Below are 55,613 nucleotides of genomic sequence, written 5' to 3' on the forward strand. Positions count from 1 at the left end.
GCGGCCAAGGATGATCTCAGCCACGACGCCCTCGGCCCGTTCAACAAGCGCGTCGCACCGTCAGGTGCGGGCCGCGCCGCCGAGAACATCGCCTATGGCTACGACAATTTCGAGAAGACGCTGGGACAGTGGATCGACTCGTCCGGGCACCGCAAGAACCTGCTGCTCCACAACGCCTCCCGCGTCGGAATCGCGAGCGCGAAGAATGCCAGCGGCAAGCGCACCTATTGGGCCATGGTGATTGCCGGCGATTACGAGCCGAAGCCGGGAAAAGGCAAGAAGGATACCGAACCGCTGGTCGCCCTGAGACGCGAGACCGTGCCCGCAAGCAAGCCCAAATCCAGCAACTGCCACATCAAGCTGCTCGGCCTCTGCATCTGAGGCGAAGCCAAGCCAAGCCCGTTCCTCGCGCCCCCGTCTTGCTCGCCCTCCCCAGCGCGTCTAATCCATTCAGCAGGATTGCGAGAGGGAAGCCCACTTGATCGACATCCACCGACTTCGTGCCGACACCCCGGCGGTCTCCCGGCTTGCCTATCTGCACAACGCAGGCGCGGCGCTCATGCCGGCGGCCGTCGTCTCGGCGATGAAGCAGCATATCGATCTGGAGAGCGAGATCGGAGGTTATGCGGCCGCCGACCGCGAATCTGATCGGCTCGATGCGATCTACGGCTCGGTCGCGCGTTTGCTGAACGCCGCGCCGGACGAGATTGCGCTCATGGAGAACGCAACGGTAGCCTGGCAGATGGCATTCTATGCGCTGCAGTTCTGCGCCGGCGATCGGATCCTGACCGCCGAGGCCGAGTACGCCGCCAACTATGTGGCGTTGCTCCAGGTCGCCAAGCGAACCGGCGCCGTCATCGAGATCGTGCCGAGCGACGCAAGCGGCGAGCTCGATGTCGATGTGCTCGAACGCATGATCGATCATCGCGTGAAGCTGATTGCGATCACCTGGGTTCCGACCAATGGCGGGCTCGTCAATCCAGCCGCAGCCATCGGCAAAATCGCGCGGGCGCACGGCGTTCCCTATCTGCTCGATGCCTGCCAGGCAGTCGGTCAGATGCAGGTCGATGTCGAAGCCATCGGCTGTGACATGCTGTCCGCCACGGGTCGCAAATTCCTGCGCGGACCGCGCGGCACCGGCTTTCTCTATGTCCGCCGTGAGCTGCTGCAGCGACTTGAGCCACCGATGATCGACCATTTTGCGGCGCCATGGGTCTCGCGCGACCAATATCAGCTCCGCGACGACGCCCGCCGGTTCGAGACCTGGGAGAACAACTACGCGGCCCGCCTTGGGCTCGGCGTTGCCGTCGACTATGCTCTTGCGATCGGCCTCGACCCGATCGAGCGGCGCTGCCGCTTGCTTGCGAACCGTCTCCGCCGCGGTCTCGCCGCGATCAGGGGCATCACCATTCGCGACCTCGGTCATGCGCCGGGCGCGATCGTCAGCTTCACGATGGAGGGCCGTGAGGCCGACACTATCGTCAGCAGCGCCGCTGCGGCCGACATCACCATCGGCGCCACGCATCCGTCGAGCACCCGCATCGACGCGGAAGTCCGGGCGCTGCCGGTGGTCGTTCGCGCCTCCCCGCATTACTACAACACTGAAGCCGAGATCGATCGCTTAATCGACCACCTCGCGGAGCTCGCAGCGCGATAGCGCTGTTCAGGTGCACCGCGCGCTCAGTCCAGAGGCACTCAGCTTGGCCATGACGTCATCGAGATGGGCACTGTCGCGCGTCTCGATGACGAGCTGCAACAGCGTCGCCTTGGCCGGCAGGTCGGAGAAGGTCCGCTGGTGCGAGACCTCGATGATGTTGGCGCCAGCCTCGGCCAGCAGCGAAGCCACTGCCGCGAGCTGGCCGGGCCTGTCGGGAATATCGAGCGAGAGCTGCGTCAGCCGTCCCTCGCGCGCGAGTTCTCGCGTCAGCACCGAGGCGATCAGCCGGGTGTCGATATTGCCGCCGCTCAGCACAAGACCGACCTTCTCGCCGGCAAAGCGCAAGGGATCGGACATGATCGCCGCAAGGCCCGCAGCACCGGCGCCCTCGACGACCGTCTTCTCGATCGAGATCAGGGTCGCAACCGCGCGCTCGAGCTCGGCTTCGTTCACCAGCGCGATGTCGTCGACGAGACTGCGGACGATTTCACTGGTGATCTTGCCCGGCGATTTGACAGCGATGCCTTCGGCAAGCGTATCGCCGCGCGCCGGCAGATTGCCGCCATGGATGGCGTTGTACATGGAAGGATAGAGCCAGGCCTCGACGCCGAGAATGCGCAGCGACGGCTTGATCGATTTGGCGGCGATGGCGATGCCGCTGATCAGGCCGCCTCCGCCAATCGGAACGACCAGCGTATCGAGCTCCGGCACGGCCTTGAGCATCTCCAGACCGACCGTACCCTGGCCCGCGATGACAAGCGGATCGTCGTAAGGATGGACGAAGATCATGCCGCGTGCTTCGCCGTGGCTCCGCGCGAACGCAGCCGCCTCTTCCAGGGTCGCCCCCGTGACGACCACTTCGGCGCCGTGGTGCCTGGTGTTCTCGACCTTCACCATCGGCGTGCCCACCGGCATCACGATCGTGGCGGGAATGCCGAGCCGCTTGGCGTGATAGGCGACGCCCTGCGCGTGGTTGCCTGCCGACATTGCGACGACGCCGTGCGCACGTTCTTCCGCGGTCAGCGCAGTGAGGCGATTGAGAGCGCCGCGCTCCTTGAACGAGGAGGTGAATTGAAGGTTTTCGAATTTGAGCCAGAGCTCGCAGCCGCAGATGCTGCTCAACGTGCGGCTGTAGCTACAGGGCGTATCGACGACGGCGCCGTGAATGGTCGCAGCGGCGGCGTGAACGTCGGCCGGTGTAACCGGAAAGCCGCCCAGATCGGGGATTGCGGTTTGGGACATCTCAGCCATGGGACAGCATAGAGCATTTGGCCGGTCCCGGCGATACGCCAAATGCTATTTGGTAAATTCCGGCGATCGTGACGCCCGCCACAGCGTCCATAGCGCGCGTAGCCGCGATACCGGCTGCGGCGCGAAAGGATTGCGCCCGGGCCGCGACAGGCGATCGAGATCAGACCGCGCCTGACTCAACGGGAGGAACGCCGGCCGCACCGAGGGCGGCAGTTGCGCCAGCAGCGACGAGGCCATCGCCAGATGCTGCCGGGCTTCGCCGATGAGCTGGTCCAGCACGGCATGGAGGTTGGGCGTCTGCTTGCCGGCGAACACGTCTTCCATGGCGCAGCCATGGCTGGCCAGGAATTGCTGCGGCAGAAACAATTGACGATGGGACGAGTCCCGCGGCAGGTTTGCGATCACCTGCGCGATGCCCTGCGCCAGCCCCGCGTGGCGCGCGAGGTGCTCGGCCGCTTCCGAAACCTCGCCCATGATCCGGGCGGCCAGCACAAACAACGCCGAAGAGGTCGCGGCCAGATAGCCCTCGAGCGCCGTCATGGTCGGCATCGGGTCGTTGTAGAGATCGAACTGATGCTCGTCGACGAGCAGCGACAACGGCTCGACCGGCAGGTCAAAATCGCGGATCGCGCGCAACAGCTCCGCTGCCACCGGATTGCCCTCGGCGCTGCCATGGACAAGGCCCGAGAGCAGATCGGTCCACCATTGAAAGCGGATCTCGCCTGGCAAGGGTTGGCTCACCTGGTCTCGGACGCGGACGATCTCGACATTGAAGGCGTAGAGCGCCAGCAGCGCGCGACGCTCGGCAGCGGGTGCAAACAGCGTCGCCGCATAGCGTGGAAAATCGTGGCTGCGCACGAGATCGGCGCAGAAGGTCACGCTGTCGGCCGGCGTCGCAGCGCTGCTCATGGCACGGCAATCAGCGCAGCCGCGACGCGGCGCCGTTCGCCGATCATGATGTTGTAGGTGCGAACGGCGGGGCCGGTCTGCATCGTATCCAGCACCACCCTCACCGCCTTCAGCGCCTGGCGCAGCTGCGGTGGCGGCAGCCAGACGCCGGTTCCGGTCCCGACCAGCAGCGTATCGATGCTGTTGGCGGCGGCGAAAACCCGATCCAGCGAATAGCGGTCGATCTTGGTGGGATCGGTCACGTCCCAGGCCCAGATCGCGTCGGGCAGGCAGAGCAGCGATCCGCGATGCGACATGCCGGCGAAGGCAAAGCCGCCCTTGCCATAGGCCTCGATCGGCGCGGAGCGCGGGAAATGAGGAGCGTTGGGATCGCCGGCCATGAGCCTCGTCCGAATGAGCTGACTACCCTCGCAAACTCATGCGAAGGCAAGCGGTTCGGATCATGCCTTGATTTTCTTCGCCGGCGGAGCCGCTTCCTTCGCATCCTCGCGATGCTCGCCAACGCCGAGATAGATCAGAATCGGCGCCGCGATGAAGATCGAGGTGTAGGTACCGACCAGCACCACGCCGAACATCATGACGGCCGTGAAGCTGTGGATGGCATGGCCGCCGAACAGCAGCAGTGCCAGCAGCGCCAGCGTCACCGTGAAGTGGGTGATGATCGAGCGCGACAGCGTCGAGTTGATGGATTCGTTCAGCAGCTGCGGCATCGGCATCTTCTTGTAGCGCCGCAGCATTTCACGGATGCGGTCATAGATGACGACGGTGTCGTTGAGCGAATAGCCCAGAATGGTCAGGAGCGCCGCGATGCTGGTCAGGTCGAAATCGACCTGGCTGATCGACATGAAGCCGATGGTCAGCACGATGTCGTGCACGTTGGCGATCATGGCGCCGAGCGCGAACTGCCATTCGAAGCGGAACCAGAGATAGACCAGGATCGCGCCGATTGCGAGCATCAGGCCGGCCATGCCCCACCCCAGCAGCTCGCCGGAGACACGCGGGCCCACCACCTCGACGCGGCGATATTCGACCGACTCGCCGAGGGCGCCGCGAACCTTGTCCACCGCTTCCTGCTGGGCCTTGTCGCCGCCCGGCTGCTCGGCCACGCGAAGCAGCACGTCGGCGGCGCTGCCGAATTGCTGCAGCTGAACTTCGCCGAGGCCGAGGCTGCCAAGGGTCGCGCGCATCTGCGCGAGATCGGCGGACCCCGACTTGGCCCTCACCTCCATCAAGGTGCCCCCCTTGAAGTCGATGCCGAAGTTCAGGCCATGCGTGAAGAACAGCGTGATGGCAACGATCGACAGCGCGGCCGAGATCGGAAAGCTGATGCGGCGAAAGCGCGTGAAGTCGAAATGCGTGTTGTCCGGGACGATGCGCAGCGACGGCAGCAGGCCGAGCACGCTGACCACGGTCAGCACGGCAATCAGGACGCCGAGAGAAATGAGAACGATTTGAGTGGTGGTCACAGTCGGCCTCGAATCATCAGATCGGCACAGTCTTCGGCCGCTTCCACTGCACCCACCAGGCCACGATCAGACGGGTCATGGTGAATGCGGTGAACACAGTGGTGATGATGCCGATGCCGAGCGTCACTGCGAAGCCGCGGACCGGACCGGTGCCGATCATGAACAGCACTGCAGCGGCGATGAAGGTGGTAATGTTGGAGTCGAGAATGGTGGCAAGCGCCCGCTTGAAGCCTGCGTCGATTGCCGAGATCGGGCTTCGCCCGCCGCGCAGCTCCTCGCGGATGCGCTCGTAGATGAGCACGTTGGAGTCGACCGCGATGCCGACGGTGAGCACGATGCCGGCGATGCCGGGGAGCGTCAGCGTGGCGCTGAGCAGCGACAGCAGGCCGAAGATCATGGCAACGTTGATCGTCACCGCGATGTTGGCGAACACGCCGAACAGCCGGTACGTCAACAGCATGAAGACGACGACCATGATCGAGCCGACATAGGCCGCGAGCTCACCCTTGTCGATCGAGTCCTGGCCGAGGCCCGGACCGACCGTGCGTTCCTCCACGACCGTAAGCGGCGCAGGCAGCGCGCCGGCGCGCAGCAGGATCGCGAGGTCGTTGGCCGACTGCACGGTGAAATTGCCGGAGATCTGGCCCTGGCCGCCGGTGATCGGCTCGCGGATGACCGGCGCCGAGATCACCTTGTTGTCGAGGATGATCGCGAAGGGCACCCCGACGTTCTCCTGCGTGGCCTGCGCGAACTTGCGCGCGCCGGAGGTATTGAACTTGAAGCTGACGACCGGCTCATTGGTCCGCTGGTCGAAGGTCGCCTGGGCGTCGGTCAGATCGCCGCCCGCAACCAGCACCTGCTTCTTGACCACGTAGCCGGACGGCGGCGGGGTGGCTGCCGGCAGGAACTCGGTGTCCGGCGGCAACCCACCCTGCTGCGCCTGGTCCGGCGGCACGGAGGGATCGACCATGCGGAATTCCATCTTGGCGGTCTTGCCCAGCAGTTCCTTCAAATGGGTGGGATCCTGCAATCCCGGCACCTGCACCAGGATGCGGTCGTTACCCTGACGCTGGATGATCGGCTCGACGGTGCCGAGCTCGTTGACACGCTTCTCGACGATCTGGATCGACTGTTCGATGGTCTTGCGCAAACGCTCGATCATCGCCGACTCCGGAATACTGAGGCGGATCAATCCGCCACCGGCATCCGAGACGTCGATGTCGCGCTGGCCGCCGGACCCCATAAGGCCACCGATCGGCTGCGCAAGCTCACGCAACTTGGCCAGCACCGTCTGGGTGTCCGCGTCCTTGACGCGCACCTCGACGGCATCGCTCTTCGTGACGAGACCGGTGTAGACGATCTTGGCTTCGCGCAGCACGCGACGGACGTCGTCGCGGATCTGGTCGAGCTTTTCCTTTTTCACATAGTTGGAGTCGACCTCGAGCTGCAGAGAGGAGCCGCCCTGCAAGTCGAGACCCAAAACCAGGCGCCGCTGCGCCCAGGTGGGCCAGGTCTTGACCTGCGCCTCGGGGAAGAAGTTCGGGACCGCGCAGAGGCACACGATCAGCGCTGTCAGGATGATCCCGAGCGCCTTCCACCGCGTGAAATACAACATCGACTGGACCTGTCAGATCAGGAGATTTGAGGTGCTCGCGGCAAAGCGCTCACTTCGCCGCGGCGTCGTCCTTGGCGCTTTCCTTCGCGCTGTCCTTGGCCGGCTCGCCCTTGGCGCGCACGCCCGAGATCATCGAGCGCATCTGGCGCACGCGGACGCCGTCGGAAATTTCGAACTCGATCTGGTCGTCATCGACCACCTTGGTGACTTTGCCGACCAGGCCGCCTGACGTCACGACGGTGTCGCCGCGGCGGATGTTCTTCACGAGTTCGGCGTGGTCCTTCACCTTCTTCTGCTGCGGACGCAGAATCAGGAAGTACATGATCACGAAGATCAGGGCGAACGGCAGCAGCGACATCAACATGCTGTTGGTGTCACCGGCGCCCGCGGCCTGGGCATACGCAGGGGAAATCAGCATTCGGACGATCCTCGTGGAAACGGGGGAAGCCGGTCAGGCCTTGCGGCGACCGGTTCGGTCAAATTCGCGCGGACTATAGCGACCACCGCCCCAATTGCAACGCTGCCAGACCGCCCTTTTCGCCACCTTGCGGCGCGCCCCCAGGCTCGATAAGGCTGCATTCTCAGGAACTTCGGACATGCCCAAAAAACCAAGCAAAAGCCCGGCCGGCAAAGGCCCCCGTACCCCTGCCACGAAGGCCGCCCAGGTCGCGGCAAAACGCCCCAAGGTGGTCCAAAAAACCTCCCTCCAGGCAACCCCGGACCTCACCCAGGAGCGCATCGTCCGCGCGCTGGAGACGATTGCGACCCACCTCGCCGCCCAGGGTAAGCCGGCCGCCGAACGCGAGTCGTTCAAGCAGGCGGACGCCTATGTCTGGCATCCGGACGGCCGCCTCGCGGCGGTGCCCCGGGTCAGCCGCGTCGAGCTGTTTCTGCTCAAGGGGGTCGACCGGATGCGCGATATCCTGATGGAGAACACCGAGCGCTTTGCAGGCGGTCTGCCCGCCAACAACGCCCTGCTCTGGGGCGCGCGCGGCATGGGCAAGTCCTCGCTGGTGAAGGCGGCGCATGCCAGCATCAACGCCGACCGGAAGCCCGCCGACAGGCTGAAGCTCATCGAGATCCACCGCGAGGATATCGAAACGCTGCCGATGCTGATGGAGAAACTCCGCGACGCCGACTTCCGCTTCATCGTGTTCATCGACGACCTCTCCTTCGATGGCAATGACGCCTCCTACAAATCGCTCAAGGCTGTACTCGAAGGTGGCATCGAGGGGCGGCCCGAGAACGTCATCCTCTACGCCACCTCCAACCGCCGCCATCTGCTGGCGCGCGACATGATCGAGAACGAGCGCTCGACCGCGATCAATCCGGGCGAGGCGGTCGAGGAAAAGGTCTCGCTGTCGGATCGGTTCGGTCTCTGGCTCGGCTTCCACCGCTGCAGCCAGGACGAATATCTCGCCATGGTGGGGGGCTATTGCAGCCATTTCGGCATCAAGGTCGACGGCGAGGCGCTAGAGCGCGAAGCGCTGGAATGGTCGACCACGCGCGGCTCGCGCTCGGGCCGGGTCGCCTGGCAGTTCGTGCAGGAGCTGGCCGGACGACTCGGCGTGAAGCTCACGGCGAAGTAGGCCACGCCGGCCCTCGCGCTCCCAGAAATGAAATCGCCCGCACAAGGCGGGCGACAACAGCGTTCTTGCGGAGAGAGCGACGGAGTGAGGTAAGCCTCACGCCCCATTCAAGAACTGAAGCGGGTCGACCGGGCTCGATCCCTTACGGATCTCGAAGTGGAGCTGCGGTGATGCCACCTCTCCGGATTGACCCGACTTGGCAATGACCTGACCGCGCTTGATGGTATCGCCGCGCTTCACCAACAGCTCACTCGCATGGGCATATGCGGTGACGTAGCCGTTGGCGTGCCGAACCAGGACCAGATTGCCGTAACCTTTCAGCTCGTTGCCGGAATAGGCAACGACGCCGTCTTCAGCCGCCTTGACCGGCGTACCCTCGGGCACCGCAACGTTGATGCCGTCATTGGACTTGCCGTTGGTCTTGGCGCCGTAACTCGTGATCACCTTGCCACGCACCGGCCAGCGGAAGGTCGGCAGGGAGCTCGTGGTCTCCGCCGCTTTCGCCGGCGCCTCGGCAGCGGGCTTCTCGTCGATATTGGCGGTGGCCTGGGCGAGGCGCGCGCTCTGCGCCGGTTGGGCAACAGCGGCCATCTTGGTAGCAGGCACGGGAGCGGCAGCGACCGGCTGCAAAGCAGCCGCAACCGGTGCCGCGGCGACCGGCGCGGGAGCCAGCGGCGCAGCGACAGCCGCGGTCCTGGCGCCCGGCACGGTCAGCTTGGTGCCGAGCTTGAGCTTGGTCGAGGGATCGAGACCGTTGGCGCGAGCGAGTTCGGCGGCGGAGATGTGGTTCTTGCGTGCGATGCTCGCGAGCGTGTCGCCGTGATTGACGAAGTGGAAGCTCGACGGCGCGGCCACGGCTGCGACCGGCCTCGGCGCCATCGCGGGAGCCGCGGCAACCGGGGTCATCGCGGGCGCCGGTGCGGCTGCAACAGCACCGGGATGCGGGATGACGAGCTGCTGACCAGGCGAGAGCGCGCGCGGACCCTTGTAGCCGTTGGCGGCGAGGATCGCCTGCGGAGTTACGTGATAGCGCTTGGCGAGCACGTCGAGCGTGTCGCTGGTGCCGACGATGATCCTGGTCCCTCCGGGTGGCTGCGCAGCCACCACAGAGCGCTGCGGCACCGTGCCCGTGGCTTCGAGACGCGGCTGCGCGGGCGGCGTGTAGGAGCCCAGCCCGCGGCCGCCTCCGGAGACGCCGCCACCCGCTGCAACCGGATAGGACTGCGGTGCGGCAACCGCCGGCGCCAAAGGCTGTGACTGATAGTAGCCCTGCTGGGTCTGCGGCCGGGCATATTGCGGCAGCTCGCGCTGCGGCGGCGCGGCCTGCTGCACCGAACCGGTCGATTCAAAGGGGTTGGAGAAGTTCGACTGGGACAGGCGCGACGACATGTCGGCGCTGCACCCTGCGAAACCAAAGGAGATCAGCGCCAGCACCGCGACCTGCGGTACGCGGCGCGAGTAAAGCAACTCGGCGACAACTGACATGGTTACTCACTCGTACGCAACAGAACTGGTGTTTTAAGTAAACACGCGCCGAGTAAATAACGGCTTAACCCTCCCAATAAGATGTTGGATGCGTTGCCGATCCGGAATTCTACAGCTCCCGCGCCACGCCAGGCAGTGCCGGCACGAAACGGACCTCGACGAGTTGCCTGCGCTCGATCCCGGCCTCGCTGCGCTTGAGACGTGTCAGCGTCTGCACGCCCTGATGCGGCCCCACCGGTGCGATCAGGATGCCGCCGACTTCGAGCCGCTCGATGAGGTTCTCTGGAATTTGCTCCACCGCGGCGGTGACGATGATGCGGTCGAAGGGGCCGATATTTGCAGGCAGATTGAGGCCGTCGCCGAGCATCACCTCGACATTGTGACAGTCCAGCTTTTCAAGCCGGGCGCGCGCGGCATCCGCGAGCTTGCGGTAGCGCTCGACCGTCAGCACCTCGCGCGCAAGCTTCGAGAGCACGGCAGCCTGATAGCCGGAGCCCGCGCCGATCTCGAGCACGCGGTGGTTCTTCTGGAGCTGAAGCTGCTCGGTCATGTAGGCGACGACGAAGGGCTGGCTGATGGTTTGCCCGCAGGCGATCGGCAGCGCGCTATCGCGATAGGCGCCGTCCCGATCAGAGGCCTCGACGAACATCTCGCGCGGCACCTCCTCCATCGTCCGCAGCACGGTTTGATCGCTGATGCCGCGACGCCTCAGCGTGAGCTGAAACATCATCTTTTCCGGCGGGCGCTGATTGGAGGTCATCGCGGGCTGTACCATCTTCGTCAGGGACCCGGATGACGGCTCGGCGCCAGTATCCGGGCTGGAATCTTGTTCCGGCTCAGGAACCCATATAGTGTTCTATCCCGGCATTTGACCACAAATCGGCTTGCAGCGGACAAGCCGCGCGGCCATTTTCAAGTATGGTTTGGCCGAAACGCGCATTGCGTCGATAAGCGTTATCTGCGAACGTTTTCGGGAATGGGCAAGGACGCAACGACAATGACCGCGACAGGGCTTTCCGGCCGCTCTGTATTCCTCGTCGAGGACGAGGTGATGATCCGAATGATGGTGGCGGATATGCTCGAAGAGCTCGGCTACAAGGTCGCGGCCGAAGCCGGAGATATCACGGAGGCAATGCGGCTGGCGCAGGCGACCGAGTTCGACATCGCCATCCTCGACGTCAACGTCAACGGCAAGGTCATCTCGCCGGTCGCCGACGTCATCCAGGCCAAGGGCTGCCCCTTCATCTTCGCGACCGGCTACGGCTCGTCGGGCCTGCCCGAGCAATATCGGGACCGTCCGGCGCTTCAGAAACCGTTTCAGCTTGACGCGCTCGGCAAGACCATCGAAGCCGCGCTTCGCGGCGGCTAGCCGCTAGTAGCAAGCGCCTTTACTTCAGTGTCGCGCTCAGCTCTTCGGAAAACGCTTCGTTGGTACGATCGAGCCGGAGCGGCGTGACCGAGACATAATGCTCGCGCAGCGCTGCCAGGTCAGTGCCTTCGGCCGCCGTGTCCATCATCACCGTGCGCTCAAAGCCGATCCAGAAATAGGGGTTGTTGCGGCCGTCCCTGCGCTCGTCGATCCTGAGGAAACCGAGATTACGCTTGCCCTGTCGCGTGACACGAATGCCGAGCACATCCTCCGGCGCACAGGACGGGAAGTTGACGTTGATGACGGTGTCCTTCGGGATGCCGGCCTTGATCACCTTGCGCAAGATATCGGGACCGAATTTGCGCGCGGTGTCCCATTGCGGCCTATCGCGCGTCTCGACGCTGAATTCCTGCGACAGCGCAAATGACGGGATGCCCAGAATGGTGCCTTCGAGCGCGCCGGCGATGGTGCCCGAATAGACCACATCCTCGGCAACGTTGCGGCCCTTGTTGACCCCGGAGAGCACGACGTCGGGGAGCTGCGCACCGAGAATATGGCGCGCGCCCATGATGACGCAGTCGGTCGGGGTGCCGCGCACAGCGAAGTGCCGCGGCCCAACTTCACGCAGGCGCAACGGGTCGTTCAGCGACAGCGAATGCGACACCCCGGACTGATCGAGCTCGGGCGCCACCACCCAAACGTCGTCCGACAGCGCGCGTGCGATCTCCTCCACGACCTTGAGGCCGGGAGCGTGGATACCGTCGTCATTGGTGCAGAGAATGCGCATGCCGGAGGTCGATTCCTGATCTGGAGTGAGGCCGTCTTATCCGGCTGGGACCGATCAGGCAAACCGGCTTCGGCGCAGACCTCACCCGCGCCGACGTTCATTGCCGCAGCGCAGCAATCGAGCCATTCCCTTCAGCGGCGGACTCGCCATTGCGGCAGGAAGCGAGCGAGCCTGCCCTCAACGCGCAGCTGCATCGCAGGCGCGACCGGGCGCACGACCGGGGTCTCAATCACGCCGGGCGTCTTCAGCTGCGCAAGGAGCGGCGCAGATACTGGCGTTTCGGGGAAACGCTCGCGCGCCATCGTCAGCGCCTTGTCGAAGTCCTCGGCATTGACCCCGGGCTTCGCCCGCCGGCTCTGCACCAGGCCCTCGTCCCAAAGACGCGCAATGTCGATATCAAGCACGCCACGCAAACGCTGGTCGACGGCCTGGACGCCGGCACCTGTTACCGCCCATTGTCGGCCGATCCAGAAGATATCGTGGTGCAAGGCCATGGACGGTTGGTGTCGCGTTCGCGGGCAGCCGTCAGGATAGCCGGCCGCCCGATCTTCGCAACCAAACGTTTCTGCGTTTCAGATGGGCAACACGAATTTTTACTCGCGCGCGACCGCCTTCACGCCGCCCATATAGGGCTGGAGCACGCTGGGGACCGCGATCGAGCCGTCCTCCTGCTGATAGGTCTCCATCACAGCGATCAGCGCGCGGCCGACCGCCGTGCCCGAGCCGTTCAGCGTGTGCACGAAGCGCGGCTTGCCGTCCGGCCCGCGCGAGCGCGCATCCATGCGCCGCGCCTGGAAGTCGCCGCACACCGAGCAGCTCGAGATCTCCCGGAACATGCCGCCCTCGCCCTGCCCGGGCATCCACACCTCGATGTCGTAGGTTTTTTGCGACGAAAATCCCATATCTCCTGCACAGAGCGTCATCACGCGATAATGCAGGTCGAGTTTCTGCAACACCTGCTCGGCACAGGACAGCATCCGCTCCAGCTCGTCCTTGCTGGTCTCGGGCGTCGTGATCGAGACCAGCTCGACCTTGGTGAACTGATGCTGGCGGATCATGCCACGGGTATCGCGCCCGGCAGCGCCTGCTTCGGCGCGGAAGCACGGCGTCAGCGCAGTGAGCCGCATCGGCAGCTGCTTCTCGTCGAGGATGGACTCACGCGCGAGGTTGGTGAGCGGGACTTCGGCAGTCGGGATCAGGCCGAGGCGCTCGGTCTTCAGCCGCTCATGATCGGGCGAATCCAGCAAGTCGCCCTTGATCGCCCAGAATTGGTCGTCCTCGAATTTCGGCATCTGCCCGGTGCCGAACATGACTTCATTGCGCACCAGCAGCGGCGGGTTGATCTCGGTGTAACCGTGCTCGGTCGTGTGCAGGTCGAGCATGAACTGGCCGATCGCGCGCTCAAGGCGCGCCAGCCCCTTCTTGAGCACAACAAAGCGCGCGCCGGAGAGCTTTGCCGCAGCCTCGAAATCCATGCAGCCAAGCGCAATGCCGAGGTCGTCATGCAGCTTCGGAGCGAAACCGTAGTTGCGCCTGGCGCCGAACACGTGATGCTGGACGTTGTCATGCTCGTCGACACCATCGGGCACTTCATCGAATGGAATGTTCGGGATCGCGGACAGCTCTTTGGCCAGCTCCTCATCAGCCGCTTTCGCGGCAGCCTCGAGCTCCGGCATGGTGATCTTGAGCTCGGCGACCTCAGTCATCAGCTTCGCCGCGCGCGCCTCGTCCTTGGCCTTCTTGGCGTCGCCGATTTCCTTCGAGGCCGCGTTGCGGCGCGCCTGCGCCTGCTCCGCCGCCAGGATCGCCGCACGCCGACGCTCATCGATCGCGAGCAGCGACGCCGACAACGGCTTGAGGCCGCGCCGGGCGAGACCGGCGTCGAACGCTTGCGGATTGTCGCGGATCGATTTGATGTCGTGCATGGCAGCGGTCCTGGGGTCAGCGCGTAAACATACAACGGAAAACGTTGTCAGTTTGCGTTGGCGCGCTCCCCCCTAGCACAGCTGTCATCGCCCGCGAAAGCGGGCGATCCAGTATTCCAGAGACGGCAGTAATTCGCCGCTGGGCTGCGGCCTACTGGATTCCCAGCTTTCGCGGGGAATGACACCGGAACTGGCCGCCCTACTCCGCCGGATTGGCCGGCGTCGACACATCGGTGGCGGTGGCCGCCTTCGACGCGGCCGCCTTCTTCTCCACCATCGACACCGCGATGATTGAGCCCTCATAGAGCGCCAGCAGGGGAATCGCGAGCGAGCACTGGCTGAGGATATCAGGCGGCGTCAGGACTGCGGCGATGATGAAAGCCAGAACGATGAAATAGCGGCGCTTGTCGCGCAGCATCTTCGACGTGATGATGCCGACCCTCCCGAGCAGCGTCAGGATCACCGGCAGCTGGAAGGCGATGCCGAAGGCGAAGATCAGCGACATCATCAGCGAGAGATATTCGCCGACCTTGGGCAGGAGCTGGATCTGCGCGGTCTCGTCACCGCCCATCTGCTGCATGCCGAGCGAGAAGCGCACCAGCATCGGCAGCACGACGAAATACACCAACGCCGCGCCGAGCACGAAGAAGAACGGGGTCGCGATCAGATACGGCAGGAAGGCCTGCTTCTCGTGCTTGTAGAGGCCGGGCGCCACGAACTTGTAGATCTGGGTGGCGACGATCGGGAACGAGATGAAGCCGGCACCGAACAGCGCGAGCTTGAGCTGGGTGATGAAATATTCCAGCAGCGCAGTGTAGATGAATTTCGAGTTCTCCGCGCCTGCGACCCACACGAACGGCCAGACCAGAACGTTGTAGATCTGCTTGGCGAAGAAGAAGCAGAAGATGAAGGCCACGCCGAAGCCGAGCAACGCCTTGATCAGCCGCGAACGCAGCTCGATCAGATGGTCCATCAGCGGAGCTTTGCTGGCCTCGATATCGGCGTCGCTCATGACGCTTTGGCGTCCTTGATCGGTTCGGGTGCAGTGTCCTGCGCAACCGATGTCTGCTCTACCTCGGTGACAATGGCGAGCGGCTCATTCACCGCCGCGTGTCCCTCGGCTTCCACGAAAGTCTCTGGCGTCGGGGCTTCCGGCGTCGTGGGCGTGGCCGGTGGTTCGACGGAAGTCGTCGTCGACGTCTCGGCCGGCTTGTCGAGCGCATCGACGCGGAGTGCGTCGCTGACGTCCTTCTGGAGCGAGGTCATCAGGCCACCGCTCGTGAAACCGGCAGCGGCTTCCTTGACCTCGTCAAAGCTCTTCTTGAGGTCGGCCATCTCGGCCTCGCGCATCGCTTCCTGGAACTGGCCCTGGAATTCGGCGGCCATCTTGCGGGCCTTGCCCATCCATTGACCGACCATGCGCAGCACGCCCGGCAGCTCTTTCGGGCCAATGGCGACCAGGGCCACGACCCCGATCAGAACCAGCTCACTCCAGCCGATGTCGAACATGACGTCTTCCGTTCACGCGTAGCCACGATCGGCCCAATCCCTCACGCGCAGGATCGGGGCCGTTTTCCCGCGTCTCGCGTGCTCCTGGCTCAGACGGCCTTGCTGCCGACGTCGGACCGTGCCGCAGTCGGCGCGGCATTGTGCTCGATGGACTTCGAGGGCTCCTGCTTCTCGGCGGGCTTGTCGTCGTCCTGCATGCCCTTCTTGAAGGCCTTGATGCCCTGAGCCACGTCGCCCATCAGATCCGAAATCTTGCCGCGGCCGAACAGCAGCAGGACCACTGCGATCACCAGGATCCAGTGCCAAATGCTAAGTGAACCCATCCTGCAACCCTCCAAACGCGCATGGCCGGGGACCGGCCGATCTTGACCGGAACGTAGGCTTCGCAGGCGCCAAAAACAAGGACCAAGGCACCGCCAATTCGCTGTTGGCGCTACGTAATCTTGCTAGTTGTTAACTGGTCGCAGGGGACCTGTCGAAGGCCGGAGGATTACTCCTCGCTCCCGCCCTCGCCGCCCTCATTGCCGCCTTCCGGCGGCGTCTCGGGCTCGACCGCAGGCGCCAAGGCCAGATCGAGCTCCTCGCCGGGTTCCAGCGGATCCTCGTCCTCGCGCAGTTGCGGGTCATCCGACGGCGTCGGCACGCTGAATCCGGTCGGCAGACGCGAATCCAGGAGGCCAGTGCCCTTCAGCTCCTCTAGCCCCGGCAGATCGCCGAGCTGTTCCAGGGTGAACTGCGACAGGAAATCCTCGGTGGTTCCGAAGGTCAGCGGACGGCCCGGCGTCTTGCGACGGCCACGCGGCTTGATCCAGCCGGTCTCCAGCAGCACGTCGAGCGTGCCCTTCGAGGTCACCACGCCGCGGATTTCTTCGATCTCGGCGCGCGTCACCGGCTGGTGATAGGCGATGATCGCCAGCACCTCGATGGCCGCGCGCGACAGGCGCCGGGTCTCGGTGCTCTCGCGCGTCATCAGCCAGGAGAGGTCGCCGGCGGTGCGGAACGTCCATTTGTTGGCGACCCGCACCAGGTTGACGCCGCGCAAGGCATAGTCGGCCTGGAGCTGCTCGAGCGCCGCCTTCACGTCGACGCCCTCGGGCATGCGCTTGGCGAGCGTCGCGGTATCCAGCGGTTCACTCGAGGCGAACAGCAACGCTTCCAGCAGCCGCAATTCTTCGGGACGCGCCTGGGATTCATTCTCCATCGGCTCGGCCTCTTCTACCCGCACTTCAGCCAGGCTTGCCATGGCAGCTTCTCCTTCTTGCACTTAGCCGACCGGCGCATCGGGCGCAGGAGCTGCGTCCATGACCGGTTTCGGGCGCCCCTTCCGGAAATAGATGGGCGCAAACGCCTCTTTCTGGTTCAGCTCGAGCTGACCTTCACGCACGAGCTCGAGCGCGGCGGCGAAGCTCGAGGCGAACACCGTCGCGCGCTGTGTCGGATCCGCGACGTGGCGGATCAGGAAATCATCGAGAACGCTCCAGTCGTCCTGCTCGGTGATGCTGCCGACCAGCCGCTCCAGCGTGGCGCGCGCCTCGGCCAGCGACCACACCGTGCGCTTGGCCAGATGCACGCTCGCCAGCACGCGGGACTGGCGCTGCGAGGCATAGGCCGTGAGCAGGTCGTACAGCGTCGCGGTGTATTTCGGATGCCGGATCTCGGCGATCTGCTCGGGCTCGCCGCGCGGAAAAATGTCGCGCAGCAATTGCTGCCGGTTCATCAGCCGGTTGGCCGCTTCGCGAATCGCCTCCAGGCGGCGCAGACGGTTGGCGAGCGCCGTCGCCATCTGTTCGGCGCTCGGCCCCTCGGCGCTCGGCGGCTCAGGCAGCAAGAGGCGCGACTTCAGAAAGGCGAGCCAGGCTGCCATCACCAGATAATCGGCCGCAAGCTCGAGCCGGATCTTTCGCGCAGCTTCGATGAAATGGAGATACTGATCGGCCAGTGCCAGGATCGAGATCTTGGCGAGGTCGACCTTCTGCTGCCGAGCCAGCGCGAGCAGCAGGTCGAGCGGGCCTTCATAGCCCTCGACGTCCACGACCAACGCCGGCTCGCCCTCGGCGAGCTCTGCGGGCCGGCCGGTCTCAAACGATAGAATTTCTGCGGTCATGCGGATGCCGTGTTTGCGGTCAATGCGTCCAGTTCCGCATTGTCGTTGCTGTGAAGCGGCGTGCCGGCTCTGGACTTGGCGCGACTTCGCTCGCCAATGCTTCCCACTAACGCCTTCATCGGCCCGTCATTACTCGTCAACAAATCCTGGAACCCGATTGCGCTGCGAATCACCTGAGCAATCATTGTCGCAGAAGTCGTCGACGGATGGACCCGCTCGGCGGCGCCATCCACGGGAATGCTGAGGCCAGCGGGATCAGTCGGCCCTGTCAATTCCCAAAGAGAAGCTGCAACTTGGGGCGAAATCTCGAAGCTGAGCCTGAAGGGAATCGCACCCGGTGCACTTTCGGCACGGACAAACGCCCGCTCGGCGGCGGTCAGTTCCGTTCCGGATACGCCGGTAATGAAGGCCCGCGTGCTCATAGGGCCGATTAACCCTGCCCCAAGAGGGGGTCAAGGAAACGGCCGCTAATTCCTCTGGACGAAGCAGGACGGCAGGCCAGCAGACTTCAGATTGTTGCAGGCCTGCACCGCCTCCTCGGCCGACCCGTACGGCCCGGCGAAGGCGCGGTAGACGATGCCCTTGCCCTTGTCAGTCAGGTCGACCCGCTTGATGACCGGCGAACGGCCGCCGAGCACGCTGCCATATTTGCTCTGGAGCACCCGGTAGGACGCAGCCGCACTATCCTCACTCTGCTGCGAGGACACCTGCACGACATAGCCGCCGCCACTGGCCGCAGGCGCAATCTGCGTCGGGGCGGTCGCAGCCATGCGCTGCGGCGGCTCGGACGGCGTAGCTTGTGGTGCCAGCGAGAGCGGCTGGTTGACGCTGGCGTTGGCAGAGGTCGGCGGCATACGCGGCGCAGCGGCCGGTTTCGGCGCCGCCGCCGGCTTGGCCGGGGGCGGAGCTGCGGCTTGCGGCGCGGCGCTGTCGGTCTGGTCGCCCCTCACCGCCACCGTCTTGATTGTGCGCGGCGCATTGTTCGGCATCGTGCCGTTACTCGGAACCGGACCGGCGCCCGGCGCCGGAACATTGGATGGCGACACGCTCGCCACCGGCGGCGGGTTTGCATTCTGGTTCAGCGCCGGAAATACCACGCGGGGACCGGCAGCCTTGGCGTTGACATCGACCGGCGCCTCCTCGCGCGGCACGATCTTCTCGCCACCGTCACCTGTCACCATGCGATCCGGCACCTTCGCGGAGGAGTCCGACGGCGCCGGTATGATCTTGGTCGGCGTATTGTCGGCCTTGATGATGGGCGGCTCGCCGCTACGGGGCGAGCCGATATAGGTCTTGTAGGCGAAGGCCGCACCGGTTCCGACCACAGCGAGAGCAAGGATCGCAGCAACGGTCATCATGCCGCCGCGCGATTTCCTGGGCTCGTCGACATCGGCTTCGGCATAGTCGCTCTGGAACGCGTAAGGATCGTCCGGATAGGCCGGCTCACGCTGGAAATCCTGCTCGCCTGACTCAAGCCGGCCATAAAGCGCATCATCGTAACGCGCCGGATCCGGCTGCTCCGGGGCCTCGTAGGCCTGGGCCGGCTCCTGACGATAGGCTTGATCCTGATAAGCGTGGTCCTGATAGGCCTGCGGCTGGCGATATTGCGGCTCGGGCGAAGCCGGCTGAGCCGCATAGCGATGCAGCGGATGAACCGGATTCACCGCGACGGGATGGTCAGGCTCGGGCGCGGGCTGCGGCTGCACGTTGGCACGCCGCATCCATGAGGGCGGCCCCGGCTGAGGCGGCGCGGCCTGCTCAGCGTAGTCGGGCTGATCATCGTCGTGCGAATAACCGTCGTGCTGATAGGCCTGCGCCGGTGCTGCCGCTGCAGCCGGGCGGCCCTGGGCTGCGAACGGATCGGTCTGTCCGATCAGGCGCGCAAGCTCGGCCAAGGGATCATTATCCGCCCTCCCATGCTGGTCGGCTCCGCGACCATAGTCATCGGAAGGAAGCGGTCTGTCGTGATATCGATCGGCCATCGTGATGATGCGTCCCTTCGGGAAAGCCGCGCGCCCCTCGACCAAGGCGCGGCTTTCGACCCACAAGGCTTTCAAACAAGTCCAAGCGATCCGGCTTCTGCCGGAACCCCCCGAAATTCCCGTTAAGTAGTTCGCCCCAAACTACCGCATCTCGTCCGGAGCATGGACGCCGAGGATGGCGAGGCCCGATGCCAGGACAGAGACGACGCCCTGGACCATGGCCAGTCGCGCCTTTGTTAGAACTGCATCATTATTGATAATGAAGCGTAAATAGGGCAAATCGCGCCCCTTCGTCCAAAGTGCGTGAAATTCACTCGCTAAGTCATAGAGATAAAAGGCGATACGGTGCGGCTTCGTGGGCGCCGGCTGCAGCTTCCAGCATCCTCGGATAAATTGCGAGGCGCTTGAGAAGATCAAGTTCGACGGGGTCCGACAGCCGTTCCAGGGCCGACTCACCGAGCCACGCGATCCGCGTCTCGGGATCCTCGGGCAGGTCCGGGAACACCTCAGCCCGCGCGTTGCGGAAGATCGAGTGGCCACGGGCGTGGCCGTACTGGACGTAGAACACTGGATTGTCGCGCGACTGTTCCATGACCTTGGCGAGGTCGAAATCAAGCACCGCGTCGTTTTTCCGGTAGAGCATCATGAAGCGGACGGCGTCCTGGCCGACTTCATCCACCACCTCACGCAAGGTGACGAAGTCCCCGCTCCGCTTCGACATTTTCACCGGCTCGCCGTTGCGCAGCAGCTTCACGAGCTGGACGATCTTGACGTCGAGCGAGCCTTTGCCCGAGGTTGTCGCCTTCACCGCCGCCTGCATGCGTTTGATATAGCCGCCGTGGTCAGCACCCCAGACGTCGATCATCTCCGCAAAACCACGGTCGAACTTGTTCTTGTGGTAGGCGATGTCGGAGGCGAAGTAGGTGTAGGAATTGTCGGACTTGATCAGCGGACGATCAACGTCGTCGCCGTAAGCGGTCGCCTTGAACAGCAATTGCTCGCGGTCTTCCCAGTCCTCGACTGGCGCACCCTTCGGGGGCGGCAGGCGGCCTTCATAGATATCGCCCTTGGCTTTCAGGAACTCGATGGTCTCGGCGACCTTGTTGTTGCCGGTCTCGATCAGCGAGCGCTCCGAGAAGAACACATCGTGCCGGATGTTGAGGGCGGCGAGATCGTCCTTGATCTCGTCCATCATCATCGCGATCGCCTTGGCGCGCACCGTCGGCAGCCACTGCGCCTCACTCATGGTGATGAGCCTATCACCGTGCTCCTTGGCGAGCGCCTGCCCGACCGGCTTCAGATAGTCGCCGGGATAGAGGCCTTCCGGGATCGCGCCGATGGCCTCGCCGAGCGCCTCGCGGTACCTGAGGAAGGCGGAGCGTGCGAGAACGTCGACCTGGGCGCCGGCATCGTTGATGTAATATTCGCGGGTGACGTCGTGGCCGCCGAACTGGAGCAGGCTCGCCAGCGCATCGCCGAACACGGCGCCGCGGCAATGGCCGACATGCATCGGTCCGGTCGGGTTGGCCGAGACGTATTCGACGTTGACCTTCGAGCCGCCGCGGACACGGCCGTAATCGGCGCCCTCGCGCAGCACCGTCCGCAGCGCCTCGGCCCAGGCGGTGGGCTGCAGCGTCAGATTGATGAAGCCGGGACCGGCGACATCGACCTTGGCGATCAGCGCATCAGAGCGGAGCCGCTCGGCAATCTGCTCGGCGAGGTCGCGGGGCTTTGCCTTGGCCTCTTTCGCAAGCACCATGGCGGCGTTCGTCGCCATGTCGCCATGGGAGGCATCGCGCGGCGGCTCGACCACCACGCGGGAGAAATCGATGCCCTCGGGCCAGTTGGCTTCCATCGCGAGTGCGCGGCAGGCGGCGTGCACGCGGGCGAGCACGTCGGCGAACAAATGCGGGCTTGAGGATGTCTCGGGCATGGCCGCCGCCTAACGCAAATCCGGGGTCGAGTCAAAGAGCCGCTGATGCTCGGTCAGGGCGAAACGGTCGGTCATTCCGGCAATGAAATTGCCGATCCGGCGGGCCCGCTCCCCCTCATTGTCGGCCTCCGCCCCGACCAGCCATTCCGGCGGCAGCTCGGCCGGCGATGTCAGGTATTTCGCGAACAGATCGAACACGATCTGCTCCGCCTCGGCCATCACCCGCATGACCCTGGTGTGCCGATACATGTGTCCATAGAGGAAGCCCTTGATGGCGGCCTCCTCCTCGGCGACTTCAGGCGGAAACGCGATCAGCGCCCTATTCTGCTGGCGCACGTCCTGGGCCGATTGCGGCCTGACGGCGGCAATGTTCTTCTGCGCCTCTGTGAACACCGCGCCGATCAGATGCGAGATCAGCTCACGGACCAGCTCGGCCCCGCGCCTGACGTCTTCGAGATCAGGGTAATGTGCTGAGGTCTCGGCGATGATCTCCGCCGTCAGCGGCATCACCTTGAGGTCATCGAGGTGGAACAGGCCTGCACGCAGGCCATCGTCGATATCGTGGGCGTCATAGGCGATGTCGTCGGCGATCGCCGCGACCTGCGCTTCCAGCGAGGCGAAGCTCCAGAGCTCGAGGTCGTATGTCTTGATGTAGTCGGCGATGCCGACGGGAACGCCGTGTTCGCGATAACGGCCAGTTGGCGCGCCGCTGCGATCGGTCAGGGGGCCATTGTGCTTGACGATGCCTTCGAGCGATTCCCAGGTCAGGTTCAGCCCATCGAATTCAGGATAGCGATGCTCCAGTGCGCCGACGACGCGGAGCGCCTGGGCGTTGTGGTCGAAGCCGCCGAAATCCCTCAGGCAGGCGTCCAGCGCCCGTTCACCGGCATGGCCGAACGGGGGATGACCGAGATCATGGGCCAGCGCCAGGGTTTCGGTGAGGTCCTCGTCCAGCCCAAGCTGCCGGGCCAGCGCCCGGGCGATCTGCGCCACCTCCAGCGAATGGGTCAGCCGTGTCCGGTAATGGTCCCCCTCGTGGAACACGAACACCTGGGTCTTGTACTTCAGGCGACGGAACGCGGTGGAATGGATCACCCGGTCGCAATCCCGCCGGAACGGGCTCCGGGTCCGGCTCGGCGGCTCCGCGACCAGCCGGCCGCGGCTGCGATCGGGGTCGCAGGCATAGGGTGCGCGGGGGGCTGCCATTCCGACGGACACGACGAATTTAGTCCCTATCCATTTGATTCTGCGTATCCTTGCACTTAACTATGCCCGACGCGGGATACCAAATGAATTGGCTATGACGCGGACGACCGGAGATGAGACATGACGACTGCCGTGACCATCAGTGACCGCGCCGCACGCCGGATTGGGGAAATCCTCAAGGGCGAAGGCACAGGCGCGATGCTGCGTATCTCGGTCGAGGGCGGCGGCTGCTCCGGCTTCCAGTACAAGTTCGACATCGACCGCGACCGCACCGACGACGATCTCGTCATCGAGCAGGACAACGCGGTGGTGCTGGTCGATTCCGCCTCGCAGCCGTTCCTGGCGGGATCGCAGGTCGATTTCGTCGACGACCTGATCGGCGCCTCGTTCCGCGTCAACAATCCCAACGCGACGGCGTCTTGCGGCTGCGGCACCAGCTTCTCGATCTAGTCCCCAACGCAAATCTGCAAAACAACCCCATGCACAGTAGCCGGGACGTCGGTACTCGTCGTTTCGGCTTTTGCGAAAATTGCTTGCGGCGTCGGGCAAAACAGGGGTAAGGTGTGATCATCGCGAGGTCCCCGCCCGTGGCCGGTGTCATCGCCCCCGCGTGCGCACCGATACGCCCATGGCGTCGAGCAGGCGAAACATCTGATCGTCGCTGATCTTCAGGCCAGCGAAGTCGGCGAGCGTCGTCAGGTTCAATCCGCTCACCTCGGCACCGGTGAGGTCAGCACCGGCGAGCTTTACGCCATCGAGGATGGCCTGGAACAGATCGCAGTCCGTCAGGTCCGCATCCATCGGGTCGGTGCCGGACAAGTCGGCTTCACGGAGCCGGCTGCCGGCAAGGCTGCAACCCGGGAGTTTCACCTCGAAGAGCTCGGCCAGGTCCATCCTGCAGGCAAGAAAGCGCGCCCGCGTCTCGATCTGCTTGCGGCTCAGAGCACGACTGAAGTCGACCTTCGTGAACTTCGCCCCCGTGAGATTGCAATCGCGCATCTCGATTGCGAAAAGCTCGGTTCGATCGAAGCAAGCCAGGGACAAATCGCACGCCTTGAACGTGGCCCGTTGCAGATCGCTAAAGGCAAAGCTGCAGAGGTTGCCATCACCTCCGGCAAAGCTGCAGCTCTCGAAATGGGTACCTGAAAGCTCTCCGTGCGAGAAGCGACACGACACGAACCTGCAATTGGAAAAGCGCGCGTCCTCAAAGACGACATTGGAGAATTGAACCCGCTCGAACACGCAGTCGGCAAATGAGATGCCGCTGCAATCGATCTCGGGCCAGTGATCGTCGGACATCTGGAGCGACCGGACGGGTTTGCCGGCGCTAATCTCTCGGGCGAGCGCGTCGATGTTCATTCGAAGTGGATCCGGCTGCGTCGGGAGGGGCTATCTTAGCAAGAACCGCAGCGCGCTTGCTGCCTTTAGCAGGCGCTTTGTGCGCAGTCTCCACAACACGGGAAGCGGACCCTTCCGCAGGCGAGCATCAGGTATCGGTCGTGACGTGATCCCACGCTTGTTCGTTGTATCCGATCAGCCAGTTCAAGGCGTGGTGTCTTTCTGCCGTCACGCCAGGATCGAGAGCTGCTGGTACCGCCTGTCCTTTAATACGAGCGTTTCTAACAGCCCAGTGGTACCGGTAGATGAGATCGGCCTGATCAAGAATGTCCGCGATCGGACGAAGTTCGGAGTCTTCAATGAACTCAGAGGTTGTCCTCTCGGCCATTGTCTTTGCCGCGAATTCCACATCGCAAATCTGGGCTGGCCTGCCGAGTCTGGCCACGAAGCCCAACGCCCAAAGCAGAGTCCACGCGGCTTCGTGCCGCCACGTGAATTGAATCCGGTCGTGCTGCGAAGGGGAATTGTCGAGTGCGAAGGCCAGTTCCTTGGGGGTGAGATGTGGCCGGAGCTCGTATGATTCCAGAAGTCGTTCAGCTAATTCTTCATCAAGTCCTTCGCCCTTTGCAGCAACGAAAAGGAGACAAAGAGTGCGCAGCGCGACTTCCTCCTTAGACCGTTTCAGCGCCTCGGCGGTGCTCTCAATAACGGGCAACATGGCGAAGAAAGGTACGCCCTCGGCTTGAAGTATCCTTTCTGATCTGAGCTTTCTTTCAACAGCTTCCCCTGACACCCCTTCATGCTCGCCTGCCCTACTCCCGTTCATCGCGCCTTTCCCCCTGTTGTCGAGCGTACAATATCACACGGCCTCTTTGTTTCGGACTCCAAGTGAGACTTTATGGCTTGGAAAAATCGCTCGGCCTCATGAGGCTCAAACTAATCTCCAGCCACGTCATGCAATCGAGGATGCGGGCCTGTACGCTCACACAGCAAGTTGGGAGAGAATGCTGGGATCTTCGATACGATCATCCTGAGCCAACAGCATCGCCTTGGAGAGGATCAGCGACAAGGTCTGGTCGCCTTCGGAAGGAACAATATCCAGCTCGTCCTCGCTGCCTTTGGGCACCATGCAAAGGTGCCGGCCGCTGTCCGCGAGCTGGCTCGCTCCCGAGCCCAGGTGAATGCGATAGGTCGTCCGTTTCCCGTCCACGATCAACCAATCGCCGGCGATGTGACAGCGCTCGGCAATGGTCAGCGAGGGCAGTAGCGTGGCTTGGCGTCCGATCTTTCGTCGTAGGCGACGCGGCTCGCCGCGATCCAGCCGCGCTTGCGCAGGATCGCATCAGCACCCGCTGGTGCAGGATAGCCGCCTTTGAGCGGCGTCAGGCGCAGGAATACGACGGTGCTTTTCGACGTCAGTGGAAATGGCGCGTCGAGATTGACGATCTGCTGGCGTTCAACGAGCAGAAGGAAGCGGTTGGCCGAAAACGCATGCAGTGCGGCCTCAACCACTTCGTCGAGCGTCAAACGCGCGGGCGCCCGATCTCGGCGCAACCATTCGGCACGCAGTTCGCCACATGCGCGTCGAAGCGCTCGAAGCGACCTTCGAACTCGCGCCGCACTCTTTCTGCGATGAGCCGCCGCGCCGTGATTGGAGCTGCTTCGGACCAGCTGAACGACCCGACGGGCGTCGGTGGCTGCGCTCCGGCTTGATCGCAATAGTCAACCTCGAACATCGTCCTCCCCGCGACAGGATGTCGGGTCGTTTTCGGAGCTGATCGATAAGATAGCGTTACGCACAACTAGAGCGTGTGCTTAACGCTTGCTTTCCCGAGGCTATAAAAATAAGGGGAATTCCGTCCCCGCAATCTCTCATGAACGGCGAAACGGGCTCACATCGACGCGGGCGCGATCCATGCGCACGAAGCTCTGCGGCGGAATGGAGTCCCAACCGGTGCTGGCGTCGTCGATCGGCTCGGACACGATGAGCGCACCGCCTCCCGATACGCGCGTGTTGACGTAGAGCGTCGGCGGGCGCAAATCGCTGGCGTAGCGGATCGCGTAGAGCTTCTCGCCGTCGGACATCGCGGCGGTGAGCCGCAGCGGTTCATTGACCGCGCTCGAGGCCATCTGCTGCTCGATCAGGTCGACAACCGCAGCGAACGCGCCCTCGGCATCGGATGCAAACCCGAACGCCAGCAGGAGAAGGAAGATCACTTCGCTGTCGGTCGTGCCGTGGCGACTGGCGTAGTGGTCGTCAGGGATATGCGCCTCCAGGGCGCGGCGTAGGCGTTGCCAGCCGCCGATCTGGCCATTGTGCATGAAGAGATAACGATCCACCGCGAAAGGATGACAATTGTTGCGGATGGTCGCAGTGCCGGTCGCAGCACGCACATGAGCGAGAAACAGCGAGGAGCGAATCTGGTGCGCGATCGACAGCAGGTTCTCGTCGCTCCAGGCGGGCCGCACGTCGCGAAACAGGCCGGGCCGCTCGCGTTCGCCGTACCAGCCGACCCCGAAACCGTCAGCGTTGACCTCCGACTTGGCTTCGCGGCAATGCCGGCTTTGCGCGATCAGGCTCTGGCAGGGTTTTGCGATGAAGTCCTCGAGGAAGACAGGCGCGCCCAGATAGGCCAACCATCGACACATATGGCTCCCCTGCCCCTCGATCGCGGCGCTGGCTACTCGGCGGGCTGCAGCGCGTGACCGCGACGGGTGATGCGCTCGTGCATCTGCCGGATCATGCGGCTGGCCGTGGTCTCGAACAGGCAGGGAATCACGGCATGCACCAGTGCCGCCAACGCAGCCCCGAACAGGCGCGCCGCGAAACCGAGCGCGAACAGGAAGTGTTCGCCGTAGGATTCGTCGACGCTCTCAGGATGGGACAGAAACAGCCGGTGCAGGGTGGTTTGCATGCGGGGCTCCAGGGTGCGCGGTTCGCCTGCAAGACCTAGTGGATTCGAACCAAGAAAATGTCCCAAACATCACACGATTAGCGCCATACCTGTTGAATTTGGACGATAATTTCGTTTATTCTTGGGATAATGGATGAAACAGATCGCAAACTCCTCAACCTGATCCAGCATGACGCTGCCTTGTCGCTGGACGAGCTCAGCGAGCGCGCGGGACTTTCCCGCAACGCCTGCTGGCGCCGCATCAAGCGGCTGGAGGATGACGGCATCATCAAGGGGCGCGTGACGCTGCTCGATGCAAGCCGCATCAACGTCGGCCTGACCGCGTTCATCGCGCTGCGCACCACCGAGCACAGCGCGAGCTGGCTCGCGCAGTTTTCGAACGCCGTGCGCGACATTCCCGAGATCATCGGCGTCTACCGCATGACCGGCGATGTCGATTATCTGCTGCAGGCCGTCATCCCTGACGTTGCCGCCTATGACCGCCTTTACCAGCGCCTGATCGGGAGGATCACGCTCGCGGACGTGTCGTCATCATTCGTCATGCAGGAGATCAAGGCGACGACGGTGCTGCCGCTCGACTATGCGCCGGAGCGGCGCGGGTAAAGTCGAGCGACGGCCAGGGGTCTCATGCCCACGATCGACCGGTTGTCGCGTCCCCGTGTCGGACCGGGCAATCAAGCGCCGGAGGGCGCACCTTCGCGCCGCCCTGCGATGGCAAATCTATCGTGCTTTCGGCATAAGCTGTCGTAGCTTCACGGCGAAGCAACAGTGCCGGCCTTCCGTGATCGACAGTGGCGCCATGCCGACGGCTTTCTCGACCAGAGCACGCTGCAGGTCCAGCGCACCGGCGCCGGCAGCTGCATGATGTTCGATCGCGAGGCCAACACCATGGCGTTGCGGTGATCACGATGACACGACACCGCCGTGAGCATGATGAAACGCGCAGGCCCGTGCCAGCACGTGACGATCCCCGAGCTCGGCCGCGAAGCGTTCGGCGAGCATTCCTGCACCAAGGGCAACGGCAACGCCGTCAACATCTTCGTCTGGAAGAACGGCAGGCAGGCGTCGATCCTGTTCGCGCCGGTCAAGCCGCACCCGGAGTCCGGCTTGGTCGAGCACCTGCAGGCGGTCGCCGGGCGAGTTTATGGAAAACTGTGACGGCGCCGGCTTAGACCCCCGTCATCTGTCTTTCCTCATCCGTCCACTCGACCTCATCAGGCATCAGCTCCGGCTGGAGCGGCGCGTCTTTCGTCATCACGTGACCGTCCAACGCGCGCAGCAGTGCCGCGGCCAGCGCCGGCTTCCGAAGCGGTTTTGCCAGAAAATCCGACATGCCGGCCTCGCGGCAGATCCTGACGTCTTCAGGGAAGGCGTTGGCGGTCAGCGCGATGATCGGCAGAGCTCCGAAACGTCCGCCCTCGGCGCGGATCGCGCGCGTTGCGGCAAGGCCGTCCATTTCGGGCATGCGCACGTCCATCAGCACGATGTCGTAATCGCCTTCGGACACGGCCACCACGGCTTCGACGCCGTCGGTCACGACACGCAACTCGACGTCGAAGGCACCGAGCATCTTGCTCACGACCATGCGGTTGACGGCATCGTCCTCGGCGACCAGCACCTTCAGCGGCCGGTCGAGGCTTGCGATGCGGGCCTTGAGATCGTCGGCTTCCTCGCGACCAGGATCCTGATCCGATATCTGCGCCTGGCTCCAGGGCAGCACGAGCGTGAAGCGGAAGGCCGAACCCTCGCCCGGCGTCGAGGTGACGCCGATGGTGCCACCCATCTGCTCGATGATGCGCCTTGAGATCGCAAGGCCGAGACCGGTGCCGCCGAAGCGGCGGCTGATCGAGGCATCGGCCTGGGCGAAGTCGCTGAACAGCTGCCCCAGCTTGCCGGGTGCGATGCCGATGCCGCTGTCGGTCACGATCCATTCGACTGTCGCGAGGAGGTCGCGCCGCGCCTGGCACGTCGCCTTGATCGTCACCTCGCCCGCGTCGGTGAATTTCACCGCATTGGAAGCGAGATTGAGCAGCACCTGGCGGATGCGCGCGACGTCGCCACGCAATGTCGGCGGCAGGTTTGGATCGAGCTCGACCTTGACGCTGAGACCTTTGCTCTTTGCGCTGGCGCGCGCGACATTCGCGATCGTCTCCACAAGCGTCTGCGGCGCGAAGTCGATCGCCTCGAACTGGAAACGGCCGGCCTCGAGCTTGGAGAGATCGAGGATGTCGTTGAGGATGCGCTGGAGGTTGTCGCCGGATTCGCGGATCGTGGTCACGGCCTCGCGCTGCTCGGGATCGAGGTTGGTTTCCAGCAGCATGCTGGCGAGACCAAGCACGCCGTTCATGGGCGTTCGGATCTCGTGGCTCATCACGGCGAGGAAATCTGATTTCGCCCGGCTCTCGGCCTCGGCCTTTTCCGCGCGCCAGCGCTCGGTGACGTCGCGGCCGAAGCCGCGATAGCCCAAAAACTGCCCGTCGCGGTCATGGGCGGGCTTCGCGGTCAGCGACCACAGCCGCGCTTCGCCGCCGGCGACGACCTTGAGGTTCATCTCGTGCAGCGGCTCGGCGTGCTCCATCAGGCCGACAACGTTAGAGGCGGCCGCCTTGTCCTCGGGGCAGAGCATGTCGAGCACGTCGGCGAAGTGGGATCCCTTCAGCAGCGGAAGCGGCAGTTGCGCGACGTCGGCGAACCGTTGCGGCACGTCGGTCAGATGCCCTTCGGCATCGGTCTGCCACAGCCAATCGCTGGCGTTCTCCTGAAAATCCTTCAGCAGCAGCGAGATGATCTCGGTCTGCCGCTCGAGCTCGAGCTGGGCCTTGAGATTACCGAGGAACAGATTGCCGTGCGAGACGATGTTGCGCGCCATGAAGAACGCGAACATCAGCAGGAACACCGCCGTCAGCAGATACGGCCCGGTGCCGCAGAGCAGCAGCGAACCGGCGCAGGCGATCGTCATGGTGGCGAGATAGACGAGGCCGGCGCGGGGGAAGGTCGATAGCGTGAAGGCGCCGCCGGACATCATGCCGACCATCAGGCAGGCCAGGATGAGCTGGCTGGTGGGCTCTATCAGGCTGAACAGCGCCAGCGGCAGCGCGCCCCAGATCGCGGCAAGGAAGAACGCCTGTCGCATTGTCTGCCGCGCGGCGCGCGCCGAGGCCTCCTGCGGCGGGCTCCGATGCGAGCGCCGCCACGCCTGCACTGCGAGTGAGGCGGTGACGGCAAGCGTCGTGCCCCAGATCGCGAGGAAGCCGTTCCAGCCGCGGCCCCAGAACAGGATCAGCACGATGGCGACGTTGAGCATGGTGACGGCCATCGTCACCGGAACGGCCCGCGTCACCGCGTCGATCTGCTTGGCGCGGATGCGGCGCAGCTCCCGCTCGCTGAGATCGGCGGTCAGCCCGTCCTCGATCTCGAAGCCGCCGAGCCAGTACAGGAACGCGCCGATCAGGCCGTCGCGCGGCCCGGTCAATGCTGTGGATTTGTCCGGCCATTCCATTCCAAGGAACCTTTTCGGTATCAATGACCTGCGGCCGGCTTAAGCCGGGTTAATTTTGTGGGAGTTTTTGCGGCGTCCTTGACGGGGGCGTTGGCGGTTTGTTCTAACCATGCCCCTTGGTCCGGAGCCCGCCGACATGCCCATCAGAGTTGCCACCTGGAACGTGAATTCGGTCCGGCAGAGGATTGATCTCCTCCTGACCTGGCTGAGGGAGTGTCAGCCCGACATCGTCTGCCTGCAGGAGATCAAATGCGTGGACGAGGCCTTCCCGCGGCTCGAGATCGAGGCGCTTGGCTACAACGTGGTGACGCATGGGCAGAAGACGTTCAACGGCGTCGCCCTGCTCTCCAAGCTCAAATTCGACGAGACCACATCGGGCCTCGCGGGCGACGACGAGGATGCGCATGCCCGCTTCCTCGAGGGCGTGGTGACGCTGAAGTCCGGCGTGCTGCGCATCGCCTGTCTCTATCTGCCCAACGGCAATCCGGTCGGCACAGAGAAATATCCCTACAAGCTCAAATGGATGTCGCGGCTTCTTGAGTATTCGAAGGAGCGTCTTCAGACCGAGGAGCCGCTGATCCTCGCAGGCGACTTCAACGTCATTCCGCACGCCCGCGACGTCCACAATCCCGCCGCCTGGACCGAGGACGCCCTGTTCAAGGCCGAGACGCGGGAGAGCTTTCAGTCGCTGCTCGGCCTCGGCCTGACCGATGCCTTAAGAGCCGTCACCGACGAGGGCGGGCTCTACACCTTCTGGGATTACCAGGCCGGCGCCTGGCAGAAGAACCATGGCCTGCGGATCGACCATCTCTTGCTGTCACCCCAGGCCAGCGATCGGCTCGCCAATGTCGGCATCGATAGCTATGTGCGGGCCTGGGAGAAGCCGTCGGACCACGTGCCGGTGTGGGCGGATCTGGATCTGGAGGCGGCGTAAGGCCGCCTCACCGGATTACTCGCGGCGGCCCTGCACCCATTGCTCCAGCATTTGCAGGCACATGGCACGGTCGTCGTTCGACGCCTTGGCGAAGGCGCGGTTGTAGTTTTCCTTGATCCAGATCTCGTCGGCGCCGGCGCTGTCACGCGCGAGCGTCAGCCACATCAGGCCGCGCGCGGCCTGCCGCGGCAGGCGGTCGCCGTTGAACAGCATCTGTCCAAGCAGCGCCTGAGCCTCGTGCTGGCCCTTCTGGGCGGCAAGGCCGAGCCAGCGCGCGCCGTAGCGGAAATCCTCGCGCGAGGCGTCCGGCGTCTTCAGATACAGCCGGGCGAGATCGTATTGGGCATCCGCGTTGCCGAAATAGGAGGCGGCATAGGAGAACATCTCCCGCGCCCTGTCCGGGTCGGCCTTGACCTTCGAGTTCGGGATGCCGCTCAGATAGTAGCGGCCGAGCGCGACGAAGGCATTGGCCACGACCTGCGCCTGCGGCGCCGACGGGCTGTCCTCGGCATGCGCATTTGCGATCCGGGTGAAATAGTCGAAAGCACGCACATCGTCCTGGGCCACGCCGTCGCCGCTGGCGTACATGCGGCCGAGCTTCCACTGCGCAATGGGGTGACCGCCCTCGGCGGCATATTGCAGGGCGCTGAGCGAGCTCTCCGGGGTCGCGACCGGCGGCACGGACTTGCGCACAGTTCCTGCGGACCCCGGCAAACTGGTCACGACGGGAATGGTCGCATCTTTCGGATTGACCGGCGCGCCGTCAAAGGCAAGCGCCGGCGCGGCCAGCGCGACAGCCCCCAACACAAACGCAACTATGGCACGCCTAGATGTCCGCATAGCACTGTTTCTCGTGCGCGCCGCCTGGATGGGTTACTGCCCCATCGACCGCTGGTCCAACCTGCTGGGCATATTTCCAGAGCGCGCCCGACGTATGGTTAGTCGCGCGGGGGCTCCATTTGGTTTTGCGCTGAGCCAGCTCAGCGTCGCTCAAATTTACGTTAAGGATACCGGCAACGGCGTCGATCTCGATGATGTCGCCATCCTGCAACAATGCGATCGGGCCGCCGATCGCCGCCTCGGGCCCGACATGGCCGATACAGAAGCCGCGCGTGGCGCCGGAGAAGCGGCCGTCGGTGATGAGCGCGATCTTGCCGCCCATGCCCTGCCCGGTCAGCGCCGCGGTGGTCTGGAGCATCTCCCGCATGCCGGGGCCGCCCTTGGGGCCCTCGTAGCGGATCACGATGACTTCGCCTTCCCGGTAGGTGCGGTTCTGGACTGCCTCGAACGCGTCCTCTTCCCGGTCGAAGCACCTGGCCGGACCGGTAAACTTGAGGTTGGACATGCCCGCGACTTTCACGATCGCACCTTCTGGCGCCAAATTGCCCTTCAGACCGACCACACCGCCCGTGACGGTGATGGGCTTATCTGCCGGGTGCACCACGTCCTGGTGCGGATTCCACTTCACGCTTTTGAGGTTTTCGGCGATCGTTCGACCGGTGACCGTAATGCAGTCGCCGTGGAGAAATCCGTTGTCGAGCAGCGTCTTCATCAGAAGCGGGATGCCACCTACTTCAAACATGTCTTTGGCGACATAACGGCCGCCGGGCTTCAAATCCGCGACATATGGTGTCTTTTTGAAGATTTCGGCGACGTCGAATAAGTCAAACTTAATGCCGGCTTCGTGGGCGATCGCCGGCAGGTGCAGCGCAGCATTGGTCGAGCCGCCTGAGGCCGCAACCACGGCAGCCGCATTCTCCAGCGCCTTGCGCGTGACGATGTCGCGCGGCCGGAGGTTGGACGCGATCAGCTCCATCACCTTCTCGCCCGCGGTCATGCAGAATGCGTCGCGGATTTCATACGGTGCCGGGGCACCAGCGGAGTAAGGCAACGCAAGGCCGATGGCCTCCGAGACGGTCGCCATCGTATTGGCCGTGAACTGCGCGCCGCAGGCGCCCGCCGAGGGGCACGCCACGCGCTCGATCTCGTCGAGATCCTCGTCCGACATGGCGCCGACCGAGTGCTTGCCGACGGCCTCGAACATGTCCTGCACGGTGACCTGCTGCCCGCGGAAATTGCCGGGGAGGATCGAGCCGCCGTAGATGAAGATCGAAGGCACGTTGAGACGGACCATCGCCATCATCATGCCCGGCAGCGACTTGTCGCAGCCGGCGAGCCCAACCAGGGCGTCATAGGCGTGGCCGCGAACCGTCAGTTCAACGGAGTCGGCGATGCATTCGCGCGAGGGCAGCGAGGAGCGCATCCCGTCATGGCCCATGGCGATGCCGTCGGTAACGGTGATGGTGCAGAATTCCCGCGGCGTGCCGCCGGCCGAGGCAACGCCCTTCTTCACCGCCTGCGCCTGGCGCATCAGGGAGATGTTGCAGGGCGCGGCCTCATTCCAGCATGAGGCGACGCCGACGAAAGGCTGGTGGATCTGCTCAGTGGTCAGACCCATGGCGTAGAAGTAGGACCGGTGGGGCGCGCGCGCAGGACCTTCCGTCACGTGACGGCTCGGCAGCCTCTGCTTGATGTTGGTCTTGGCGTCCATCACACGAGTTTCCTTGCCCAACCCTTTCAGACCCGAAAAATCAGAGCCGCGATTTGAATCGACCTTGGGATTTTTTCGCCGCCTGCAAGGGACCAGCACAGCCCCGAAACATTCGAGTGATTTTATTCATGTTCGGGTGTGGCCAAAAAGCGGCGCTGATGCGAACCACCGGTGACGTCGGTTAAATCCCACAGGAATGTTGCAAGGGAAGCACAATCGTTACCGGGAAGACACGGGAGGTCCTACCGCGATACCTCGCAGGGGTGACAACGCACAATCTTGGATTTCATGACACGAGTAGCGCTCGCAATGTTGCGGCGACGACGCTCGGATCGTGATTCCGTCGGCACGGACACCCATCCATCGTTTGACAGCCATAGGGTACCCCCCTAACTTATCCGCATGTCTCACACGATCAAACACAAGTCGAAGCTCATCGGCCGCGTCAGGCGCATCAAGGGCCAGCTCGAAGCCGTCGAGCGCGCGCTCGAGTCGGAGATCGGCTGCGCCGACGTTCTGATGCTGGTGGCATCGGTGAAAGGCGCGATCAGTGGCCTGACCACCGAACTGCTGGAAGATCACATTCGCCATCATGTCGTGGATCCCGCGAACGAGAAGGATCCGGAGAAGGCCAAGGGCGCTGCAGACCTCATCGACGTCGTTCGAACCTATTTGAAGTGAACGCCATGACCGACCTGTCCTCTCTGCTCCAGCAGAGCAGCGCACATGCCTGGCTGTTCGTGCCCAGCGCCATCCTGCTTGGCGCGCTGCACGGTCTCGAGCCCGGCCATTCCAAGACGATGATGGCCGCGTTCATCATCGCCGTGAGGGGCACGGTGTTCCAGGCCGTGCTGCTCGGCCTGTCGGCGACCATCTCGCATACGGCGATCGTCTGGGCGGTCGCGCTCGCCGGGTTGTATTTCGGCCACGAACTATCGGGCGAACGCAGCGAAGCCTGGCTGCAACTGGTGTCCGCCGCCATCATCATCGGCATCGCCGGCTGGATGGTCTGGCGCACCTGGCGCGAGCAGAACCACGACCACGATCATCATCACCATCACGACGAACCGCAGTCCATCTCGCTCGCGGGCGCCTCGCTCCTGCTGGAGGTGTTCGAAGACGGTGTGCCGCCGCGCTGGCGTATCAGGAGCGGGAACGGCACGCTTCCCTCCGCCGATGAGATCACGGTGACCACCATCCGCGAGGATGGCGCGGAGCAAACATTCGCGTTCGCTGCGCACGACGGATACCTCCAAAGCGTCGAAGAGATCCCCGAGCCGCATGCGTTCAAGGCGCGCATTACACTTGCAGGCGACGCCACCGAGCGCCTGTTCGAAGAGCACGATCACGATCACATGAATCTCGGCGACGAGGACGACGCGCATGCCCGCGCCCATGCCGCGGACATCCGCAAGCGCTTTGCGGGGCGCAACGTCACGACGACACAGATCGTCCTGTTCGGTCTCACGGGCGGGCTGATCCCCTGTCCCGCCGCGATCACCGTGCTGCTGCTCTGCATCCAGCTGAAACAGTTCAGCCTCGGCTTTGTCCTGGTGCTGTCCTTCGGCATCGGGCTCGCGATCACGATGGTGTCAGCAGGCGTTCTGGCCGCCCTCAGCCTCCGGCATGTCGAACGCCATTGGAGCGGCTTCAGCCGCTATGCCCATCGCGCCCCCTACGTCTCGGCGGCCCTGATCGTCTTCGTCGGCCTCTACACCGGCTGGACCGGATTGCACGAGCTGATGGCTTGAGCGACTGACGTCTTGCGGTTTCCTCGGGATCCCGCATAGAATGCGGCCGAGGGGACAAGGCAGACTCCCCGTGAGACTTCGGTCCAAGTCTGCGCAGCACGCAATTCGTGGAGCTTGCGCATGGACCCAAAATCCTCTCACCGGTATTCGGTAGCCATTGTTTCGCGGGGCGACGCCGACGCGCGCCGCGACACCACCGTTCAGAACAGCCGCTTCGTTCGCGTTTTCGAAGCTCTCGCCGCCGCCGGCATCGCGGCGCAACCGGCGATCTACGACGAAAGCTTTGCCGATGCAGTCCGCGATCAACTGCTCGGTGTCGACGGCGTGCTGGTCTGGGTCGATCCGATCCATCAAGGCAAGACGCGCGCCGATCTGGATGCCCTGCTGCGCGACGTCGCGGCGCGCGGTCCGTGGGTGAGCGCGCATCCCGACGTCATCCTGAAGATGGGCGTCAAGGAGGTGCTGTACCGCACCCGCCATCTCGGCTGGGGCGCCGACACCCACCGCTACGAGAGCGTGGCGGCTTTCAAAACCGAATTTCCACAGCGCCTGCGGGCCGGCGGGCCGCGCGTGCTCAAGCAGAACCGCGGCAATGGCGGCCAGGGCGTCTGGAAGGTCGAGGCACTGCCGAACGCGCTTCCGACGGTTCGCGTATTGCAGGCGCAGCGCGGCAGCTTGCCCCAGGACATGCCGCTCGATGCTTTCCTCGCCCGATGCGAACCGTATTTCGGCTGGGGCGGCTGCATCATCGATCAGCCGTTTCAAGCTCGCCTGCCCGACGGCATGATCCGCTGCTACATGAGTGGAGCCGGCGTCGCAGGCTTCGGCCACCAGTTGATCAAGGCGCTGATCCCGCCGCCGACGGAAGGGCCTGACTCGCCCGAGGCCCAGCCGGGCCCACGCATCATGCACGGCCCGGACGCACAGCCGTTCCAGACGCTGCGGCGGCTGATGGAGGACGAATGGACGCCGCAGATGATGAAGCTGCTGGCCATCGACGAGGCCTCCCTGCCGGTGATCTGGGACGCCGACTTCCTCTACGGGCCGCGCGATGCCGACGGCGCCGACACCTATGTTCTCTGCGAGATCAACGCGAGCTCGTGTTTCGCGATCCCCGACGAGGCGCCGGCGGCCATCGCGCGAACCGTGCGCGAGCGGCTGGTGGGGGCCGGTCGATAGCTATTTCTCGAAACGGGCGAACACCGCGCTGGTCAGACCGCCGAGCAGCGTCCAGAACACCAGGCTCGTCACCGTCACCGCGGTGACGAACTGATGCGACAGCGATGACGGCACGTTGGTTTCAATATTGGCGAGATCAGGCGCGCCGATCAGGTGCGGCAGGATCAGCAGGATCACGGCCGGCGACGGCGCAGATCGCGCCATGACCGGTGATGGGAAAGACCAGCGACGCGATGTCGTCGCGCCAATGCACCTCGCTACTCAAGCTCACGCGCGCCACGTGAGCACCACGGATAATCGCACCACGGATCATCTCCTGGCGACAACCCTATCACAAGCATCGACGAATTCCGCCAGGGCGCAATCAGGGCCGCCCCCGCTCCGCGCGCGCCTTGATCTTGGCACGCTCGCCAGCATCCACGAGTTGACCAATGCCGGTGCGGCCCGTCAGCGCACAGCGGATAATGTTTTCGGCCACCAACCTGCGAAAGCCACGATCCTCGCCAGCGGGGCGATGGCGGCAAACCCGGTCCAGCGCCAGCTTCATGTTGATCCGTGTGCGGGTGTCGAAATGTTCGCTGATCATGCGCCCAGTCTCGGTGCGTTTGCTGTCAGGGCAGAAACGCCGCGAGGGGTGGTCGCGTTCCAACCCATGCTCGCCCTCTTGAGCCGAGACGGGCGTGCTAGACCCGACACCGGCGGGCTACGCCCGCCCTCTTGGTCGCTGGGCCTGGCTCCAGGCCGCGGTGACGTCTCGCGGCGGAACGTCGAGGCGCTTGATTGGGGTGAGCTCCCCGGAGGCGGAGATGATGGCGGTCTCTTCGCGTCGGCAGCGTGGGCACACGAAAAGCACCTCATGCGGCTGGGCCGACCAGCTCATCCGTTTCACATTGGCCGCCATCGGCCATGCCTCGCATTGCGAGCAAGACACCAGAAACCGACCGGGATCGAGCATACCCATTCCATAGGACTCCGTGTCCACCCCCCCTTCTAATGACTAACCCATGCCAATCGTTCCGGTGTCTTGGCACCGCCGCGCGCACTCAGCGCTCGCTGTTCCCCGGTCGCGGCCACATCCGCGCCAGCGTTCCATCCCGCATCACCACCGCGTGCCAGACGGTTGCCGCGATGTGCAAGGCCACGACGGCATAGACGAGCAGCGCCAGCGTGTCGTGCGCGACCTCCCCGGCATGGGCGATCTCAGGGCGTTCAGCCACCAGGCGCGGCCAACTGAACGTCCAGAAGTATTTCAACGAATAGCCGCCGGCCGCAGAGAATGTGTAGCCTGTGAGCGGCATCGCGAACAGGATGAGATAGAGCGCGACATGATTGAACCTTGCTGCGAAACGCACCAGCGCGCCGAACGACGATGGCTCGGGCGGCGCCTTGGTCGCCGCGCGCACCATCAGCCGCAGCACCGACAGGAACAGCAGCGTCATGCCGAGCGATTTGTGCAACTCCAGCAGCTCGCGGCGCGGTGACGTGCCTGGCGGCTGAAGCCCGCAATAGAGGCCGATCAGCATGGCTGCGATGAAGAGCACCGCCGTTGCCCCGTGAATCCTGCGCAGCAGCGGCGCGTAGGCCGTTGTCATTTCCAGGGACATCAGGCTTCGTCGGCAATTCGGTTACGAAGCAGGCCGACCTTGTCGATCTCGACCTCGACGACATCGCCGGCCTTCATCCAGATCGGCGGAGTGCGCCGGGAGCCGACGCCGCCGGGCGTGCCTGTTGCGATGACGTCGCCGGGCTCGAGCCGGGTGAATTGCGAGCAATATTCGATCTGGCGCGGAATGTCGAAGATCATCTGGTCGATCGTGGCGTCCTGCACCACCTCGCCGTTGAGCCGGGTCTGAAGCCGCAAGGGACCGATATCGCCGACCTCGTCGGGCGTCACGAGATACGGGCCGAAGCCGCCGGTCGCTGGAAAATTCTTGCCCGGCGTGAACTGGTGGGTGTGGCGCTGATAGTCGCGCACGCTACCCTCGTTGTAGCAGGCATAGCCGGCGACATGGCCCCACGCCTCTGCGCGCGAAATGTAGCGGCCGGGGCTTGCCGATCACGACCGCAAGCTCGCCTTCGAAGTCGAGCTGGGTCGAGACCTTCGGCCGGATGATGTCGGTGAGATGACCGGTCTGGCTGTTGGCGAAGCGGCCGAACACGGTGGGGTTCTCGACCTCCGTGCGCCCGGTCTCCTTGCGATGGTTCTCGTAGTTCAAGCCGATGCAGAGGATCTTGTCGGGGTTCGGGATCACAGGCAGGAAGGCAATCCTCGCCAGCGGATGGCGCTTGGCGCCTGCGGCAGACTTGGCCGCCTCGGCCAGGCTACCTGCCGCAATCGCCGATTTCAGGTCGGGGTAGCGTCCCCCAAGGACGGCGCCGAGATCGGCCACGCTGTCGCTGTCCACCAGGCCCCACGAGGCGGCGTTGTCGATTTCAAAGCTTACGAATTTCATGTGGTGCCCTTGACGTTGGGATCGGCCGTTCAGGCCGACGTGGCAGGAAGAATAGTAGCTGAAGACGCCGGCGAAGAGGTCTTCGCAAAACGCGCGATGGTCCGCTCCGGGAATATGAGTGCGAAGGCGGCAACCGCGCCGACGAACCTGGAGGCGGTGGTGCGCGGCTCCCGGCGCATGATCGATGCGGCCTTTCCAAACTCCTCCGTCAGGCCACTGCCCGGGCAGACCGGGCCTGGCTTTCTCGATCGCGGTTTCCTCACGCGATCATTCACCGTTTAATTGCACAAAAAATCCTTTGCAATTTACACATTTTTGGAATGCTGATCAGATGTATGTGATACCGAGCCGTAAGCTGAGCGAACAACGGAGACTTGAGCGGTGGACTTGACTGCGGCGCCCTCCTTGCCCGCGCCATCAACGCAGGCGAGCCATGTCTATGAGCGGTTGCGCGAGGACCTGCTGTCCGGACGCCTCGCCCCGTCGCGCAAGCTGCAGATGCGATTTCTGACAGAGGCCTATCAGACCGGTCAAACGCCGCTGCGCGAGGCGCTCAACACCTGACCGCCGACGGATTGGTCGAGGTCCGCGAGCAGCGCGGCTTCCACGTCAAGGATGTCAGCCGCGCGGAGCTTGCCGAGCTGACCAAGACGCGCTGCTGGGTCGAGGCGCTGGGGCTGCGCGAGTCCCAAGCTGCACCGCATCTACCACCACACCTTGATCGGCCAATGTGGTTCGCAATCCCTGATCACGTTCTGCGGCCGGCTTGCCGACCAGCTCTATCGCTACCGTCGGCTGTCGATCCGAAAGGCCTTTCCCTCGCGCCACGTCGCTGACGAGCATGCGGCGATCACGGATGCGGTGCTGAATGGCGATCCCGACAAGGCGGTGAAGTTGCTCACGGCGCACTACCAGCTAACGGCCGATGTCATTCTTCAGGACGAGGCCATTTTCCCGGAATTGCGGCGCGAGCCGGCACGCAGTTGATTGGGCGCGCCGCCCTTCATCCTCAGTGCGCGCCCCTCAGCGTGCAGGCCGTGGTGCACGTGACCGTATTGCCGTGGTCGCACGATTTGCAGGCGGCAACGCACTGGTTCATGTCGCGGGGATTGTAGGAGCCGTAGCTGCGCATCGGACAAATCGCAGTCGAGCCCGTGACGTCCTGCTCCTGGTTGCAGGCTGCCGTCAGGAACGCAAACAAGATCACCGCCAACAGACGCATGGGAGCAAACCATCAAACGAGCAACGTTCGCGGCAACGTTGCAGCGGCAACCTTGCCCCAGGCATTCCCACCGCCGGGAACCGCACGGCGCTGCTCCCTGCTTCCCCTCGAGGATGCAGCTCAATTATTAAGAACGGATTGCGACCGGGCGACTTCTTGCGATCAGACGGAAGCCCCTCATCGCGCCTCGCTCAGCCGGGAACCCCGGGCCACCTCGAGCGGCAGCCTTTTCAAGCGGCAGCCTTTTCAAGCGGCAGCCTTGGCCGCGATCGCCTGGCGCATGTCTACCGCGAGCTGGCGGTACTGCTCGCCGAGCCTCAGGTAGAATTCGCGCTTTTTGCTGTCGGTGGCGAGCTTGGCGATCAGTTCGCATTCGGCGGTGAGCGTCTCGAACCGCTCCAGCCTGTCCTCATGTTCTGTCATCGGCGTATCCCCATCAGACGCCTTAGGGACGGCAAACCTAAGCCCGGAAATTACGTCACGGCGAACATCGTTATAGGATAGAATCAATTATTCACGCGCGACGGCTATTTGCCGTCCATCCGCCAGGCGCCGTCCCAATCGGCCGCAGGCGGACTGGCCTCGAACTGCGCGGTGCGGGCGAGCATCGTGCGCGACGGGCCATCGCCGGGGATGCTCTCCAGCGCTGCGTTGAACGCGGTGCGTGCGTCGTCGAAGCGGCGCGCGCGATAGGCGGCAAGGCCCTCGGCGTAGCGCGCGCGCAGGCCCTCCTGTGCCTGATCAAGTGCAGCCGCCCGGCCCATCACTTCGAACACCGGCTGCGGCGTGTTCTGCCCCACCACGGCAAGGCGATCGATCTCGCGCAATTCGAGCCGCGATCCGATCGCCTCGGCCGTGGCCTGCGAGATCAGGATTCGGGTACCGTAGACCTTGTTGGCGGCCTCCAGGCGCGAGGCGAGATTCACGGCGTCGCCCATCACCGTAAAGCTCATCATCAGCTCGGAGCCGATGCTGCCGGTCAGGACCTCGCCGGTGGCAATGCCGATGCGCAGGTCGCAGGGTACCGGCATGGTGCGGATGCCGAGCAGATCCGGGAGTTGCTTCTGCAGCGCCGGCACCTGGTCGGCCATGTCGATCGCGGAGAAGCCCGCGAGCAGCGCCTGCTCGTCCTCCTCGATGAAGGGCGGGCCCCAATAGGACATGATGGCGTCGCCGATATATTTGTCGATCACACCGCGGTTGTGCCTGATAGGGCCGGACATCACGGTGAAATAGTGGTTCATCACCTTGACGAGGCCGCGCGGAGTCATGCCTTCGCTCATCGAGGTGAAGCCGCTCATGTCGCAGAACATGATGGTCATCACCCTGCGCTGACCGTCGATGGCGACGTCGGGCTTGTCGATCAGGCCCTGCACCACCTTGGGATCGATGTAGCGGCCAAAGGTCTCGCGAATGCGCTCGTTGTGGCGCAGCTGCTCGATCATGCGATTGAAGGCGGCGGCGAGCTGGCCGATCTCGTCTTGCGTCGAGACGGTGATGCTCTTGTCGAAGCGACCCGCCTCGACTTCGCGCGCCCCGGCAAGCAACAGCCGCACCGGACGCGTGATGCCGCTGCTGACGAGCAGCGCGAACACAAATCCAACCACGGCCGCCAGGATGGTGACGATGCCGGAGATAATCAGCGCCTGCCGCTGATGGCCGATCACCGTCGACGTACTCGCGAAGACCTGCTTGAGCATGTCGGCGCGGATCGCATCGATCCTCTGGTTGAACTGGTCCCTGATGACGTCGAGGTGCTCGAGCGTACCGCGCGCCTCCGGCATCTGCCTGGCATCAATCTGCTTGAGGAGCTTGGCGTGATCCTCGTTCATGCCGAGGCGCAGTTCGGTGACGGCAGTCTCGATGCGGGTGTCGATCCGCGCCAGCGCGGCATTGTCCGACGGCGTCCTGGTATCGTCGATGATCGCGTTGATCAGCTTTTGCGCGGCCGAGGTCTCTTCCTCGATCTTCCGATCGGCTTCCTCGAACTCGTGCAGCCGCGCGGCGTAGGCCTGCTCGTCCGTGGCGTCCTGCATCTTCACCATGACCATCCGCCGCAACGCCAGCGCGCGCTCCAGCGAGCGGATATTGGCGCGTGCCAGATCGCTATAGGCCGGGATGTAGCGGTTGGTCAGCTCGTCCAGGAGGATGCCGACCTGGCTCGACATCACCATCGACAGGATCGAGGTGACGAGCATCAGGACGATCAGCCCGAGGGCGATGCCGACGATCTTGCGCCGGATCGACTGGTTGAAAAGCGGCATGAGGTGCGGGCAAAGGGTGAAAACTGGTCCGGGAACTCAATACACCGGATTCCCCCGGGGGAACACGCGCAATCGAGACGCTCGCGGCGCTGGGAGCCACCCGCAACCGTCGCGCGAGGCCGGATCGTTAACAAAGGCTGAAGCCGCTGCGCCCTCCGCCGTGGCGGTTCCCAAGTTCCAATCCGTATTTTGCCGCATTGTTGCGGGAGCGTGAGCAGTGCGAAACGATGTTTTTTGGTGTCGTTCTTGATTCGCAAGCCGCATGTCGTCGCGGACCTTGGTTTGTAGTGGTTTCGCAGGGGGACCATCGAATGAACCAGTGCCTACGCTCGCTCGCGTGTGTCGTTGCCGTGGCCGCTTTGGCGCTCCTTCCCGCCGAGCTGGCGGCAAAGAGCGGCCACAAATCATCCGCGTCGAAGAAAACGCATGAGGCGAAGGCCGGAAAGCCGCGCCATGCCGCCGGCAGCCGGCATGGCAAACACGCCGAGGCCAAGCGCAAGTCGAAGAAGCCGGAGGTCGAGCCCGCCGACAAGCCAGCGCCGCCGGCGCTGACGGGCGACCTCGCAGCGCTGAAAGACGCCATCGACCTCGCGCGCAAGGGCAAGACAAAAAGACGATGACGCAAGCGCGGCGCGCGACCGCATCGCCGATCCCGCCGGACAAAAGCTCGCCGACTGGTTCATGCTGCGCCATTCCGAGAGCACTGCGCCCTTCAAGCGTTACGCCGCCTTCCTCGCCGCCAATCCGGACTGGCCGAGTGCTGCGCTGCTGCGCAAACGCGCCGAGGCGCGGCTGTGGCAGGAGAAGAGCGATGCCGCCACCGTGCACGCCTTCACGATGGACCGGCCGATCAGCGCCAAGGGCAATTTCGCGCTCGCGCGCGTGCTGATCGCTGAGGGCGATAGCGGCAGGGCCGCGCGTCTGGTGCGCGAGACCTGGCGCTCGGAGGAATTGTCCGAACGCAGCGAGGAAGATTCTTACGAAGCCTTCCACGATCTCCTGACCCCTGAGGATCATCGCGCCCGCATGGACATGCGCCTCGGGGCCAGGGATTACGCCGGCGCACGGCGGGCCGCAAAACGTCTCGGCGACGGCGCGCTCGCGATCGTCAAGGCCTGCGCTGCCGTCAACGGCAAGGCCGACAAGGCCAAGGATTATCTCGAGGACGTGCCCGCCGACGCACGCCGCGACCTCGGCTATGTCCTGTGCCGGGCGCAATGGCATCTCCAGAAGGACCACATCGACGATGCGGCCGAAGTGATCCTTGCAGCCGCGCCTGAGACGATGGCGGACCAGGACACCAACGCGTGGTGGCGCGAAAGGCGCCTGCTGGCGCGAAAGCTGCTCGACCAGGGCAAATTCAGAACCGCCTACGACGTGGTACGAACGGCCGCGGTGCCGGAGATGGAGGTCTATCGCGTCGACTATCACTTCATGTGCGGCTGGATTGCGCTGCGCTATCTCGACGATCCCAAAACCGCGATGGCGCATTTCGCGGCGATCGACGAAGGCTCCGCCAATCCGATTGCGTTGTCGCGCGCCCATTACTGGCGCGGCCGTGCGGCCGAAGCCATGGGAGCCACGGCCGATGCGCGCATGAGCTACAAGGCCGCCGCGCGCTATTCGACGGCCTATTACGGCCAGCTCGCCCGCGCCAGGCTCGGCCTCGATGGAATCGAGCTGCGCGCGCCCTCACCCGTGCTGGCCGCTGCCGACACCCCTCACGCGGACGAGCGCGTGCGCGCCGCCGACATGCTGTACGGCATCGGCGAGCGCGACGTGGTGGTCTACTACGCCGAGGATTTCGCCAAGGAGAGCACCGACGTCTCGGCGCTCGAAGCGCTCGGCGAACTCGCCAGACAACATAACGATGCGCGCGTCATGCTGGAGGTCGGCAAGTCGGCGCTGGCACATGGGCTCGCGCTCGACCATTACGCCTTCCCGACCATCGGCATCCCCGAGCACAAGCAGGTCGCGCCCGCGATCGAGACCAGCGTGATCTATTCGGTGGCGCGCACCGAGAGCTCGTTCGACCAGCACGACAAATCCGCCGCCAATGCCGTCGGCCTGATGCAGGTTACGCCGGAGGCCGGCCGCGACACCGCAAGGCGCTTCGGCGTGACCTTTGATTGGGACAGGATGGTTTCCGATCCCGTCTACAACACGCAGATGGGCGCAGCAGAGCTCAGCGCGCTTCTATCGGAATATCGCGGCAACCAGATCATGACCTTCGCCGGCTACAATGCCGGCCGCGGCCGCGTGCGCGAATGGGTGCAGGCGCACGGCGACCCGCGCGACCCCAGGGTCGATCCGGTGGACTGGGTCGAGCGCATTCCGCTTTCGGAGACGCGCAACTACGTCCAGCGCGTGATGGAGAACGTGCTGGTCTACCGCGCGCGGTTCGAGGGCAGCGGCATGGTCGCCGGCAAGAGCGACCAGCGCGTGGTGACACACGAAATCAGCGCAACAGCCCCCGTGGCTGCCGCAGCACCCGCTCCCTAGCCGGCGCCGCCGGGGCTGGACGCCGGCGCCATGCGGGATTGCGTTGCTGCGGCTTCCACGCGAGTGCGGTCGCGCAGCTAGGTGTCACCTCCCTCCGTCGTGATCAGCTCGCGACCGTCCAGATATGCGCCGGCCAAGGCTCTCGCGAAGGTCCAGCCCAGCATCGTGCAGCTCCAGCATGAGACGGCACTCAGGACCGCCAACATCTCGAACATGTTCCAGGCAGCCGGTCCCTTGCGCCCAGGCATCCACCACGGCGTCAACAGCGTCGCGAGTTCGCCTCGCCGATAGCAATCATAGTCACAGTAACGCAGCTGCGTCCGCGCGTGACGGACGTAGCCCGACTGGATCAACCGCGAGCATGTGCTGCACGTCGCCGCGCTTGACGGGGGCTCGTGATTGACCAGCACGAATTTCATGACGCCGCCCTCACGCGATCTTCCGCGAAGGTCTCGCAGAACAACGCGTAGCACTGATAATCGCAATACGGCAGACGGGTCGCCATATCGCGGAGATAGCTGCCGCCGATCGCCTCGCAGCACTGCATGCACCAGGTCTGCCGGGACGGGGTCCGGCCATTCACCAGCACGAAGGCGAATTTCATGTCGCACCTCCCAAGGCGAAGCAGTAGACGCTGTCCAACGGAGACAGTGCCGGCGGTGGGGCGCAAAGATGGTTTCGGCCGTCCGGATTATCCCTGTTGCGCTCGACTTTTTGCGGCGGAACCGGGATATATCTTCCGTCCTCCCTGCGCCGCGCATAGATCTGGCCGTCGACGTATTTGATGTCGGTCGGATAGCAGTCAGCGCTGTTGCAGCAACTGAGGCTCGGGTTGTCAGGCATGCGCCAGGTCGAATAGAATTTCTCGTGCAGCGCCTGGTCCTGGGGTGGATGCTGGCGATGAACGGCACCGTTTCCCGTCTCCTGCGCCTGGATTGTCGCGGTGGAGCAGAAGAGAAAGATCGAGCACAGGAGCTTGCATGAGCGGTTCAAGACATGGGCTCCCGGATCAGGCCTGGCGAAACGATGTCAGCTCTCTAGTTCAGTCTCACGCGCACTGAGCTCGAAACAACCACCGGCGGTCGCGTTCCCGGCGTGTGCGGAAGCGGTCGACGCACTTCCTGGAACAGAGCGCAGTGCGCCACGAGTAGTAGCGGATCAAACCAAATTTGCCGCCGCACACCGCACAGCCTTTTGCTGAAGAGCACGCTCTGGACTCGGATTGGCCAACCTCAGGAAGTACGGATGCATCACACATTGTTGTCTCCCTTCGTTGCTTGCCATTGCGCTCGCTTGCGACTGGCTGATCGACATTCCCGGATTGGTCGTGAGGTTAGTCCGGTGGCCACGAAGCGCTCAATTGTACGGAGGTAAATGACCGGCATGACTAGGGTTGGAGGAGCTATACGTAGGTTTGTCCGTAGTCGCCCGGGGCTTCCGCGCTCGTTCATGTTCAACGAGACGGCGCACGATGCTCGGGCTGCACGGTCACCGTGAAATTCCTGCTGAGGCGGCTTAGCTGATGTGCAGCGGTGGCGAGGCGGCAATCGGGCAATTCGGGGCGAGCGTCGCAACCGCGATCCGGCTTCGGCCGGAATTGCCCCTCTCGCGTCAACGTGCTCTACTCGTATGCACGCAGAGAGCGCCGGGACCGTCTGCGATGAAATATGGGCGGGCAGCAACGTTCGGGAAGTCAGCCGCGCAATTCCTTGCGGGCTGCGTCCGGCAAACCGTCGCCGTCAAGCCGCCCACCGAACCCGATCGCGGCTTGCTCGAGGCGGTCAAGCAGTGGCAGCAAGTCTTCGAGCACAATCCGGTCATGTACTTCATGGTCGATCCGGCGGGAACTGTCGTCAACGTAAACACGCTCGGCGCGGCGCAACTGGGCTATACGGCCTCAGAGCTGATCGGCCGATCGGTGCTGGATGTCTTCTTCGCCGAAGATCGCGACTTTGTCCGCGCGCGTGTCGCACTGTGCCTTGAGACCGTCGATCAATCCCACACCTGGGAAATCCGGAAGGTTCGCAAGGACGGCTCGATGCTCTGGGTGCGCGAGAACGCCAAGACCATGCTGCGGGCCGACGGCGGACCCATCGTACTGGTCGCCTGCGAGAACATTACGGCGCGCAAGGAAGCGGAGAATGCTCTGCGACAGAGCGAAGCCTATCTCGCCCAGGCGCAGGAATTGAGTCACACCGGTAGTTTCGGCTGGAGGGCAGCAACCGGCGAGATCACGTGGTCCAAGGAGACGTATCGCATCTTCCAATGCGATGAGAGCTCCAAGCCGAAGATCCCGGTCATGCTCCAGCGGATCCATCCGGAGGACCGGCTCGCCGTGCAACGGATCACGGGCCGGGCGGCGCGCGAGGGAAAGGACTACGACCACGAATACCGGCTCCTGATGCCCGATGGTTCCATCAAGTACGTCCGAGCGGTGGCCCGCGCCACGCGGGATTCCGCCGGTCACGTGGAGTTTGTGGGCTCGGTGAGCGACATCACGGCGACCAAAGAGGCAGAGCGCAGGCTGCGCGAGAGCGAGCAGCGCTTTCGCGATTATGCCGAAACCGCATCCGACTGGTTCTGGGAGACGGGGCCGGACCACCGCGTCACCGTGATATCGGAACACACCGATTCCGTCGCGATGCCCGCGGGCCTGATCGGGCTTACGCGTTGGGACATCGCGCCGGACGCGGATCTCGAACCCGAAAAATGGCGGCAACATCGGGCCGCGCTCGACGCCCACCTCCCGTTCCGCGACCTGGTGTATCGCAGCAGGGACCGCAACGGACAGCCGATCTATGTCCGGACCAGCGGCAAGCCGTTCTTCGACGCCGACGGTGCTTTTCTGGGCTACCGTGGCGTCTGCACCGACATCACCGCGGCGATCCGAGCCGATCAGGCCGAAGAGGCCTTACGCAAGGCCGAAGCCGAGCTCGCCCACGTAACGCGGGTCACGACGCTGGGCGAGCTGACCGCTTCGATCGCCCATGAGATCAACCAGCCGCTCGCCGCGGTGATCGCAAATGCCGATGCCTGCCTCACCTGGCTGCAGCGGAGTCCGCCCGATTTCAAAGCGGCCCGCCGCTCCGTGGAATGGATCATCGAGGACGGCACGCGGGCCAGCGACGTGATCCGTCACGTTCGGGCTCTCGCCAAACGGACCGACATCGAGATGGTTCCACTCGACGCCAACACGGTGGTGCGCGAGGCCGTCGCGCTCGTTCAGCGCGAGATGGCCAGCCACGCCGTGTCGGTGCGAATGGAGCTGTCATCGGTCCTGCCCAAGATCTTTGGCGATCGGATCCAACTGCAGCAGGTCCTGATCAACCTCATCGTGAACGGCATCGAGGCCATGGAAGGCGTCGATGATCGCCCGCGCGAACTGGCCATCCGCTCGGCGGCTGACGACGACGAGGCGGTCTTGTTGAGCGTCGCCGACTGCGGCGCCGGCATTTCTGAACAGACGATGGACCGCCTGTTCACGCCCTTCTTTACGACAAAGTCCTGCGGCCTGGGCATGGGCTTGTCGATTTGCCGCTCCATCATCGAGGCTCATGGCGGACGTCTTTCCGCAGCGCCGAACCAGGAGCGCGGCGCGACTTTTCGGATCACCCTGCCCCGTCATCGAGAGGAAACATCGTGACCGAGCGCGCGGAGCCTTCGCCGCCGCCGCAGGACGGCGATCAGCCAATCGTCTTCATCGTCGACGACGACGTGTCGATGCGCCGTGCGCTCACCAACCTCTTCGAGTCCGTCGGCCTCAAGGTCGAAGCATTCGGCTCGGCGCCGCAGCTCCTTCAGGCCAAGCCGCCACAGGTGCCCAGTTGCCTGGTGCTCGACATTCGCCTGCCCGGGGCCAGCGGCCTTGAGCTGCAGTCCGATCTTGCCAAGGCAAATATCCACACGCCCATTATCTTCATTACCGGTCATGCCGATATTCCCATGACCGTTCGGGCGATGAAAGGCGGCGCGATCGATTTCCTGACCAAGCCGGTCCGCGACCAGGACATCCTGGACGCAGTCCAGGCCGCGATCGAGCGAGACCGCAAGCGCCGCGATCTCAACAAGACGGTTTCGAACGTCAAATCGCGTTTCGAGACACTCAGCTCGCGGGGAGCGGGACGTATTGGCGCTGGTGACCTCGGGCCTGATGAACAAGCAAGTGGCCGCCCAGCTCGGATTGGCTGAGATCACGGTCAAGATCTATCGGGGCCAGATCATGCGCAAAATGGGAGCGAAGTCCCTGGCCGACCTCGTGAGAATGAGCGAGGCGCTCGGGATCGGACCCGGCGGATCGAACGTACAAACCTAAGTATGAGTTTGCAAGCATGAGTGACAGGTCCACCTTGCGCGGCGAGGCGCGGCCGTAGGGACGGCAAGCTAATCCCGGGCGAGGAGCGCACGTCTTGCCAGCGGCTTCGATCATTTCGGTGCTAGACGACGACCCCTACGTGCGGGCGGCGATCAATAATCTCCTGGAATCGCGCGGCTATGTCGTCCACACATTCGCCTCCGCCGAAGAATTTTTGAGCTCCGCCCATTCCAGCCGCAGTTCCTGCGTCGTCGCCGACGTGCAGATGCCGTCCAAGACTGGAATCGAACTGTTGACGGAGATGCGCGCGCAGGGCTCGGCTACGCCGTTCATCTTGATCACAGCTTTCCCCGATGAGGGGGTTCGCATGCGTGCGCTCAAAGCCGGGGCAACCTGTTTCCTCGGTAAGCCGTTCGTCGCTGCGGATCTGATGCAATGCCTGGAGCAGGCGCTGGCGGCGGGTGAGGATAGCACGGAGTGACGTTCGGCCGCTCACTCAACGTTGATGTTCGCCGCCTTGATCATCGGCCACCATTTGGCGATCTCCGCCTTCTGCCGGACACCGAGCGCTTCCGGCGTGAGCTGATCCTGCGGCGTCATCTCCAGGCCCTGGCTTTCGAGCTGCTTCTTCACGCCGGGATCGTTCAGCGCCTCCACGGCGGCCGCGTTGAGCTTGCTGACGATCTCCTTGGGCGTGCCCTTCGGCACCCACAGGCCCGACCACAGCGTCATGTTGAAGCCCTTCAGACCCGCCTCGTCCGCGGTCGGGATGTCGGGCGCCGAGGCGAGACGCTTGTCGTTGGTGATGGCATAGGCGCGGATGGTGCCGGCGCGGACCTGGTTGATGGAGTTGGAGGTCTGGTCGACGATGATGTCGATCTGGCCCGCGATGAGGTCGTTCAGCGCTGGCGCGGTGCCACGATAGGGCACGTATTGCAGCTTGATGCCCGAGACGCTTTCAAGATAGACGCCGGCGATGTGGCTGCCGGAGCCGGCGCCCGCCGTGCCGGCCGTTGGCGGCGTCGGGCGCGACTTCAGCCATGCCAGCAGCTCTTTGAGCGATGTCGCGGGCACCGCGTTCTTGCTGACCACGATCATCGGATTGCTCGGCAGGAGCACCACAGGTTCGAGATCAGCGACGAGGTCGTAATTGAGCTTGTAGACGGCGCCGTTGGCGACGTGGGTACCGAGATGGCCGAACGAGATGGTGTAGCCGTCAGGCGGCGAATGCACGGCGCGGCCGACGCCGATCGAGCCGCCCGCACCGGTGACGTTCTCGATCACCAGGGCCTGGCCGAGCGACCGGCGCATCCGCTCGGCAAGCACGCGTGCCATCGCATCCGACGGGCCGCCGGCCGCGAAGGGAACGATGATGGTGATGGGACGAGACGGATAATCGTCGGCGCGCGCGACGCCGGCCAGAGCGAGAAGCCCGATCAGCGCGGCCCGGACGGCCTTCTTCATTTGTCTTCTCCCGTCGACTTTTCTCGTTTTCCTTGCCCATCACCGCAAGCGGGACGAGGGAGATAACTCAGAACTGCGTGTAGTCGATCGGCTTGTGGCGATCTAGCGTGCGGGTGACCGGCGGCAGCGGGTATTTCAGGCCGGTGGCGCAATTGAACAACATCACGCGGTCACCCTTCGAGACGCGGCCATCGGCAAGGCTGTCCTTGTAGGCGGCGTAGGTCGCGGCACCTTCGGGGCACAGCAAGAGCCCCTCCTCGCGCGCGACCTCGTTCAGCGCCGACGAGATCTTGTCGTCGTCGACGGCAATGGCAAATCCCTTGCTCTCACGCACGGCGCGCAGGATCAGGAAGTCGCCGATCGCCTGCGGCACGCGGATGCCAGAGGCGATGGTGTGGGCATCCTCCCAACGCGCGGCATGCTCTGTGCCGGCGTCATAGGCGCGTACCATCGGCGCACAGCCCGAGGCCTGCACCGCAACCATGCGCGGGCGCTTTGATCCGATGAAGCCGATCTTCTCCAGTTCATCGAACGCCTTCCACATGCCGATCAGGCCGGTGCCGCCGCCGGTCGGATAGAAGATCACGTCGGGCACGTCCCAGCCGAGCTGCTCGGCAAGCTCCAGGCCCATCGTCTTCTTGCCTTCGATGCGGTACGGCTCTTTCAGCGTCGAGGTGTCGAACCAGCCGACCTTCGCCTTGCCTTCGCCGACGATCTTGCCGCAATCGTCGATATAACCGTTGACACGGTAGACGGTCGCACCCTGGAGCTCGATCTCGCTGACGTTCACTTCAGGCGTATCGGCCGGACAGAAGATCGTGGTCTTGATGCCGCAGGACGTCGCGTAAGCCGCGAGCGCCGCGCCGGCATTGCCGTTGGTCGGCATCGCCATATGCTTGATACCGAGCGCCTTGCCCATCGACACCGCCATCACCAGGCCGCGCGCCTTGAACGAGCCTGTCGGCAGGCGCCCCTCGTCCTTGACGATGATCTCGCCACCACCGAGCTTCTTGCCGAGCTTGGGCAGCCGGATCAGGGGCGTGGTGACTTCGCCCAGCGAGACGATGTCCTTGCATTTGCGCACCGGCAGCAGCTCGCGATAGCGCCACATGTCGGCGGGACGTTCCTTCAACGCCTCCTTGGTCAGAGCCTTCTTCACGCCCGGGAGGTCATAGCGCACGAGCAGCGGCTTGCCGGCCTTGGAGAGGTTGTGGACCTGGTCCGCCGCGTAATGATCGCCTTCCATCGCGCATTCGAGATGCGTGACGAAGGTCGGGCGCTCGATGGTCAGGTTGTCATTGTCGTGCATGGGATGATTTCCTTCTTATTTTGCAAGAAGCTCCCGTCCCGCGATAACGGGGCGCTTGTAGGATGGGTAGAGCGCAGCGAAACCCGTCAAGCTCGCTCCGGAGCAAGTATGCGATGGGTTTCGCTGCGCTCTACCCATCCTACACGCTTCATCGCTCGTCATTGGCGCTGTCAGATATTCAACACGCGTCCATACGCATCCAGCACGGCTTCCTTCATCATCTCCGACAGCGTCGGATGCGGGAACACCGTATGCATCAGCTCTTCTTCCGTCGTCTCCAGATTCATCGCGACGACATAGCCCTGGATCAGCTCGGTCACTTCGGCGCCGACCATGTGGGCGCCGAGCAGCTGGCCGGTCTTCTTGTCGAAGATCACCTTGACCAGGCCCTGGTCCTCGCCGAGCGCGATCGCCTTGCCGTTGCCAACGAAGGGGAAGCGGCCGACGCGGATTTCGCGGCCACTCTCCTTGGCCTTGGCTTCCGTCAGGCCCACCGAGGCGACCTGCGGCTGGCAATAGGTGCAGCCCGGGATCAGGTTCTTGTCCATGGGATGCGGATGCAGGCCCTTGATCGCCTCGACGCAAATCACGCCTTCATGCTCGGCCTTGTGGGCGAGCATCGGGGGGCCGGCGACGTCACCGATGGCGTAGATGCCGGGAACGTTGGTCTTGCCGTAGCCGTCGATCACGATGCAGCCGCGGTCGGTTTTGACACCGAGCTTTTCCAGGCCGAGATTTTCGATGTTGCCGACGACGCCGACGGCCGAGATCACCCGCTCGAACTCCGAGGTAACAGGCTTGCCCTTGCCGTCGTCGATGGTGGCGACGACGCTGTCGGCCTTCTTCTCCAGCTTCGTCACCTTGGTCGAGGACATGATCTTGATGCCCTGCTTCTCGAGCCGCTTGCGCGCAAGACCGGCGATCTCGGCATCCTCGACGGGCAGGATCTGCGGCAGCACCTCGACCACGGTGACGTCGGATCCCATGGTGTGAAAGAACGAGGCGAACTCGATGCCGATCGCGCCGGAGCCGACCACCAGCAGCGATTTCGGCATCCGTTCCGGCACCATCGCTTCAAAATAGGTCCAGATCAGCTTCTTGTCGGGCTCGAGGCCCGGCAGCACGCGCGGCCGCGCGCCGGTGGCGACGATGATGTGCTTGGCCTGATAGCTCCCCTCGCCCAGCGAACCCTTCGGCCCCTCGACGTCGGACTTCTTCACCGTGACCTTGCCGGGCGCGTCGATCGAGGCGGCGCCCCAAATCACGCTCACCTTGTTCTTCTTCATCAGGAATCCGACGCCGTCGTTCAGCCGCTTGGAAACGCCGCGCGACCGCTGCACCACGGCCTTCGGGTCGAACGAAATCTTCTCGGCCGAGAGGCCATAATCTTTGGCGTGCTGCATGTAGTGGTAGATCTCGGCCGAGCGCAGCAGCGCCTTGGTCGGGATGCAACCCCAATTCAGGCAGATGCCGCCGAGATAGGATTTCTCGACGATCGCGACCTTGAACCCGAGCTGCGCGGCGCGTATCGCGGTGACGTAGCCGCCGGGGCCTGAACCGATGATGATGACGTCGAAGGATGTGTCGGCCATGTACGCTCGTTCTCGCTCCATCCGGCCTTAACGTTCGAGACCGTCATCATGAGCAGCTCTTGGCGAGGAGCTCTTGCGACGAAGCAATCCAGCCTGCCGGTCACGTCCTGGATTGCCTCGCTTCGCTCGCAATGACGACGCGAATTTCTCGTCACACCATCATCATGACGGGGTTTTCGATCAACTGCTTGAAGGCGCCGATCAGCTCGGCGCCGAGCGCACCGTCGATGGCGCGGTGATCGCAGGACAGCGTCACGCTCATCATTGTTGCAATCTCGATCTTGCCGCTCCGCACCACCGGCCGCTCCTCGCTGGTGCCGACCGCAAGGATCGTGGCATGCGGCGGGTTGATCACCGCCGTGAAGTCCTTGATGCCGAACATGCCGAGATTGGAGACCGCGGTGGTGCCGCCCTGGTATTCCTCGGGCTTCAATTTGCGGGAGCGCGCGCGTGCGGCAAAATCCTTCATCTCGTTGGAGATGGTCGAGAGCGTCTTGGTCTCGGCCTTGCGGATGATCGGTGTGATCAGGCCGCCCGGCATCGCCACGGCAACGCCGACGTCGGAGTGATGGTGCTTGACCATGCCTGACTCGGTCCAGCTGACGTTGCAGTTCGGGATCTTCTGCAGCGCCACCGCCATCGCCTTGATGACGAAGTCGTTGACCGAGATCTTGTAGAGCGGCTTCTTCTCCTTGTCCTTGGGAGCAGCCGCATTGATCTCCTCGCGGGCGGCGAGCAGCTTGCCGATGTCGCAGTCGATGGTGAGATAGAAGTGCGGGACATTCTGGATCGACGCGGTCAAACGTTGGGCAATCGTGCGGCGCATGCCGTCATGCGGGACGACGTCGTAAGAGCCGGGCTCGAACAGCGACAGGATCTGCTTGTCCGACATGGTCGGCGCGATCGAGGGCGCGCCAGCGGACGGTGCCGCGGCGGGCGCCTTGAGCCCCTTGCCCGACTTGGCCTGCTCGACGTCGCGCGCAACGACGCGGCCGTGCGGGCCGGTGCCTGTGACCATCGAGACATCGATGCCGGCTTCCTTGGCGAGACGGCGCGCCAGCGGCGATGAGAACACACGGCCGGCGTGACCGTTGCCCTGTGCGGCAGGTGCAGCAGCCTGCGGCGCAGGAGCAGCAGGTGCCGGTGCAGCTTTGGGCGCGGCGGCAGGCGCAGGCGCAGCTGCGGGAGCTTCAGCGGCCTTCGGAGCCGCGGCGGCAGCGCTGGGCTTGGCGGCGCCAGCGGCCTTGACATCCTCACCCTCGGCGGCGAGCACCGCGATGATGTCGTTGACCGGCACGTCCTGCGTGCCTTCGGGCACCAAAATCTTGGCAAGCGTGCCTTCGTCGATCGCCTCGACCTCCATGGTAGCCTTGTCGGTCTCGATCTCGGCGATGACATCGCCTGACTTGACCTTGTCGCCTTCCTTCTTCAGCCACTTGGCGAGGTTGCCCTTCTCCATCGTCGGCGAAAGAGCGGGCATCAGGATGTTGATAGGCATGCTGACCTCACGAAGAACTTCTCAAAACGTCGTCCCCGGAAGC

56 protein-coding genes and 5 pseudogenes are annotated in these 55,613 nt (G+C 64.1%); 17 read left to right on the forward strand and 44 right to left on the reverse strand.

Translation table 11 applies throughout. From position 1 onward, the window contains the following. Together ACVW16_RS01630 and ACVW16_RS01635 are read left to right on the forward strand one after the other, a co-directional pair. Positions 1 to 381: CAP domain-containing protein (locus tag ACVW16_RS01630; protein WP_456802225.1), on the forward strand; the 381-nt coding region annotated here is incomplete at its 5' end. A gap of 97 nt (positions 382 to 478) precedes the next feature. Next, positions 479 to 1,657, forward strand: coding sequence for an aminotransferase class V-fold PLP-dependent enzyme (locus ACVW16_RS01635; RefSeq protein WP_456735217.1), 1,179 nt, complete (start codon positions 479 to 481; stop codon positions 1,655 to 1,657). A gap of 6 nt (positions 1,658 to 1,663) precedes the next feature. Here ACVW16_RS01635 and ACVW16_RS01640 read toward each other — a convergent pair whose 3' ends face one another. From ACVW16_RS01640 to yajC, 6 genes are read right to left on the reverse strand one after another with little or no spacing between them, the layout of a single operon-like run. Then, entirely contained in the window at positions 1,664 to 2,908 is a 1,245-nt protein-coding gene (locus ACVW16_RS01640) for a threonine ammonia-lyase (protein ID WP_456703682.1), read from the reverse strand. A gap of 45 nt (positions 2,909 to 2,953) precedes the next feature. Then, a complete protein-coding gene (locus tag ACVW16_RS01645) occupies positions 2,954 to 3,817 on the reverse strand; it encodes a phytoene/squalene synthase family protein (protein WP_456735218.1) in 864 nt (287 codons plus the stop codon). Further along, positions 3,814 to 4,197, reverse strand: a complete 384-nt coding sequence (locus ACVW16_RS01650; RefSeq protein WP_092229326.1) for an Mth938-like domain-containing protein — start codon at positions 4,195 to 4,197, stop codon at positions 3,814 to 3,816. Before ACVW16_RS01650 ends, ACVW16_RS01645 begins: the two co-directional genes overlap by 4 nt. 60 nt (positions 4,198 to 4,257) lie before the next feature. Beyond that, positions 4,258 to 5,283, reverse strand: a complete 1,026-nt coding sequence (secF, locus tag ACVW16_RS01655; protein ID WP_456703683.1) for a protein translocase subunit SecF — start codon at positions 5,281 to 5,283, stop codon at positions 4,258 to 4,260. Between the two features lie 16 nt (positions 5,284 to 5,299). Then, positions 5,300 to 6,898 carry a protein translocase subunit SecD gene (gene secD / locus ACVW16_RS01660; protein WP_456703684.1) on the reverse strand — a complete coding sequence of 533 codons (1,599 nt, stop codon included), beginning with the start codon at positions 6,896 to 6,898 and terminating at the stop codon, positions 5,300 to 5,302. A 49-nt stretch (positions 6,899 to 6,947) separates the two neighbouring features. Beyond that, on the reverse strand, positions 6,948 to 7,316 hold the full coding sequence (gene yajC, locus ACVW16_RS01665; RefSeq protein ID WP_456703685.1) for a preprotein translocase subunit YajC: 369 nt from the start codon (positions 7,314 to 7,316) through the stop codon (positions 6,948 to 6,950). Positions 7,317 to 7,494: 178 nt separating this feature from the next. Here yajC and ACVW16_RS01670 point away from each other — a divergent pair, with 178 nt between their 5' ends. Further along, positions 7,495 to 8,487, forward strand: a complete 993-nt coding sequence (locus ACVW16_RS01670; protein WP_456735219.1) for an ATP-binding protein — start codon at positions 7,495 to 7,497, stop codon at positions 8,485 to 8,487. Positions 8,488 to 8,583: 96 nt separating this feature from the next. Here ACVW16_RS01670 and ACVW16_RS01675 read toward each other — a convergent pair whose 3' ends face one another. Beyond that, a complete protein-coding gene (locus ACVW16_RS01675) occupies positions 8,584 to 9,972 on the reverse strand; it encodes a peptidoglycan DD-metalloendopeptidase family protein (protein WP_456735220.1) in 1,389 nt (462 codons plus the stop codon). A gap of 109 nt (positions 9,973 to 10,081) precedes the next feature. After that, entirely contained in the window at positions 10,082 to 10,732 is a 651-nt protein-coding gene (locus tag ACVW16_RS01680; RefSeq protein WP_456735221.1) for a protein-L-isoaspartate(D-aspartate) O-methyltransferase, read from the reverse strand. 237 nt (positions 10,733 to 10,969) lie between these two features. Between ACVW16_RS01680 and ACVW16_RS01685 the strand changes: the two genes are divergently transcribed. After that, positions 10,970 to 11,341 (forward strand): response regulator, encoded by a 372-nt coding sequence (locus tag ACVW16_RS01685; RefSeq protein WP_456703689.1) that lies wholly within the window; start codon positions 10,970 to 10,972, stop codon positions 11,339 to 11,341. Positions 11,342 to 11,360: 19 nt separating this feature from the next. Here the strand turns inward: ACVW16_RS01685 and surE are convergent, their stop codons facing one another. The 12 genes and pseudogenes from surE to ACVW16_RS01745 form a co-directional block, all read right to left on the reverse strand. Continuing rightward, positions 11,361 to 12,128, reverse strand: a complete 768-nt coding sequence (gene surE, locus ACVW16_RS01690) for a 5'/3'-nucleotidase SurE (RefSeq protein WP_456703690.1) — start codon at positions 12,126 to 12,128, stop codon at positions 11,361 to 11,363. 131 nt (positions 12,129 to 12,259) lie between these two features. Then, the gene (locus ACVW16_RS01695; RefSeq protein ID WP_456735222.1) at positions 12,260 to 12,622 is read right to left on the reverse strand and encodes a hypothetical protein; all 363 of its coding nucleotides are present in this window, start codon (positions 12,620 to 12,622) and stop codon (positions 12,260 to 12,262) included. Between the two features lie 99 nt (positions 12,623 to 12,721). After that, positions 12,722 to 14,053 carry a serine--tRNA ligase gene (gene serS, locus ACVW16_RS01700; RefSeq protein WP_456735223.1) on the reverse strand — a complete coding sequence of 444 codons (1,332 nt, stop codon included), beginning with the start codon at positions 14,051 to 14,053 and terminating at the stop codon, positions 12,722 to 12,724. 199 nt (positions 14,054 to 14,252) lie between these two features. After that, positions 14,253 to 15,065, reverse strand: coding sequence for a twin-arginine translocase subunit TatC (tatC, locus tag ACVW16_RS01705; RefSeq protein WP_456735224.1), 813 nt, complete (start codon positions 15,063 to 15,065; stop codon positions 14,253 to 14,255). Then, positions 15,062 to 15,562, reverse strand: a complete 501-nt coding sequence (tatB, locus tag ACVW16_RS01710; RefSeq protein ID WP_456735225.1) for a Sec-independent protein translocase protein TatB — start codon at positions 15,560 to 15,562, stop codon at positions 15,062 to 15,064. The genes tatC and tatB overlap by 4 nt, the downstream gene beginning before the upstream one ends. Before the next feature lie 89 nt (positions 15,563 to 15,651). After that, positions 15,652 to 15,885, reverse strand: a complete 234-nt coding sequence (locus ACVW16_RS01715) for a twin-arginine translocase TatA/TatE family subunit (RefSeq protein ID WP_027529733.1) — start codon at positions 15,883 to 15,885, stop codon at positions 15,652 to 15,654. 167 nt (positions 15,886 to 16,052) lie between these two features. Beyond that, on the reverse strand, positions 16,053 to 16,805 hold the full coding sequence (gene scpB / locus ACVW16_RS01720) for an SMC-Scp complex subunit ScpB (RefSeq protein WP_456703694.1): 753 nt from the start codon (positions 16,803 to 16,805) through the stop codon (positions 16,053 to 16,055). Positions 16,806 to 16,826: 21 nt separating this feature from the next. Next, positions 16,827 to 17,666, reverse strand: a complete 840-nt coding sequence (locus ACVW16_RS01725; RefSeq protein ID WP_456703695.1) for a segregation and condensation protein A — start codon at positions 17,664 to 17,666, stop codon at positions 16,827 to 16,829. Then, entirely contained in the window at positions 17,663 to 18,088 is a 426-nt protein-coding gene (locus ACVW16_RS01730) for a hypothetical protein (RefSeq protein ID WP_456802226.1), read from the reverse strand. Before ACVW16_RS01730 ends, ACVW16_RS01725 begins: the two co-directional genes overlap by 4 nt. Before the next feature lie 45 nt (positions 18,089 to 18,133). Beyond that, positions 18,134 to 19,648, reverse strand: coding sequence for an SPOR domain-containing protein (locus tag ACVW16_RS01735; RefSeq protein ID WP_456738174.1), 1,515 nt, complete (start codon positions 19,646 to 19,648; stop codon positions 18,134 to 18,136). A 141-nt stretch (positions 19,649 to 19,789) separates the two neighbouring features. Beyond that, a pseudogene (argS, locus tag ACVW16_RS01740) lies at positions 19,790 to 21,581 on the reverse strand (arginine--tRNA ligase). A gap of 9 nt (positions 21,582 to 21,590) precedes the next feature. After that, positions 21,591 to 22,787, reverse strand: a complete 1,197-nt coding sequence (locus tag ACVW16_RS01745; RefSeq protein ID WP_456703699.1) for a deoxyguanosinetriphosphate triphosphohydrolase — start codon at positions 22,785 to 22,787, stop codon at positions 21,591 to 21,593. Between the two features lie 120 nt (positions 22,788 to 22,907). On the opposite strand from ACVW16_RS01745, the gene erpA reads away from it, so the two are divergent. Then, a complete protein-coding gene (gene erpA / locus ACVW16_RS01750; RefSeq protein WP_027559340.1) occupies positions 22,908 to 23,237 on the forward strand; it encodes an iron-sulfur cluster insertion protein ErpA in 330 nt (109 codons plus the stop codon). A gap of 147 nt (positions 23,238 to 23,384) precedes the next feature. Here erpA and ACVW16_RS01755 read toward each other — a convergent pair whose 3' ends face one another. The 7 genes from ACVW16_RS01755 to ACVW16_RS01785 form a co-directional block, all read right to left on the reverse strand. Beyond that, complete coding sequence (locus ACVW16_RS01755) at positions 23,385 to 24,146, reverse strand: pentapeptide repeat-containing protein (protein WP_456703700.1); 762 nt, start codon at positions 24,144 to 24,146, stop codon at positions 23,385 to 23,387. A gap of 127 nt (positions 24,147 to 24,273) precedes the next feature. Continuing rightward, entirely contained in the window at positions 24,274 to 24,951 is a 678-nt protein-coding gene (locus ACVW16_RS01760; RefSeq protein WP_456703701.1) for a DUF4272 domain-containing protein, read from the reverse strand. Positions 24,952 to 25,107: 156 nt separating this feature from the next. Next, the gene (locus ACVW16_RS01765) at positions 25,108 to 25,341 is read right to left on the reverse strand and encodes a DUF7737 domain-containing protein (RefSeq protein ID WP_456735228.1); all 234 of its coding nucleotides are present in this window, start codon (positions 25,339 to 25,341) and stop codon (positions 25,108 to 25,110) included. A 35-nt stretch (positions 25,342 to 25,376) separates the two neighbouring features. Continuing rightward, complete coding sequence (locus ACVW16_RS01770; RefSeq protein WP_456735229.1) at positions 25,377 to 25,652, reverse strand: hypothetical protein; 276 nt, start codon at positions 25,650 to 25,652, stop codon at positions 25,377 to 25,379. Next, complete coding sequence (locus ACVW16_RS01775) at positions 25,649 to 25,861, reverse strand: hypothetical protein (RefSeq protein WP_456735230.1); 213 nt, start codon at positions 25,859 to 25,861, stop codon at positions 25,649 to 25,651. Before ACVW16_RS01775 ends, ACVW16_RS01770 begins: the two co-directional genes overlap by 4 nt. 136 nt (positions 25,862 to 25,997) lie before the next feature. Further along, positions 25,998 to 26,774, reverse strand: coding sequence for a class II glutamine amidotransferase (locus ACVW16_RS01780; protein WP_456735231.1), 777 nt, complete (start codon positions 26,772 to 26,774; stop codon positions 25,998 to 26,000). Positions 26,775 to 26,806: 32 nt separating this feature from the next. After that, a complete protein-coding gene (locus tag ACVW16_RS01785) occupies positions 26,807 to 27,040 on the reverse strand; it encodes a DUF6356 family protein (RefSeq protein WP_456703702.1) in 234 nt (77 codons plus the stop codon). Positions 27,041 to 27,169: 129 nt separating this feature from the next. Between ACVW16_RS01785 and ACVW16_RS01790 the strand changes: the two genes are divergently transcribed. From ACVW16_RS01790 to ACVW16_RS01800, 3 genes are all read left to right on the forward strand, one after another. Then, entirely contained in the window at positions 27,170 to 27,643 is a 474-nt protein-coding gene (locus ACVW16_RS01790) for an Lrp/AsnC family transcriptional regulator (protein WP_456735232.1), read from the forward strand. Between the two features lie 165 nt (positions 27,644 to 27,808). Continuing rightward, the gene (locus ACVW16_RS01795) at positions 27,809 to 27,943 is read left to right on the forward strand and encodes a hypothetical protein (protein WP_456735233.1); all 135 of its coding nucleotides are present in this window, start codon (positions 27,809 to 27,811) and stop codon (positions 27,941 to 27,943) included. A 21-nt stretch (positions 27,944 to 27,964) separates the two neighbouring features. Beyond that, entirely contained in the window at positions 27,965 to 28,198 is a 234-nt protein-coding gene (locus ACVW16_RS01800) for a hypothetical protein (RefSeq protein WP_456735234.1), read from the forward strand. Between the two features lie 10 nt (positions 28,199 to 28,208). Here the strand turns inward: ACVW16_RS01800 and ACVW16_RS01805 are convergent, their stop codons facing one another. Continuing rightward, complete coding sequence (locus tag ACVW16_RS01805; RefSeq protein WP_456735235.1) at positions 28,209 to 30,539, reverse strand: ATP-binding protein; 2,331 nt, start codon at positions 30,537 to 30,539, stop codon at positions 28,209 to 28,211. 136 nt (positions 30,540 to 30,675) lie between these two features. On the opposite strand from ACVW16_RS01805, the gene xth reads away from it, so the two are divergent. Continuing rightward, positions 30,676 to 31,473, forward strand: a complete 798-nt coding sequence (gene xth / locus ACVW16_RS01810) for an exodeoxyribonuclease III (RefSeq protein WP_456703706.1) — start codon at positions 30,676 to 30,678, stop codon at positions 31,471 to 31,473. 15 nt (positions 31,474 to 31,488) lie between these two features. On the opposite strand, the gene ACVW16_RS01815 is transcribed toward xth, so the two are convergent. After that, positions 31,489 to 32,313, reverse strand: a complete 825-nt coding sequence (locus ACVW16_RS01815) for a tetratricopeptide repeat protein (RefSeq protein WP_456703707.1) — start codon at positions 32,311 to 32,313, stop codon at positions 31,489 to 31,491. Beyond that, positions 32,300 to 34,024 (reverse strand): dihydroxy-acid dehydratase, encoded by a 1,725-nt coding sequence (gene ilvD, locus ACVW16_RS01820; RefSeq protein WP_456703708.1) that lies wholly within the window; start codon positions 34,022 to 34,024, stop codon positions 32,300 to 32,302. Before ilvD ends, ACVW16_RS01815 begins: the two co-directional genes overlap by 14 nt. Positions 34,025 to 34,426: 402 nt before the next feature. On the opposite strand from ilvD, the gene ACVW16_RS01825 reads away from it, so the two are divergent. From ACVW16_RS01825 to ACVW16_RS01835, 3 genes are all read left to right on the forward strand, one after another. Beyond that, on the forward strand, positions 34,427 to 34,705 hold the full coding sequence (locus ACVW16_RS01825; RefSeq protein ID WP_456703709.1) for a metal/formaldehyde-sensitive transcriptional repressor: 279 nt from the start codon (positions 34,427 to 34,429) through the stop codon (positions 34,703 to 34,705). Positions 34,706 to 34,710: 5 nt separating this feature from the next. Next, positions 34,711 to 35,775, forward strand: a complete 1,065-nt coding sequence (locus tag ACVW16_RS01830) for a nickel/cobalt efflux transporter (RefSeq protein WP_456735236.1) — start codon at positions 34,711 to 34,713, stop codon at positions 35,773 to 35,775. 120 nt (positions 35,776 to 35,895) lie between these two features. Then, positions 35,896 to 36,954: a Cj0069 family protein gene (locus ACVW16_RS01835; protein ID WP_456738593.1), complete on the forward strand. Its 1,059-nt coding sequence runs from the start codon at positions 35,896 to 35,898 to the stop codon at positions 36,952 to 36,954. Here the strand turns inward: ACVW16_RS01835 and ACVW16_RS01840 are convergent, their stop codons facing one another. The 4 genes and pseudogenes from ACVW16_RS01840 to ACVW16_RS01855 form a co-directional block, all read right to left on the reverse strand. Further along, entirely contained in the window at positions 36,955 to 37,158 is a 204-nt protein-coding gene (locus ACVW16_RS01840) for a CbtA family protein (protein WP_456735238.1), read from the reverse strand. Positions 37,159 to 37,318: 160 nt separating this feature from the next. After that, positions 37,319 to 37,540: a hypothetical protein gene (locus tag ACVW16_RS01845; RefSeq protein ID WP_456703712.1), complete on the reverse strand. Its 222-nt coding sequence runs from the start codon at positions 37,538 to 37,540 to the stop codon at positions 37,319 to 37,321. A gap of 457 nt (positions 37,541 to 37,997) precedes the next feature. Continuing rightward, positions 37,998 to 38,558, reverse strand: coding sequence for a cytochrome b (locus tag ACVW16_RS01850; RefSeq protein WP_456735239.1), 561 nt, complete (start codon positions 38,556 to 38,558; stop codon positions 37,998 to 38,000). After that, positions 38,558 to 39,407, reverse strand: a pseudogene (locus ACVW16_RS01855) (fumarylacetoacetate hydrolase family protein). Before ACVW16_RS01855 ends, ACVW16_RS01850 begins: the two are co-directional and overlap by 1 nt. A gap of 381 nt (positions 39,408 to 39,788) precedes the next feature. Between ACVW16_RS01855 and ACVW16_RS01860 the strand changes: the two are divergent. Next, positions 39,789 to 40,394, forward strand: a pseudogene (locus tag ACVW16_RS01860) (GntR family transcriptional regulator). Positions 40,395 to 40,416: 22 nt separating this feature from the next. Here ACVW16_RS01860 and ACVW16_RS01865 read toward each other — a convergent pair. From ACVW16_RS01865 to ACVW16_RS01875, 3 genes are all read right to left on the reverse strand, one after another. Further along, a complete protein-coding gene (locus ACVW16_RS01865; protein WP_456703716.1) occupies positions 40,417 to 40,629 on the reverse strand; it encodes a hypothetical protein in 213 nt (70 codons plus the stop codon). 246 nt (positions 40,630 to 40,875) lie between these two features. Continuing rightward, positions 40,876 to 41,052, reverse strand: coding sequence for a hypothetical protein (locus tag ACVW16_RS01870; RefSeq protein ID WP_456703717.1), 177 nt, complete (start codon positions 41,050 to 41,052; stop codon positions 40,876 to 40,878). Between the two features lie 104 nt (positions 41,053 to 41,156). Then, positions 41,157 to 42,893, reverse strand: a complete 1,737-nt coding sequence (locus tag ACVW16_RS01875) for an adenylate/guanylate cyclase domain-containing protein (RefSeq protein ID WP_456735241.1) — start codon at positions 42,891 to 42,893, stop codon at positions 41,157 to 41,159. A 311-nt stretch (positions 42,894 to 43,204) separates the two neighbouring features. On the opposite strand from ACVW16_RS01875, the pseudogene ACVW16_RS01880 reads away from it, so the two are divergent. Further along, a pseudogene (locus tag ACVW16_RS01880) lies at positions 43,205 to 45,395 on the forward strand (lytic transglycosylase domain-containing protein). Between the two features lie 77 nt (positions 45,396 to 45,472). Here the strand turns inward: ACVW16_RS01880 and ACVW16_RS01885 are convergent. From ACVW16_RS01885 to ACVW16_RS01895, 3 genes are read right to left on the reverse strand one after another with little or no spacing between them, the layout of a single operon-like run. Then, positions 45,473 to 45,814: a hypothetical protein gene (locus tag ACVW16_RS01885; protein ID WP_456703720.1), complete on the reverse strand. Its 342-nt coding sequence runs from the start codon at positions 45,812 to 45,814 to the stop codon at positions 45,473 to 45,475. Beyond that, entirely contained in the window at positions 45,811 to 45,999 is a 189-nt protein-coding gene (locus ACVW16_RS01890) for a hypothetical protein (RefSeq protein ID WP_456703721.1), read from the reverse strand. Before ACVW16_RS01890 ends, ACVW16_RS01885 begins: the two co-directional genes overlap by 4 nt. After that, positions 45,996 to 46,388 carry a hypothetical protein gene (locus ACVW16_RS01895; protein ID WP_456703722.1) on the reverse strand — a complete coding sequence of 131 codons (393 nt, stop codon included), beginning with the start codon at positions 46,386 to 46,388 and terminating at the stop codon, positions 45,996 to 45,998. The genes ACVW16_RS01890 and ACVW16_RS01895 overlap by 4 nt, the downstream gene beginning before the upstream one ends. A 667-nt stretch (positions 46,389 to 47,055) precedes the next feature. Here ACVW16_RS01895 and ACVW16_RS01900 point away from each other — a divergent pair. From ACVW16_RS01900 to ACVW16_RS01910, 3 genes and pseudogenes are all read left to right on the forward strand, one after another. Next, on the forward strand, positions 47,056 to 49,038 hold the full coding sequence (locus ACVW16_RS01900; RefSeq protein WP_456738594.1) for a PAS domain-containing sensor histidine kinase: 1,983 nt from the start codon (positions 47,056 to 47,058) through the stop codon (positions 49,036 to 49,038). After that, positions 49,035 to 49,707: pseudogene (locus ACVW16_RS01905) on the forward strand (response regulator transcription factor). Before ACVW16_RS01900 ends, ACVW16_RS01905 begins: the two are co-directional and overlap by 4 nt. A 94-nt stretch (positions 49,708 to 49,801) precedes the next feature. Next, a complete protein-coding gene (locus tag ACVW16_RS01910) occupies positions 49,802 to 50,188 on the forward strand; it encodes a response regulator transcription factor (RefSeq protein WP_456735244.1) in 387 nt (128 codons plus the stop codon). Positions 50,189 to 50,199: 11 nt separating this feature from the next. On the opposite strand, the gene ACVW16_RS01915 is transcribed toward ACVW16_RS01910, so the two are convergent. The 4 genes from ACVW16_RS01915 to ACVW16_RS01930 form a co-directional block, all read right to left on the reverse strand. Then, complete coding sequence (locus tag ACVW16_RS01915; protein ID WP_456735245.1) at positions 50,200 to 51,171, reverse strand: tripartite tricarboxylate transporter substrate binding protein BugD; 972 nt, start codon at positions 51,169 to 51,171, stop codon at positions 50,200 to 50,202. A 67-nt stretch (positions 51,172 to 51,238) separates the two neighbouring features. Continuing rightward, positions 51,239 to 52,480 carry a threonine synthase gene (locus tag ACVW16_RS01920; RefSeq protein ID WP_456735246.1) on the reverse strand — a complete coding sequence of 414 codons (1,242 nt, stop codon included), beginning with the start codon at positions 52,478 to 52,480 and terminating at the stop codon, positions 51,239 to 51,241. 170 nt (positions 52,481 to 52,650) lie between these two features. Beyond that, the gene (gene lpdA / locus ACVW16_RS01925; protein ID WP_456703728.1) at positions 52,651 to 54,072 is read right to left on the reverse strand and encodes a dihydrolipoyl dehydrogenase; all 1,422 of its coding nucleotides are present in this window, start codon (positions 54,070 to 54,072) and stop codon (positions 52,651 to 52,653) included. Between the two features lie 151 nt (positions 54,073 to 54,223). After that, complete coding sequence (locus ACVW16_RS01930; RefSeq protein WP_456703729.1) at positions 54,224 to 55,570, reverse strand: pyruvate dehydrogenase complex dihydrolipoamide acetyltransferase; 1,347 nt, start codon at positions 55,568 to 55,570, stop codon at positions 54,224 to 54,226. Between the last annotated feature and the right edge of the window lie 43 nt (positions 55,571 to 55,613).

This window comes from Bradyrhizobium sp. USDA 4474 (genome assembly GCF_054057515.1).

Coding starts and splice junctions, on each gene's coding strand:
- ACVW16_RS01640 (WP_456703682.1), bottom strand. CDS start 2,908: ATGGCTGAGATGTCCCAAACCGCAATCCCCGATCTGGGCGGCTTTCCG.
- ACVW16_RS01645 (WP_456735218.1), bottom strand. CDS start 3,817: ATGAGCAGCGCTGCGACGCCGGCCGACAGCGTGACCTTCTGCGCCGAT.
- ACVW16_RS01650 (WP_092229326.1), bottom strand. CDS start 4,197: ATGGCCGGCGATCCCAACGCTCCTCATTTCCCGCGCTCCGCGCCGATC.
- secD (WP_456703684.1), bottom strand. CDS start 6,898: ATGTTGTATTTCACGCGGTGGAAGGCGCTCGGGATCATCCTGACAGCG.
- yajC (WP_456703685.1), bottom strand. CDS start 7,316: ATGCTGATTTCCCCTGCGTATGCCCAGGCCGCGGGCGCCGGTGACACC.
- ACVW16_RS01670 (WP_456735219.1), top strand. CDS start 7,495: ATGCCCAAAAAACCAAGCAAAAGCCCGGCCGGCAAAGGCCCCCGTACC.
- ACVW16_RS01675 (WP_456735220.1), bottom strand. CDS start 9,972: ATGTCAGTTGTCGCCGAGTTGCTTTACTCGCGCCGCGTACCGCAGGTC.
- ACVW16_RS01680 (WP_456735221.1), bottom strand. CDS start 10,732: ATGACCTCCAATCAGCGCCCGCCGGAAAAGATGATGTTTCAGCTCACG.
- ACVW16_RS01685 (WP_456703689.1), top strand. CDS start 10,970: ATGACCGCGACAGGGCTTTCCGGCCGCTCTGTATTCCTCGTCGAGGAC.
- surE (WP_456703690.1), bottom strand. CDS start 12,128: ATGCGCATTCTCTGCACCAATGACGACGGTATCCACGCTCCCGGCCTC.
- ACVW16_RS01695 (WP_456735222.1), bottom strand. CDS start 12,622: ATGGCCTTGCACCACGATATCTTCTGGATCGGCCGACAATGGGCGGTA.
- serS (WP_456735223.1), bottom strand. CDS start 14,053: ATGCACGACATCAAATCGATCCGCGACAATCCGCAAGCGTTCGACGCC.
- tatC (WP_456735224.1), bottom strand. CDS start 15,065: ATGAGCGACGCCGATATCGAGGCCAGCAAAGCTCCGCTGATGGACCAT.
- tatB (WP_456735225.1), bottom strand. CDS start 15,562: ATGTTCGACATCGGCTGGAGTGAGCTGGTTCTGATCGGGGTCGTGGCC.
- ACVW16_RS01715 (WP_027529733.1), bottom strand. CDS start 15,885: ATGGGTTCACTTAGCATTTGGCACTGGATCCTGGTGATCGCAGTGGTC.
- scpB (WP_456703694.1), bottom strand. CDS start 16,805: ATGGCAAGCCTGGCTGAAGTGCGGGTAGAAGAGGCCGAGCCGATGGAG.
- ACVW16_RS01725 (WP_456703695.1), bottom strand. CDS start 17,666: ATGACCGCAGAAATTCTATCGTTTGAGACCGGCCGGCCCGCAGAGCTC.
- ACVW16_RS01730 (WP_456802226.1), bottom strand. CDS start 18,088: ATGAGCACGCGGGCCTTCATTACCGGCGTATCCGGAACGGAACTGACC.
- ACVW16_RS01735 (WP_456738174.1), bottom strand. CDS start 19,648: ATGGCCGATCGATATCACGACAGACCGCTTCCTTCCGATGACTATGGT.
- ACVW16_RS01745 (WP_456703699.1), bottom strand. CDS start 22,787: ATGGCAGCCCCCCGCGCACCCTATGCCTGCGACCCCGATCGCAGCCGC.
- erpA (WP_027559340.1), top strand. CDS start 22,908: ATGACGACTGCCGTGACCATCAGTGACCGCGCCGCACGCCGGATTGGG.
- ACVW16_RS01755 (WP_456703700.1), bottom strand. CDS start 24,146: ATGAACATCGACGCGCTCGCCCGAGAGATTAGCGCCGGCAAACCCGTC.
- ACVW16_RS01760 (WP_456703701.1), bottom strand. CDS start 24,951: ATGAACGGGAGTAGGGCAGGCGAGCATGAAGGGGTGTCAGGGGAAGCT.
- ACVW16_RS01775 (WP_456735230.1), bottom strand. CDS start 25,861: ATGTTCGAGGTTGACTATTGCGATCAAGCCGGAGCGCAGCCACCGACG.
- ACVW16_RS01780 (WP_456735231.1), bottom strand. CDS start 26,774: ATGTGTCGATGGTTGGCCTATCTGGGCGCGCCTGTCTTCCTCGAGGAC.
- ACVW16_RS01785 (WP_456703702.1), bottom strand. CDS start 27,040: ATGCAAACCACCCTGCACCGGCTGTTTCTGTCCCATCCTGAGAGCGTC.
- ACVW16_RS01790 (WP_456735232.1), top strand. CDS start 27,170: ATGGATGAAACAGATCGCAAACTCCTCAACCTGATCCAGCATGACGCT.
- ACVW16_RS01805 (WP_456735235.1), bottom strand. CDS start 30,539: ATGGAATGGCCGGACAAATCCACAGCATTGACCGGGCCGCGCGACGGC.
- xth (WP_456703706.1), top strand. CDS start 30,676: ATGCCCATCAGAGTTGCCACCTGGAACGTGAATTCGGTCCGGCAGAGG.
- ACVW16_RS01815 (WP_456703707.1), bottom strand. CDS start 32,313: ATGCGGACATCTAGGCGTGCCATAGTTGCGTTTGTGTTGGGGGCTGTC.
- ilvD (WP_456703708.1), bottom strand. CDS start 34,024: ATGGACGCCAAGACCAACATCAAGCAGAGGCTGCCGAGCCGTCACGTG.
- ACVW16_RS01825 (WP_456703709.1), top strand. CDS start 34,427: ATGTCTCACACGATCAAACACAAGTCGAAGCTCATCGGCCGCGTCAGG.
- ACVW16_RS01830 (WP_456735236.1), top strand. CDS start 34,711: ATGACCGACCTGTCCTCTCTGCTCCAGCAGAGCAGCGCACATGCCTGG.
- ACVW16_RS01835 (WP_456738593.1), top strand. CDS start 35,896: ATGGACCCAAAATCCTCTCACCGGTATTCGGTAGCCATTGTTTCGCGG.
- ACVW16_RS01840 (WP_456735238.1), bottom strand. CDS start 37,158: ATGGCGCGATCTGCGCCGTCGCCGGCCGTGATCCTGCTGATCCTGCCG.
- ACVW16_RS01845 (WP_456703712.1), bottom strand. CDS start 37,540: ATGATCAGCGAACATTTCGACACCCGCACACGGATCAACATGAAGCTG.
- ACVW16_RS01850 (WP_456735239.1), bottom strand. CDS start 38,558: ATGTCCCTGGAAATGACAACGGCCTACGCGCCGCTGCTGCGCAGGATT.
- ACVW16_RS01865 (WP_456703716.1), bottom strand. CDS start 40,629: ATGCGTCTGTTGGCGGTGATCTTGTTTGCGTTCCTGACGGCAGCCTGC.
- ACVW16_RS01870 (WP_456703717.1), bottom strand. CDS start 41,052: ATGACAGAACATGAGGACAGGCTGGAGCGGTTCGAGACGCTCACCGCC.
- ACVW16_RS01875 (WP_456735241.1), bottom strand. CDS start 42,893: ATGCCGCTTTTCAACCAGTCGATCCGGCGCAAGATCGTCGGCATCGCC.
- ACVW16_RS01885 (WP_456703720.1), bottom strand. CDS start 45,814: ATGAAATTCGTGCTGGTCAATCACGAGCCCCCGTCAAGCGCGGCGACG.
- ACVW16_RS01890 (WP_456703721.1), bottom strand. CDS start 45,999: ATGAAATTCGCCTTCGTGCTGGTGAATGGCCGGACCCCGTCCCGGCAG.
- ACVW16_RS01900 (WP_456738594.1), top strand. CDS start 47,056: ATGAAATATGGGCGGGCAGCAACGTTCGGGAAGTCAGCCGCGCAATTC.
- ACVW16_RS01915 (WP_456735245.1), bottom strand. CDS start 51,171: ATGAAGAAGGCCGTCCGGGCCGCGCTGATCGGGCTTCTCGCTCTGGCC.
- ACVW16_RS01920 (WP_456735246.1), bottom strand. CDS start 52,480: ATGCACGACAATGACAACCTGACCATCGAGCGCCCGACCTTCGTCACG.
- lpdA (WP_456703728.1), bottom strand. CDS start 54,072: ATGGCCGACACATCCTTCGACGTCATCATCATCGGTTCAGGCCCCGGC.
- ACVW16_RS01930 (WP_456703729.1), bottom strand. CDS start 55,570: ATGCCTATCAACATCCTGATGCCCGCTCTTTCGCCGACGATGGAGAAG.